The organism is Vibrio nereis NBRC 15637 (genome assembly GCF_001591105.1).
In the GTDB taxonomy this organism is placed as follows: domain Bacteria; phylum Pseudomonadota; class Gammaproteobacteria; order Enterobacterales; family Vibrionaceae; genus Vibrio; species Vibrio nereis.
Genome location: NZ_BCUD01000002.1, coordinates 170,548 through 228,218, shown reverse-complemented (window position 1 = coordinate 228,218; position 57,671 = coordinate 170,548). Strand labels below are relative to the sequence as shown.

At 46.0% G+C, this 57,671-nt stretch carries 39 protein-coding genes (1 of these 39 running past the window's edge); 21 read left to right on the top strand and 18 right to left on the bottom strand.

Annotated features, from left to right (window positions below; genetic code table 11):
• Together VNE01S_RS03880 and pdxH are read right to left on the bottom strand one after the other, a co-directional pair.
• On the bottom strand, positions 1–64 hold the beginning of the coding sequence (locus VNE01S_RS03880; protein ID WP_053396056.1) for an AraC family transcriptional regulator. It extends 752 nt beyond the left edge of the window; 64 of the gene's 816 nt are visible here — the first part of the coding sequence; it begins with the start codon at positions 62–64; its stop codon lies beyond the left edge, outside the window.
• 498 nt (positions 65–562) lie between these two features.
• Complete coding sequence (pdxH, locus tag VNE01S_RS03875; protein ID WP_053396055.1) at positions 563–1,198, bottom strand: pyridoxamine 5'-phosphate oxidase; 636 nt, start codon at positions 1,196–1,198, stop codon at positions 563–565.
• A 210-nt stretch (positions 1,199–1,408) separates the two neighbouring features.
• On the opposite strand from pdxH, the gene VNE01S_RS03870 reads away from it, so the two are divergent.
• The 4 genes from VNE01S_RS03870 to VNE01S_RS03855 are packed head-to-tail and all read left to right on the top strand — an operon-like array spanning position 1,409 to position 7,565.
• Positions 1,409–2,800 carry an HlyD family type I secretion periplasmic adaptor subunit gene (locus VNE01S_RS03870; RefSeq protein WP_053396054.1) on the top strand — a complete coding sequence of 464 codons (1,392 nt, stop codon included), beginning with the start codon at positions 1,409–1,411 and terminating at the stop codon, positions 2,798–2,800.
• 54 nt (positions 2,801–2,854) lie between these two features.
• Positions 2,855–3,517: a transglutaminase-like cysteine peptidase gene (locus VNE01S_RS03865; protein WP_053396053.1), complete on the top strand. Its 663-nt coding sequence runs from the start codon at positions 2,855–2,857 to the stop codon at positions 3,515–3,517.
• Between the two features lie 5 nt (positions 3,518–3,522).
• Entirely contained in the window at positions 3,523–5,433 is a 1,911-nt protein-coding gene (locus VNE01S_RS03860) for a bifunctional diguanylate cyclase/phosphodiesterase (RefSeq protein WP_053396052.1), read from the top strand.
• 17 nt (positions 5,434–5,450) lie between these two features.
• Positions 5,451–7,565, top strand: a complete 2,115-nt coding sequence (locus VNE01S_RS03855) for a type I secretion system permease/ATPase (RefSeq protein ID WP_053396051.1) — start codon at positions 5,451–5,453, stop codon at positions 7,563–7,565.
• A gap of 142 nt (positions 7,566–7,707) precedes the next feature.
• On the opposite strand, the gene VNE01S_RS03850 is transcribed toward VNE01S_RS03855, so the two are convergent.
• The gene (locus VNE01S_RS03850; protein WP_053396050.1) at positions 7,708–10,260 is read right to left on the bottom strand and encodes a glycosyl hydrolase family 18 protein; all 2,553 of its coding nucleotides are present in this window, start codon (positions 10,258–10,260) and stop codon (positions 7,708–7,710) included.
• A 347-nt stretch (positions 10,261–10,607) separates the two neighbouring features.
• Positions 10,608–12,005: a tryptophanase gene (locus VNE01S_RS03845; protein WP_053396049.1), complete on the bottom strand. Its 1,398-nt coding sequence runs from the start codon at positions 12,003–12,005 to the stop codon at positions 10,608–10,610.
• Positions 12,006–12,421: 416 nt separating this feature from the next.
• Here VNE01S_RS03845 and VNE01S_RS03840 point away from each other — a divergent pair, with 416 nt between their 5' ends.
• The 5 genes from VNE01S_RS03840 (at position 12,422) to sstT (ending at position 16,149) form a co-directional block, all read left to right on the top strand.
• Entirely contained in the window at positions 12,422–13,051 is a 630-nt protein-coding gene (locus VNE01S_RS03840; protein WP_053396048.1) for a DUF2057 family protein, read from the top strand.
• A gap of 190 nt (positions 13,052–13,241) precedes the next feature.
• On the top strand, positions 13,242–13,670 hold the full coding sequence (locus tag VNE01S_RS03835; RefSeq protein ID WP_053396047.1) for a hypothetical protein: 429 nt from the start codon (positions 13,242–13,244) through the stop codon (positions 13,668–13,670).
• Positions 13,667–14,257, top strand: coding sequence for an SCO family protein (locus VNE01S_RS03830; RefSeq protein WP_053396046.1), 591 nt, complete (start codon positions 13,667–13,669; stop codon positions 14,255–14,257). Before VNE01S_RS03835 ends, VNE01S_RS03830 begins: the two co-directional genes overlap by 4 nt.
• 2 nt (positions 14,258–14,259) lie before the next feature.
• Complete coding sequence (locus VNE01S_RS03825) at positions 14,260–14,703, top strand: copper chaperone PCu(A)C (protein ID WP_053396045.1); 444 nt, start codon at positions 14,260–14,262, stop codon at positions 14,701–14,703.
• Between the two features lie 225 nt (positions 14,704–14,928).
• Positions 14,929–16,149, top strand: coding sequence for a serine/threonine transporter SstT (gene sstT / locus VNE01S_RS03820; protein WP_053396044.1), 1,221 nt, complete (start codon positions 14,929–14,931; stop codon positions 16,147–16,149).
• Positions 16,150–16,235: 86 nt separating this feature from the next.
• Here the strand turns inward: sstT and VNE01S_RS03815 are convergent, their stop codons facing one another.
• Positions 16,236–17,384, bottom strand: coding sequence for a tetratricopeptide repeat protein (locus tag VNE01S_RS03815; protein WP_053396043.1), 1,149 nt, complete (start codon positions 17,382–17,384; stop codon positions 16,236–16,238).
• A 371-nt stretch (positions 17,385–17,755) separates the two neighbouring features.
• Here VNE01S_RS03815 and nagB point away from each other — a divergent pair, with 371 nt between their 5' ends.
• Positions 17,756–18,556 (top strand): glucosamine-6-phosphate deaminase, encoded by an 801-nt coding sequence (gene nagB, locus VNE01S_RS03810; protein ID WP_053396042.1) that lies wholly within the window; start codon positions 17,756–17,758, stop codon positions 18,554–18,556.
• A 101-nt stretch (positions 18,557–18,657) separates the two neighbouring features.
• Here nagB and VNE01S_RS19430 read toward each other — a convergent pair whose 3' ends face one another.
• Both VNE01S_RS19430 and VNE01S_RS03805 read right to left on the bottom strand, forming a co-directional pair.
• Positions 18,658–18,834, bottom strand: a complete 177-nt coding sequence (locus VNE01S_RS19430) for a hypothetical protein (protein ID WP_169773948.1) — start codon at positions 18,832–18,834, stop codon at positions 18,658–18,660.
• Positions 18,835–18,965: 131 nt separating this feature from the next.
• Positions 18,966–19,685, bottom strand: a complete 720-nt coding sequence (locus VNE01S_RS03805) for an SDR family oxidoreductase (RefSeq protein WP_053396041.1) — start codon at positions 19,683–19,685, stop codon at positions 18,966–18,968.
• 132 nt (positions 19,686–19,817) lie between these two features.
• Between VNE01S_RS03805 and VNE01S_RS03800 the strand changes: the two genes are divergently transcribed.
• The gene (locus tag VNE01S_RS03800) at positions 19,818–20,735 is read left to right on the top strand and encodes a LysR family transcriptional regulator (protein WP_053396040.1); all 918 of its coding nucleotides are present in this window, start codon (positions 19,818–19,820) and stop codon (positions 20,733–20,735) included.
• Here VNE01S_RS03800 and VNE01S_RS03795 read toward each other — a convergent pair.
• Complete coding sequence (locus tag VNE01S_RS03795) at positions 20,709–22,145, bottom strand: coniferyl aldehyde dehydrogenase (protein ID WP_053396147.1); 1,437 nt, start codon at positions 22,143–22,145, stop codon at positions 20,709–20,711. The two genes, VNE01S_RS03800 and VNE01S_RS03795, sit on opposite strands and share 27 nt — an antisense overlap.
• A 362-nt stretch (positions 22,146–22,507) precedes the next feature.
• On the opposite strand from VNE01S_RS03795, the gene VNE01S_RS03790 reads away from it, so the two are divergent.
• From VNE01S_RS03790 to VNE01S_RS03780, 3 genes are all read left to right on the top strand, one after another.
• Entirely contained in the window at positions 22,508–24,256 is a 1,749-nt protein-coding gene (locus tag VNE01S_RS03790) for an SgrR family transcriptional regulator (RefSeq protein WP_053396039.1), read from the top strand.
• A 125-nt stretch (positions 24,257–24,381) separates the two neighbouring features.
• On the top strand, positions 24,382–25,179 hold the full coding sequence (locus VNE01S_RS03785) for a Cof-type HAD-IIB family hydrolase (RefSeq protein WP_053396038.1): 798 nt from the start codon (positions 24,382–24,384) through the stop codon (positions 25,177–25,179).
• Between the two features lie 438 nt (positions 25,180–25,617).
• A complete protein-coding gene (locus tag VNE01S_RS03780; RefSeq protein WP_053396037.1) occupies positions 25,618–26,958 on the top strand; it encodes a sodium/glutamate symporter in 1,341 nt (446 codons plus the stop codon).
• Positions 26,959–27,005: 47 nt separating this feature from the next.
• Here VNE01S_RS03780 and glgB read toward each other — a convergent pair whose 3' ends face one another.
• The 3 genes from glgB to VNE01S_RS03765 all read right to left on the bottom strand — a co-directional run bounded on the left by glgB (position 27,006) and on the right by VNE01S_RS03765 (position 34,069).
• Positions 27,006–29,189: a 1,4-alpha-glucan branching protein GlgB gene (gene glgB / locus VNE01S_RS03775; protein ID WP_053396036.1), complete on the bottom strand. Its 2,184-nt coding sequence runs from the start codon at positions 29,187–29,189 to the stop codon at positions 27,006–27,008.
• A 156-nt stretch (positions 29,190–29,345) separates the two neighbouring features.
• Positions 29,346–31,526, bottom strand: a complete 2,181-nt coding sequence (gene malQ, locus VNE01S_RS03770; RefSeq protein WP_053396035.1) for a 4-alpha-glucanotransferase — start codon at positions 31,524–31,526, stop codon at positions 29,346–29,348.
• Between the two features lie 89 nt (positions 31,527–31,615).
• Positions 31,616–34,069 carry a glycogen/starch/alpha-glucan phosphorylase gene (locus VNE01S_RS03765; RefSeq protein WP_061781625.1) on the bottom strand — a complete coding sequence of 818 codons (2,454 nt, stop codon included), beginning with the start codon at positions 34,067–34,069 and terminating at the stop codon, positions 31,616–31,618.
• A 555-nt stretch (positions 34,070–34,624) separates the two neighbouring features.
• Here VNE01S_RS03765 and malT point away from each other — a divergent pair.
• Positions 34,625–37,333 (top strand): HTH-type transcriptional regulator MalT, encoded by a 2,709-nt coding sequence (gene malT / locus VNE01S_RS03760; protein WP_053396034.1) that lies wholly within the window; start codon positions 34,625–34,627, stop codon positions 37,331–37,333.
• Between the two features lie 167 nt (positions 37,334–37,500).
• On the top strand, positions 37,501–40,380 hold the full coding sequence (locus tag VNE01S_RS03755; RefSeq protein ID WP_053396033.1) for an alkaline phosphatase family protein: 2,880 nt from the start codon (positions 37,501–37,503) through the stop codon (positions 40,378–40,380).
• A gap of 72 nt (positions 40,381–40,452) precedes the next feature.
• Here the strand turns inward: VNE01S_RS03755 and VNE01S_RS03750 are convergent, their stop codons facing one another.
• A complete protein-coding gene (locus tag VNE01S_RS03750) occupies positions 40,453–40,809 on the bottom strand; it encodes a YibL family ribosome-associated protein (protein WP_053396032.1) in 357 nt (118 codons plus the stop codon).
• 177 nt (positions 40,810–40,986) lie between these two features.
• Here VNE01S_RS03750 and VNE01S_RS03745 point away from each other — a divergent pair, with 177 nt between their 5' ends.
• Together VNE01S_RS03745 and VNE01S_RS03740 are read left to right on the top strand one after the other, a co-directional pair.
• Positions 40,987–41,379 carry a thiol-disulfide oxidoreductase DCC family protein gene (locus VNE01S_RS03745; RefSeq protein WP_053396031.1) on the top strand — a complete coding sequence of 131 codons (393 nt, stop codon included), beginning with the start codon at positions 40,987–40,989 and terminating at the stop codon, positions 41,377–41,379.
• Positions 41,380–41,557: 178 nt separating this feature from the next.
• Positions 41,558–43,219, top strand: a complete 1,662-nt coding sequence (locus tag VNE01S_RS03740) for a methyl-accepting chemotaxis protein (protein ID WP_053396030.1) — start codon at positions 41,558–41,560, stop codon at positions 43,217–43,219.
• 61 nt (positions 43,220–43,280) lie between these two features.
• Here the strand turns inward: VNE01S_RS03740 and VNE01S_RS03735 are convergent, their stop codons facing one another.
• Both VNE01S_RS03735 and VNE01S_RS03730 read right to left on the bottom strand, forming a co-directional pair.
• The gene (locus VNE01S_RS03735) at positions 43,281–43,901 is read right to left on the bottom strand and encodes a LysE family translocator (RefSeq protein WP_053396029.1); all 621 of its coding nucleotides are present in this window, start codon (positions 43,899–43,901) and stop codon (positions 43,281–43,283) included.
• Positions 43,902–44,069: 168 nt separating this feature from the next.
• On the bottom strand, positions 44,070–44,315 hold the full coding sequence (locus tag VNE01S_RS03730) for an HP1242/YdcH family protein (RefSeq protein ID WP_053396028.1): 246 nt from the start codon (positions 44,313–44,315) through the stop codon (positions 44,070–44,072).
• Between the two features lie 250 nt (positions 44,316–44,565).
• Here VNE01S_RS03730 and yegD point away from each other — a divergent pair, with 250 nt between their 5' ends.
• Positions 44,566–45,918 (top strand): molecular chaperone, encoded by a 1,353-nt coding sequence (gene yegD / locus VNE01S_RS03725; RefSeq protein WP_053396027.1) that lies wholly within the window; start codon positions 44,566–44,568, stop codon positions 45,916–45,918.
• A 298-nt stretch (positions 45,919–46,216) separates the two neighbouring features.
• A complete protein-coding gene (locus VNE01S_RS03720; RefSeq protein ID WP_053396026.1) occupies positions 46,217–47,920 on the top strand; it encodes a methyl-accepting chemotaxis protein in 1,704 nt (567 codons plus the stop codon).
• Positions 47,921–48,045: 125 nt separating this feature from the next.
• Here VNE01S_RS03720 and VNE01S_RS03715 read toward each other — a convergent pair whose 3' ends face one another.
• From VNE01S_RS03715 to VNE01S_RS03700, 4 genes are all read right to left on the bottom strand, one after another.
• Positions 48,046–49,728: a flagellar assembly protein A gene (locus VNE01S_RS03715; protein WP_053396025.1), complete on the bottom strand. Its 1,683-nt coding sequence runs from the start codon at positions 49,726–49,728 to the stop codon at positions 48,046–48,048.
• A gap of 225 nt (positions 49,729–49,953) precedes the next feature.
• Positions 49,954–51,966: a GNAT family N-acetyltransferase gene (locus VNE01S_RS03710; protein ID WP_053396024.1), complete on the bottom strand. Its 2,013-nt coding sequence runs from the start codon at positions 51,964–51,966 to the stop codon at positions 49,954–49,956.
• A gap of 92 nt (positions 51,967–52,058) precedes the next feature.
• Positions 52,059–53,030: a ParB/RepB/Spo0J family partition protein gene (locus VNE01S_RS03705; RefSeq protein WP_053396023.1), complete on the bottom strand. Its 972-nt coding sequence runs from the start codon at positions 53,028–53,030 to the stop codon at positions 52,059–52,061.
• 7 nt (positions 53,031–53,037) lie between these two features.
• Entirely contained in the window at positions 53,038–54,255 is a 1,218-nt protein-coding gene (locus tag VNE01S_RS03700) for a ParA family protein (protein WP_053396022.1), read from the bottom strand.
• Positions 54,256–55,491: 1,236 nt separating this feature from the next.
• On the opposite strand from VNE01S_RS03700, the gene VNE01S_RS03695 reads away from it, so the two are divergent.
• On the top strand, positions 55,492–57,462 hold the full coding sequence (locus VNE01S_RS03695; RefSeq protein WP_053396021.1) for a replication initiator protein RctB domain-containing protein: 1,971 nt from the start codon (positions 55,492–55,494) through the stop codon (positions 57,460–57,462).
• Positions 57,463–57,671: the final 209 nt, after the last annotated feature.

The window sequence follows — 57,671 nt, the reverse complement described above, 5'->3', positions numbered from 1 at the left end:
CAGGTCTTGGTAGTAAAAGCTGAGAAGAATCGGAATTTGTTGGGGACTTGGAAGGAAGATTCATTGTAACCCACCCGTTAGGATTGTATTCAAGAGGCGATGGTATAACAAAAGTATAGATTATCGAAACACTCAGTTTCTATTGACTGCCTATCTGGTGCTCTCCAAAAATGATGCATTGACTTGTTTCAATAAACAACATGATCAATCTTCCGGAAGAATGATCAAGTACATTCTATTTACGGCCTATGTCACTTCTATTCTTTCTGTACTTTTCTGGCATGTAAGCTGGTGTAATGTCAGTATTAAAACCCAAAAAAGCAACATATATTCAATAAGTTAAAAACATACTCACTCTACATAGACTCATTCTATTCGTAGTAAAACATGTCTGCGAAAGTGAGCTCACCAGTGAAATTGTCAAACCCTTAGCGCTTTCAAACATTAAGAGAACTGAACGATGATCAAGGATATCCTTGATCATACTTTCGTATATTTCATCACTCGCGGACATAAAAAAACGCCGCATATTGCGACGTTAATCTATCTTGATGGCGTGTTGTTATGGCGCTAAGCGATCAATATGCCAATCTTTCTCTTCTTTAGAGAAAAGGAAGCGGTCATGCAGTCGGTGCTCCCCACCCTGCCAAAACTCTATTGACGTTGGGCGAATGCGAAAACCACCCCAAAAGCTCGGTACTGGAATTTCACCTTTCTCGAATTTTTGCTTGAGCTCTAAGAACTTGCCTTCTAAAACCCCGCGTGCAGAAATACGGCTGCTCTGTTTACTGGCGATTGCCGCTAATTGGCTCTCTTTTGGTCGAGAAGAAAAGTACTTCATGTTTTCAACCATCGACAATTTCTCTGCAACACCGGTAATATGAACCTGACGTTCTAGAGGGTGCCAAGGAAAGTGAAGACTTACTTTCGAGTTCACTTCAATCTGCTGGGCTTTACGGCTGCCAAGGTTGGTATAAAAGACAAAGCCATCTTGATCGACATGCTTAAGGAGAACAATGCGTTGAAAAGGTTGCCCGGTATTATCGACGGTTGCCACTGTCATCGCGGTCGGGTCGGTAAGTTTTGCTTCCACCGCTTGTTTCAGCCAAAAATCGAATTGAGCAATAGGATCAGCAAGCAAATCTTTTCTTCTCAATCCACCTTTTGTATATTCTCGGCGAATATCTTCAAGTTCCATCTTTTGTCCTCGCAATTTTTTTGCTGATTGTGCGCCCAAATATCAAAGAACTCAAGCATAAGCCTCACTACAAAAGCTACACTCAAACTGTTAATTGCACCGTTTCGTGATGTTTGCAGCTTCGAAACGCGATTCTCACAGCAATTTCTTAACTTTTTAAGTTTGCAGTAATAAAATCAATTAAATAACTCAAATCTACAAGGATCACCAATGAGTAAGAGCAGTTATAACAAACTTACTCCGAGCGAGTTGGAGTATGTCGATGATAAAACGGCAGCTTTACTATTAAATACACCAAACAATGCACGAATTATGCTTTGGGTCATGGTGATCTTTTTTGTTCTTGCGGGGGTCTGGGCCTCATGGGCTCAAATAGACAAAGTCACCGTTGGGCAAGGAAAAGTGGTTCCATCTTCACAAATACAAATTGTGCAAAACCTTGAAGGTGGCTTGGTTAAAGAGATCCTCATTCGTGAAGGTCAACAAGTCGAAAAAGGCCAACAGCTCTTGCTCATTGATGACACGCGTTTCCGCTCAGATTTTCGTGAAAGAGAGCAGCAAGTCGCCAACTTACAAGCCAGCGTATTGCAGCTTTCAGCGTCCATCAGCAGCGTGATAATCAATGAAAAACTCGATGGCAATAATTGGCAAGACAGCGTTAAGTTAAATTCTGAACAACTCAAGTTCCCAGACGAGTTCAGAAAAGAGAACCCAGAGCTGGTTAGCCGCCAACGAGCAGAATATCGCCAAAACCTAAACGAGCTGAGAAACCAACTCTCACTGACGGATCAGCAAGTCAAGCAAAAGCAGCAAGACTTAATCGAAATTAAAGCGCGTGTCCGTAACCTTCGCGCCAGCTATAGCTACGCTCGTAAAGAGCTCGAGATCACTAGGCCTCTTGCCGATGAAGGCGTAGTACCAAGAATTGAGCTGCTAAAACTGCAAAGACAAGTCAACGATACGCGCAGAGAACTCACCTCAAGCGAACTTAAAATCCCCGTTTTAGAGTCCGCGATCCGCGAAACCATGTTGAATCGAATCGACGTGGCTCAGAAGTTTCTCTCGGAGCAACAAGAGAAACTAAACCTAGCGGAAGACAAGCTTTCTGCAATGACGGAATCCGCCGTCGGCCTAGAAGACCGTGTAAACAGAACCATCGTCACCTCCCCTGTTACCGGCACCGTGAAAACACTGAACATCAATACCGTCGGCGGTGTTATTCAGCCCGGTATGGATATTGTTGAAATCGTACCGAGCGAAGACACCTTGTTAGTGGAGGCAAAAATTGCTCCGCAAGATATCGCTTTTTTGCGCCCAGACTTACCTGCTGTGGTGAAGTTTACCGCCTATGACTTTACTAAGTACGGCGGACTTGAAGGCGTTCTGGAACACATTAGTGCCGATACCACCACAGACGAAGAAGGAAATAGCTTCTATTTAGTCCGAGTCCGGACAAAAGAGACTGGCCTCAGCAAAGATGATTCTCTGCCTATTATTCCAGGCATGACAGCCTCTGTAGACATCATCACGGGCAAACGTACGGTCATGGAATATTTGCTAAGACCAATATTAAGCGCCAGAAATAACGCACTTAAGGAGTAAGCATACCGCCATGTATCTATTTTCACCGACTAAATATCAACCAATAGTGACCAAATGAGATCTCTCCTTGCAGTTTTACTGCTGTTTGCTGGCTCAACCGCGTCTCTTGCTCTTAATACTCAAGAGCAACGTTGGATTGATGCTGTGCGACAAACTTATGGAGATAGAGCAGGAAGGCGCGTGGAAACATGGCGACAGAAAATGTCTGACTACGCGTCTTTGAATGATCGTGAGAAGTTAACAAGGGTCAACGACTTCTTCAATCAGCTCTATTTCGTTGACGACGACCAGCTCTGGGGACAAAAAGATTACTGGGCGACCCCACTTGAGTTCTTGGGTAGCAACGCAGGTGACTGTGAAGATTTCACCATCGCCAAGTACTTCTCACTGCTGGAGCTGGGTGTCTCAGATAAGAAACTTCGACTGGTGTATGTTAAAGCCATTGATCTAAATCAATTTCATATGGTCTTGGCATACTATTCAACACCAAGCTCAGAACCAATACTGCTTGATAACATCAACCCAGAGATAAAATTGGCCTCGCAAAGACGGGACTTACTGCCTATCTACAGCTTTAACGGTCAAAACCTTTGGTTAATGAAATCAAAGCAAGGGCAATTGGCTGGGAAATCATCAAGGTTAAGCCTTTGGAATGATCTCCGCGCCCGTGAAAAATCACTCAAACTAAACAAACCAATAATCAATTTTGATGAGTAGGCAATATGACATTATATAAACAACTTGTCGCAGGGATGATTGCTGTTTTCTTGATGTTACTGATCTCGGTCTTTATCATCGAGTTTAACACCACTCGCGATAACTTAGTTCAGCAACAACGTTCTGAAGTTAACAACACCATTAACACTGTTGGGCTGGCACTCGCCCCATACTTAGAAGCCAAAGACCATGTTGCCGTGGAGTCTGTAATCAATGCCCTGTTTGATGGCAGCAGCTACTCTATTGTTCGGCTAATCTTCCTGGATACTGAAGAAGAGATCCTTCGTACCTACCCTGTTCAAGCGATTGACGTTCCAGACTGGTTTGTCAGCTTAAACCTATTTGAGAAAATTCATGACCGAAGAGTCGTCACAAGCGGCTGGATGCAGTTAGCCGAAGTTGAAATTGTTAGCCATACTGGGGACGCCTACACCCAGTTATGGTCGGCGTTTGAACGTTTAGTTATTGCTTTCAGCATTATCTTACTCATTGGTTTGTTCTCTATCTCATTCATTCTTCGTCGAGCGCTACGTCCTCTGCAACTTATCGTCAAAAAGATGGAACAAGTTGCGAAAAACCAGTTTGGTGACCCTCTTCCTAGACCAGCGACACAAGACCTTATCTATGTCGTCGATGGCATTAATAGTATGTCTTCCCAGCTAGAAAAATCCTTTAAAGCACAGGCCAAGGAAGCTCAGCAACTTCGCGAGCGTGCGTATATCGACCCTGTATCTGGCCTTGGTAACAGGGCCTACTACATGAGTCAGCTAAACAGCTGGCTTAATGAAAGCGGTATGGGTGGCGTTGCAATACTCGAAGCAAGCTTTATCAAAGAGCTTTACGAAGACAAAGGCTATGAAGCGGGTGATGGCATGATACGAGAGCTCGCCGATCATCTGAAAGTATCGCTAACATCCCCTGATCTGACCTTAGCGCGAATTTCCACAGAGGAGTTCGGTTTGATCCTTCCTAATATGGATACATCAGAGCTGAAACTTATCGCGGACAGCATCATTACTTTTGTTCAAGACATCAACGCAGATCCAACTGGAATGGCGACGCCGAATTTTGCCTTGGGTCTTGTGCATAATGAATCTAGAAAGGACTCAAGCGAGATTCTAACCATGTTGGACAACGCCCTAGCAAGCGCGAAGTCGAACCCAGAGCAATCCTACGGTTATGTGTCGTCAGCAAGTAGCTCAACATTGATGGGTAAACAGCAATGGAAGCACCTGGTAGAAGAAGCGATTAATAATGATTGGGTTAATTTTAGATTCCAAGCAGCAAATAACTCCTGGGGCCAAGCCTATCATCGCGAGGTGTTCTCTGCGATTGAAAAAGATGGCGAGCGATTCAGCGCCAATCAATACCTCTATGCACTTGAACAACTGGGCGTCAGCCATGTGTTCGATGAATACGTAATCGAGTCAATGGTGAACCGCCTTAAAGCAGAGAGTGTTTCTGAACCTATCGCCATCAACATTGCACAGAGCAGTATCTCTCAGCCAAGCTTTATTCGTTGGGTAACACAATTCCTGAATAAAAATAAAGACGTTGCTGAACTGCTGCATTTTGAAATTCCTGAAAACTGCTTTATCAACGCACCTCACCATACGGCGCTATTTTGTAACGCGGTACGTTCCGCTGGCGCAGATTTTGGTGTTGATAATTATGGCCGAAATTTCCAGTCTCTGGACTACATCAACGAATTCCGCCCAGCGTATGTTAAGTTGGATTATCTCTACACACACCACTTGGACGACGAGAAACAGAAATTCACATTAACGTCAATTTCTAGAACGGCTCATAACTTAGGCATTAAGACTATTGCGTCCCGTGTAGAAACCCAGACTCAGCTTGATTTCTTATCTGAGCACTTTATTGAAGTCTTCCAAGGCTTCATCGTAGATAAATAATGACTAAAAGGCATAGCATGCAGGATCCGCTATTAAACTCCCTTATCTACGTTAGCCGCTACTACGGGTTAGCTAATTCACCAGAAGCACTCATTAACGGCTTGCCACTGACGGATGGCAAGCTCACGCCATTCTTATTTCCGCGCTCCGCAGAGCGTGCCGGGTTAGTTGCCAAAGAAAACCGAGCCGACTTAAGCTCGATTTCGCAATTAGTCCTTCCCGTTGTTCTGATTTTAAAAGAGGGTGACGCGTGTGTTTTAAACAGCATTAATAAGGACAGCGGCGAGGTCGAGATTGTCACGGGCGACACAGGGCTTGTACCAATATCAATCACCAAGGATGAATTGGAAGAACAATACTCTGGTCGCTACTTTCTGGTTAAGAAGCAGTTTCGTTACGATGAACGTTCACCAGAAATTCTTAAGACCAAAAAAGGCCACTGGTTTTGGAGTACCATTTGGCAATCAAAACGCATCTACCGCGATGTGCTTATTGCCTCAGTACTGATCAACTTGTTCGCCATCGCGGCTCCCATGTTCACGCGCTTGGTATACGATAAAGTCGTGCCCAACCTCGCGTTCGAAACCTTGTGGGTCCTCGCCAGCGGTGTTTTCGTTATCTTCTTTTTTGACTTGTCGTTGAAGTTACTCAGAAGTTACTTTATTGATGTGGCTGGTAAGAAGTCAGATATTCTCATTTCTTCGAAGCTATTTAGTAAAGTGATGGGGATTCGCATGGAGGCCAAGCCACCTTCGGTTGGTGCGTTTGCTCGCCATTTGCAAGAGTTCGAATCGATTCGCGAGTTCTTCACTTCGGCAACGATCAGCTCACTGATTGACCTACCTTTTGCGCTGATGTTCCTACTGCTCATTTGGCTGATGGCAGGCAATCTTGTGTTGGTACCGATTGTCGGCGTGTTAATTCTAGTGATCTACTCGCTGCTGATCCAAGGGCCTTTACGTCATACCATTGAAGAAGGTTCTCGCCTTGCTTCACAAAAGTACGCAAACTTAATCGAGAGTTTGGCTGGGCTTGAAACGGTGAAACTGTTTGGCGCACAAAGTCAATTTCAGTTCCGCTGGGAAGAAGCGGTTGCCCATATGGCAAACTGGAACATCAAGAGCCGTCGTATCACGGATGGCATCCAAAATACCGCTGGCTTTGTCCAGCAGGCATCCAATGTCGGGATGATCATTCTGGGTGTTTACCTTATCGCAGAAGGCGAGCTCACCATGGGTGGGTTAATTGCGGCGACCATGTTAAGCGGACGAGCAATCAGCCCGATGGTGCAACTCTCTCTACTCTCGACTCGTTATAATCAGGCTAAATCGTCGATGACCATCATTGAACAAGTGATGTCCATGCCTGATGAACAAGAAGAAGGAAAACGCTACATTCACCGACCAATCGTGCACGGTAAAATTGAGCTAGATAAAGTGACGTTCCACTATCCGGATTCGCCAGTGGCTTCGATTCGGGATTTGAGCCTGACGATTAACCCAGGTGAAAAAGTGGCGATCATCGGCCGTATTGGTTCGGGTAAAACCACGCTGGAGCGTTTGATCATGGGCTTGTACCAACCCACCGAAGGGCATATCCGAATCGATGATACCGATATTCAGCAACTTCATCATATTGATATCAGAAGGAATATTGGTTGCGTTCCACAAGACAGCCAACTGTTTTACGGCTCAGTGCGAGATAACATTACGTTAGGGCGACCTCTTGCGGATGACCGTGATGTTATGGATGCCGCAAACCGCGCCGGTGTGACCGTGTTTACTCAACAAGATCCGGCCGGTCTTGAACGCCAAGTGGGTGAAGGTGGTCTGCTACTTTCTGGCGGTCAACGTCAAGCCGTTGCGATTGCTCGCGCACTGCTGGGCCGTCCACCAGTTCTGCTTTTGGATGAACCAACCAGTGCCATGGATAACCGTTCTGAAATGCACATCAAACATCAGCTTGCTCAATTGAAACCGAGTGAGACATTGATTCTGATTACGCACAAAACATCGATGCTTGATGTTGTTGACCGTGTGATTGTAATGGAAAAAGGCTGTGTCATTGCCGATGGCCCTAAAGCTGAAGTGCTGAATAATCTTAAACAAGGCAAAGTCAAAGCGGTCAATTAAACTCGCTCAGTGCGTTTGAATTGGCATATCACTGACTCGTAGCAACGCGGCCCTGTTTAGAAAACAGTGATAAATAAGAAAAGCCATTCAGGTTAACCCTGAATGGCTTTGTTTTTATCTCAGTGTTGAATCAATCGAGAGATTAGTTAGTCGAGCAGTTTGCTGCGCCAACTTCTTTCCACACACCCCACTGACCAGACTTAGTTGGATCGTCGTTGCGTGTCCACCATTTTGCTTCCCAAACCTTACCGGCCCAAGAAACTTGGTCTCCACCTGTGTAAACCGTACCCGCTTCCCACAGATCGCCACACACTTCACCACCGCCGTTTGTCACTTTCTCAGCGACAACGACTGTTGCAGACGTTGTTGACGTTGCTTGGCCATCACTTACTGTTACAGCAAACGTCAGTGACGTATCTTGGGTGTATTCTGGAGCAACAAAACTCACTGTCGCGCCATCTACTGTCGCATTGATACCAGCTGGCACGTTCCACTCAAACGTTAACGTGTCGTTATCGGCATCTGATGATACAGACGCATCCACCACTACCACATCACCAGCTTGCGCTGTTGCAGGTGCAGTAATTGCTGCGACTGGAGCCTTGTTGACCGGTGTAGTGACATCTTTAGGATTCACAGTCACTGTCACCATATCTGATGCGGTTGCACCTTGGTTATCGGTTACTGTCAACTTGAAGACAAGCTGTTCTGCTTGTGACACTTGAGGAGCATCAAAGCTCGCGGCAGCACTCGTAGAAGCGGATACTGTCACAGGAGTTCCTGAAACCTGCGTCCACTGGTAACCAGCAATAGAGCCATCAGTGTCTTTTGAAGCACCGCCGTCCAACGTTACTGCCGCTGGACCAACAACCGTTAGGTCTGCGCCTGCATTTGCACTAGGTGCACGGTTAACAGGGGTTGTTGTACCACCCGCTAGACCTTCATGCATGGCGTTGAGGATGTCACCGTTGTCTGCATCGATTTCCCACGAGAATAGACCCGCTAGGCCAAGAGAACGGGCGTACGCACCTTTCGCTTTAACCGAACGATCATCATCAAACGTGATTAGCTCACCAGTTGTGCGGTTCCACACCCAAGGTGCTTCAGCTTGCGCATCATAGCCATATTCAAAACCGTTGATGCCTTGGTGGCTTGCACCGAGCATGTTGGCTTTAATGCCTTTGTAGTCGATAACGCCCGCTTCCCAGATACCTTGCGCTGATGTACCTTTCAGTTTACCTGTCGCAGTACCTGTCATTGGATCGGTAGGATCGGTCAGTGTGCTTGGCATCACACCTTCCCAACCACGGCCATACATGGCTGTACCAAGAACCAGTTTGTTCGCCGGAACACCTTGTGCTAGAAGCAACTGGATACCGTTATCTGCTGTGTAAGCAGGGCCTGTAAATGGCTTGCCGTTAGCGTCAACACCTGTGCCATCACACTGGCCTGGTGCCATAAAGCTACCACAGTAAAGCGCAGTTTGGTGACCAGGTACATTGTTCCAACCACCGTAGAAGTCGTAAGTCATCGCGAAGATGTAGTCCATATGTTGGACAGCTTCACCATAGTTCACGTCTTCAATCTTGTCGTGACCAACACCGATTGCAGATGTTAGCTCGTAAGTACGGCCAGTTTCTGCTTCAAGCTTATCAAGCATCGCACGCAATTCACGCATCAATGCGATGTAAGCTGGGCCATCGTTCACTGGATCGCCTAGGTTGGCATTTTCACCGCCGCCACCAGGGAATTCCCAGTCAATATCCACACCGTCGTAGAACTTCCAAGTTTTTAGGAAGCGCTCAACAGAGGCAACAAAAGTGTCTCGGTTCGCTTTGGTGGTGAAATCGAAGAATGGGTCTGATAGCGTCCAACCACCGATAGATGGGATGATTTTTAGGTCAGGATTACGCTGTTTCAATGCCATGAGCATTGCGTAGTTACCTTTAATCGGCGTGCTGTATTCGTGACCAGCTTGCGGGAAGCTCTTCTGGAATGCTGCCCACGGGTCGTGGATAACCACTTCGTAGTCATTCACACCATTACATGCCGTTTGCAGGGCGTTAAAGCTGTTACCACCAACCGATTTCAAAGATTCATTTGGACCACAGATTGGAATGAAACCGTATAGAACGTGCGTTAAGTTGTCCGCTGGCATGTTATCAACCGTATATTTACGGTCGTAGATGCCCCACTCAACAAAGTAAGTACCAACGACAGTGTTAGGATCTGTGTTGAATGTTTTGTTGTTTGGATCAACGTTCATCTTAAGTGGCGGCAGGTGAGAGCCATCAGTATCAGCAATCACGATTTCAGCAGGGCTACTGGTACTACAACCTGTCGCATCACACGCTTCAATCGTCATTTCATAGCGACCACCTTTACCATAGGTAAAGTTAGCGGCTGTCTGGCTCCCCGTAATTGGGCCAGTTGCTACTTCTACGCCATCGAACAAAATTCGGTAGGTATCGCCAGTTGAACCACTCCACTGGTTAAACTTAACTGTGATTCTTGCCTCGTCAAAATATTGCACCATCTGGTTATAACCAGCAGTGGTTTCCATTGCGAGTTCTATTTTAGAGAACTGCAGATTGTTCGAGCCATATACATCAACGCTTGGAGCTGCTGGTGCTGCGATTGCAGCTCCGGACAACGCCATTGCAATACTTGCGGCACATAAGGTAATACGATTCATATCTAATCTCTTATTCCTTGAAGTTTACTCTGCATCAGAGTGTGGTCTGTTCATCAACATCAAATGAAGAACATCAACCACAGTATTAAGAGACTGATTACTAGATAGAAACAATAAAAAATGCTTTACGAGTCAAGACCAAAAATCACATTCTTTATGACATCTTGTTGCACGACAAGTCTGATATTGAGTCAAGAATCAATCTATTTCTAGGCTCAAAAGAAATAGACATTCATTAGGCTTATTTTGAGTTTAACAAGAAGAAAATAGCGATATGGACCGAAAAAAGCCCCACTTCCAAGAAATGAGGCTAACAAATATCATGATATACAGTAGGTCGTTAGGATCTACTTAGAGCGAAACCGTGCGGTAAAGTGGCGGAGAACGGGTGGTTCATATTCAAATGAGAGCCCCTTAAGTTCGCTAGCACGTTCTTTTAGCGCGATAATCGCATCCGCAATGTAATCCATATGATCGTTGGTATACACACGGCGTGGAATGGTTAAGCGCATTAATTCCAACTCAGAAGCTTTCTGTTCACCCGTGTCAGGATCTCGCCCTAACAACAGTGAGCCAATCTCTACCGCGCGAATGCCCGCTTCAAGATAAAGCGCGTTACATAGCACCTGCGCTGGAAACTCATCGGCAGGAATGTGTGGCAGAATCTTGGCTGCATCAACAAACACGGCGTGGCCACCCGTCGGGTACTGGATCGGGATTCCCCCTTCACGCAATCGTTCACCCAAATATTGAACTTGGCTGATGCGGTAATGCAGGTAATCTTCATCCGCGGCTTCGTAAAGACCTCGCGCCAACGCTTCCATATCACGCCCAGCCATACCACCGTAAGTCACGAAACCTTCCATGGGTACACAGAGTGTCTGTACCGCTTGGAACAGCTCTTTATGATCACGAATACAACACATACCACCGATATTGACCATAGGGTCTTTTTTCGCCGACATCGTCAACATATCACCGTATTGATACATCTCACGGATGATCTCTAGAATAGACGTATCCTGGTAGCCTTCTTCACGCTGCTTGATAAAGTACGCGTTCTCACAGTACCGGGCTGAATCAATCACAACCGGGATGTCATACTTCGTGGCAATTTCATACACTGCACGCATATTTTCCATGGAGACAGGCTGACCACCCGAGCTGTTACACGTAACAGTCGTGATAATGGCACAGATATTTTTTGCACCGTGCTCCTCAATTGTTTCAACCAGTTTTGGCAGGTCAAAATTACCTTTCCAGTCGTACGGCGTTGTGGTGTCGAAAGCGTGCTTGTCGACGACATTGATAGCCTTACCACCGTTCAGCTCGATATGCCCAGCTGTCGTATCAAAATGATAGTTGGAGATGAACACGGGCTCTGTCCCGCCACGCACCGTTTTCATACGCTCGATCAACGCTGGAAACAGAATTTGCTCTGCACCACGACCTTGGTGAGCTGGCACCGTCAATTTATAGCCAAAGAAATGCTCAACCGCGTTACATAAGTTGTAATAGTTTCGGCTACCAGCATAAGACTCATCGCCGAGCATCAAACCCGCCCACTGATTATCACTCATGGCTCCGGTTCCAGAGTCCGTCAGCAAATCGATGTACACGTCGTCACTTCTCAATAAAAATGGATTCAGCCCAGCTTCATTGAGCGCTTCAACGCGATCCTGATACGTGGTCATTTTGATTGGTTCAACCATTTTGATGCGAAAAGGTTCTGGGATACGTTTCATGTTAATTTCCTATAGATGTGTTTATTCCTGCACGGCTATGCACAGAAGTAATATTTCAAGTTAAAAGCTTGCTGGGCAAGACAGCCCAAAAGGAAATTAAAGGGAGTGAGATTCTTTGCTTTGAAGCGATAAGCAATAGTCTAAGTTAAACCATGACGACAACACAAAACGGCTGTCGCGCATCCATATGCATTTCATAGCGTTATCCTTATCATTGGTATTAGACATGCCATCAATATAGTGACAAATATTCACCGTTACCGTGAAATGTAGCTCAATTTTTTGATTAAATTTGACCAGAAGAAATAGTATTAATCGTCACTATGACGGTAAAATCAATTGTATTGAGAGTGGTTTCATAGCCTACAACTCAAGTTGCTCTGCAAAGTCAATACACACTGAAAAAGGCACACAATATGCGACTAAACAACTTACCCATTGCTGTCATGATGATAGCTCTAAGTGGCTCGGCGACCGCTCAGGTCACACTCGATATTCCAGATACGGTAGAGATACTTATCGCCAATGGTGAGACTCCTAAGCTAGAAGGTGGGTTATTTGATGCCGAAAAAACCCTGACACTCCCAGATGGGGAAAACCAGATCCTATTTCGCTACAAGCCTTACTTTCATCAGGGTAACGAACGCATTATTGTTGAAAGCCAGCCAATCATTGCGACATTCCATGCCAGCAACAGTGAGCTTACTCTAGACCTGCCTAAATATCGAAACCAACGCGATGCCAAGCGAGAACTACCAAGCGCAACGTATAAAATGCTTGACGGTAGCAATGCACCTTTAGAGCTGAGCTACGATCGGCTAATCAAGGAAGGCATGCAGATCGGTCGCAACTACCAGCAAGAACTTGAAAAGTACAACCAAGAAGGCGGTGTCGCAGCGATGACTAATGCCGCAACTGGGCAACATAAAACGCCATTCTCAACCCAGTCAGAAGCAAGCACTGCAGAAGAAATGCTGCATTTTTGGTATGGCAAAGCGGACGCTGAAACAAAAGCGCGCTTTAAACAGTTTGTAAAAGAGAATTAAGCCTGTGCTGGCTGGTGGCATTACCCAGCCAGCTTTACTCCCCACCATGCCAACCCAGTTACAGCAGCATATATCTACTAACCCGCTTATACCTGCAATGGATTGACCATAAGCACAGAATCTCATGCTGCTCATGTATTTATAAGTCCTTAATGCTAGGATAACCCTTTCGAGTTATTGAGATATTATCGTGTCCTCGCCAGTAAAACTGTTACTGATCGCTTTGGCATTAACTGCCGGTTTTTTTGCCGACGATCTGTATGAAAGATTCCAAGACCAACTTAGTCGCACATCACTTAGCGATTACTGCCTTTTGTCTACCACCGCTTGTATTCAGGATGACATAAAAGTCACGATAGACCGAGATGTCAGCCAGCCACTTATTCCTACTCAGATGTCGGTTGAATGGCCGAAAACTGAAGCCAATGAGCTATTCCTGAAAATGGAAGGTCATGAGATGGAAATGGGAACCGTCATTTTCAAACTTCAGAAAAACAAACAAGGTCTGTTTATCGGTGAAGTCATCTTGCCCGTTTGCACAACGGATGCGATGACTTGGGTCGGTGAGCTTTCTGATGGTCAACAAACGATGAAGACATCTCTAAGGATGGAAAGATGAGTAAAAACTGGTCACTAATTTTAGTGGTAGCGTTCGTATTGGGATTTGGTGTAAAGACTTTCCTAGACTCTGAGCCAGCAGCCACGGATTCGCAAACGCAGCAAACCATACTATTTGGTCAAGATAACCAACCCGTGGATATTTTCGATCCGAATGACTCACGCGTGCGTGTGGTTTACTTCGGTTTCACACGCTGTCCAGATGTTTGCCCAACATCCTTAGCTATGCTTGCTGGTGCGTTAAATCAAACGGATGAACAAACCAAATCGCAATTTCGTCCTATGTTTATTTCTCTCGACCCTGAGCGTGATGCCGCCGCTGACTCGTACAAGTATGCGCAATACTTCCATCCGATGATTGAAGGATTATCAGCACCTTTAGAGATCACGACACCTCTTGCGCATAGCTACGGCGTGATCTTCCGTAAAACAGAGCTTGAGAACTCAGAACTCAAATACACACTCGACCACAGCTCTTATTTTTACTTTCTGAAGCCCGACGGCACGCTCATCACGAAAGTGCCACATACGCTAACACCAGCACCACTTGTGGAAGCATTCAAAAAAATAACAATCGAAGGGAATTAACGATGAAACTAAAAACGATCTTACTGGCTACTTTGGCACTTAGCCCATTGGCACAGGCGAATACCGATATTATGACTCACCACGCTTACGCCCGTGCCACGCCACCGAGTGCAGCCACCAGCGCGGTGTTTGCCGAGCTTGTCAACAACAGCAAAGAGGATCGCTTTATTGTCTCTGCTCGTACCGATGCAGCAGGCAAGGTTGAACTTCATGATGTAATTAAAGAAGGCGACATAATGAAAATGCGCCAAATTGAGCAAATCAAAGTCTCTGCCAACAGTACCACGATTCTAAAACCCGGCAGTTTGCACATCATGCTGTTTGAGCTGAAAAAGCCACTGGTTGAAGGTGAAAAAATTGAAGTTGAGATCGCCTTTGCGAACGGAGAAAAACAAACGTTCAACGCACCGATCAAAAAAGTGATGAGTGGTATGAAACACCATTAATAACAGTCAGTAAACCACTATAGAAAGGGGCATTATGCTCCTTTTTTATTGCGTACAATGAGATAAATACCATACAAAAAATCACCTCTTTGCCCGACCTTTAATTTTTCCTGCTAATTAAAAATTAATTCTAGACACATTGTTTCAAGGCGCTAGTATGTTTCGCTCAGTTTTAATAGCTGAAGTCACTATAATTCAATATAACTATTCACTGCAGGGATAACTATGCAACACAACTCGTTTATTGCCCGTTTTGCGCGCGGCAATCTGGTTTTGCAAATCCTAGCCGGCATCATACTTGGTGTTGGTTTAGCGACTATTGCACCAGACTACGCCAAAAGCGCAGGTATACTTGGTAGCCTTTTTGTTGGCGCACTGAAAGCTGTCGCTCCTGTTTTGGTTTTCATTCTGGTTGCCGCATCGATTGCGAATCAAAAGAAAAACCAACACACTTACATGCGTCCTATCGTAGTTCTTTACCTTTTGGGTACGTTTGCAGCAGCGCTAACCGCTGTAGTACTTAGCTTCCTATTTCCGACTACGTTAACACTGGCATCAGGTGCAGAGGGTGCAACCCCACCGCAGGGTATTGCAGAAATCATCCACACGCTGCTGTTTAAACTGGTAGATAACCCTGTTAACGCACTAATGAGCGCTAACTACATCGGTATTTTAGCTTGGGCGATTGGTCTAGGTTTAGCTCTACACCACGCATCGGGTACGACTAAATCTGTATTTGAAGACCTAAGCCACGGCGTGTCTCAGATCGTACGCTTTATCATCCGCCTTGCGCCATTTGGTATCTTTGGTCTTGTCTCTTCAACGCTGGCGACAACAGGCTTTGAAGCATTAGCTGGCTATGCACAACTATTAGCGGTACTACTTGGTTCAATGGCAATCATTGCTTTGGTTGTAAACCCAATCATTGTACTCGTGAAAACGGGCCAGAACCCTTACCCTCTGGTACTGCAATGTCTACGTGAAAGTGGTGTAACTGCATTCTTTACTCGCTCAAGCGCAGCAAACATTCCTGTGAACATGGCTCTGTGTGAAAAGCTGAAGTTGGATGAAGATACTTACTCAGTATCAATCCCTCTAGGCGCGACTATCAACATGGGCGGCGCAGCAATCACAATCACAACACTGACACTGGCTGCTGTTCATACAATGGGTATTGAGGTTGACCTATTGACTGCTCTACTACTAAGCATTGTTGCTGCTGTCTCTGCATGTGGTGCTTCTGGTGTGGCAGGTGGTTCACTGCTTCTGATCCCACTCGCATGTGGTCTGTTTGGTATTCCGAACGAAATCGCAATGCAGGTGGTTGCTGTTGGCTTCATCATTGGTGTGATCCAAGACTCAGCGGAAACCGCGCTAAACAGCTCGACAGACGTGATTTTCACAGCAGCGGTATGTAAAGCGAAGCATAAGCAAGAACAAGCCTAAGTAGATTGTATTTGTTAGTAAAACGGCCTCACAATGTGAGGCCGTTTTTTTATCTACTGAAATCACCCAGACGGGCGCGTTTATCTCTAAGAGAACTGGCGAAAGTCCAACCTTTCCGGTTTTTCTTCTGGCTCCGTGGCCGTTTCGCTTAAATGCTCGTTAAGGTCTAACAGCTCATCGCCTTGCACCGAAACCGCCTGAATGTCATCACTTTCCTCAACGAAATCGACTTCTTCCAGTGGAACATTGCGCTTATACAGCTTATTTAGCGCTTTAATGATTGAATGTTTCCCCACTCTATTTTCACGGATTTTCTTCAATATCGGTCTTGTTAAACCTTGCAAGCCAACCACCGTATCCACACCGATATTCATTGTGACTTTATCTCTGAGTACCTTAGCAGGTGCATAACCAAGCTGACTGGCCAAAAAGAGCCAAATATACGCAATAGCATTGCCGTTAGGGCGGTAGTCAATCCATGCCTCTCCTGCCATATACATCGCCTGTACGTAACCTTTTTCTGCCGCCCGCTCTATCCAATAACACCCTTTTTCATGATTGGCTGGAACACCCAATCCTTTAAGGTAGCTCATACCCAACTTCATGCGCCCTTCATTGCTCTTCAGGTGCGCAGCTTTGCGGAAATACTCAAAGGACAGCGCAGGATCTGGATTTGGGTTATTTTCAGAAATCCACCAGTCCCCAAGGAAAACGAGGGACTCGATATGATTATGATTGGCCGCAGACTCCAGCACAGCAATCGCTTTTACTTGGTCGGGCTCAACGCCTCGACCATAAAAGAGCGCGGTACCCATTTCATACTTGTGATCCAAGCTACCTTCAACGGCCGCGATACACGTTTGCCAAAATTTAGATTGTTCACGCAGCACCATATCTTGAGTCATTTTGTTGCTGATACGAATAATGCCGTACATGCCCGTCACGTTGTCTAATTTAGCCGCTTTGGTATACCAATACAGAGCTTCCTTGGGCTTGTTTTTTTCCGCCAACTTAGCGAGAAACAAAATCGAAGGGATATCATTATTTTCTGCTTTGAACACGCGCTCTTCGTGCTCTTGCTTGCGGTTCTTTTCCATCGCTTTTCGATAGGCTTTTTCGCGCTCGCGACGCTCCTGCTCTAAACGCTTTTTTCGCACAGACAGCGCTAACATCCACAGAGACATGGCAAGCAGAAGAAGCCCTACAATCCCTATCGCGATCCCAATAATATTCATTCAGTATTCTTTCTTATGGCTAAGCTTGTCTTTTATCGGCAGACAGCCCAAATAATTGAGTCCTACTCCCCTATTAAACAACATTAATAATGCGTTAACTTTGCCAAAACCCCCGTTTCCAATGTGTTTCGCCATTCTTGAGCCCTTTTTCCTGTTGTCATAAAAAATTAACGACGAAAATTAATGAGCATTTTGCATACAAATCAAAGTGTCATTTACGTAGAAAACAGGGTGTGATTATGCAATTTTTCGCGCAGACTTAAAATATCCATCAAATTTTGACCAAAAACGATGGAAGAAACAAAACACTTATTTTATAATGCGAATTAATGTTTCAGAACATCATACAATTTTAATAGTAGGGGCATACAATGAGACTCATCCCATTAAAGCAAGCAGCACAAGTAGGTAAGTGGGCAGCCGCTCACATTGTTAAGCGTATTAATGATTTCAAGCCAACTGCTGAGCGTCCATTTGTTTTAGGTTTGCCAACCGGTGGCACTCCACTAGCCACATACAAAGCACTGATTGAGCTTTACCAAGCTGGTGAAGTGAGCTTTAAAAATGTCGTGACATTTAACATGGATGAGTACATTGGCATCCCTGCGGATCACCCTGAATCGTACCGCTCGTTCATGTACAACAACTTCTTCAACCATATCGACATTCAAGAAGAGAACATCAACCTTCTTGACGGTAACGCGAAAGATAACGAAGTCGAGTGCAAACGCTACGAAGATAAGATCAAATCTTACGGCAAGATCAACCTATTCATGGGTGGTGTGGGTAACGATGGTCATATCGCGTTTAACGAGCCAGCGTCTTCGCTCTCTTCACGCACTCGAATCAAGACGCTCACTGAAGATACTCGTATCGCGAACTCACGTTTCTTCGATGGCGATATTAACCAAGTTCCAAAATACGCTTTAACGATTGGTGTTGGCACGCTGCTTGATGCAGAAGAAGTGATGATCCTAGTCACCGGCCACAATAAAGCTCTCGCACTTGAAGCGGCGGTAGAAGGATGTGTAAACCACTTGTGGACAGTCTCAGCGCTACAACTTCACCCTAAAGCAGTGATTGTGTGTGACGAGCCGGCAACACAAGAACTGAAAGTAAAAACCGTTAAGTACTTTACAGAACTAGAAGCGAAGAACATTATCGGCTTCTAGCTTCGGTTCTGATTGACGCTTTCCATATATAAAGATCCGAGTGTTACGTAGCGATAACACTCGGATTTTTTAAGCGTATTAACTACTGCCTTGTACTTAGGCTACTCTTCAGGAAACTCGCCTCTTTTCCCGTGATTATCGCCACTTGCATGCCAATGTTCATTGGGGTCAAACGCTTCATCACAGAGATCGATGGTGTAGCCCATTTCCTGTATTTCTTTAATGGTGAGGTTATCCGCCAGTTTGGTGACTTCCCCTCTTTCATTGCGCAATTCCATATACCCTCCTGCTGGCCAATTCAGAGAAACATCCACCTAAAAGTATAGATAACATTCCACAAATCGTTACGTTAGCAACATCGCCACTCAGAATTAGTCCCGCCCACGTATGTAGCTAAACGTTTACATAGTTAGGGTTCTTGCTTAGTCGGCGCCAACGCGATTTCTCGTACACACACATTTTGCGGCTGGTTGTACGCAAACTCGACTGCGCGCGCAATGTCGTCTGCTGCTAACACACCACCCATTTCATGCTTCCACTCGTTGTAGCCGTCTTTAATCTCTTGTGAACTTGTGTGTGATAGAAGCTCCGTTTCTACGGCACCCGGAGCAATGGTCGTGACTCGAACATTCGATGACGCCACTTCTTCTCTTACATTTTCTGAAATTGCATGAAGCGCAAACTTGGTCCCACAATACGCCGCATGACTAGGAAAGGTCTTCTTCCCCGCGATGGAACTAATGTTAATGATTGTGCCGCTATTTCTTTCCATCATTGACGCTAGGACAACTTGCATGCCATTTAGAACACCGAGCACATTCACATCAAACATTCGCTTCCACTCTTGAGCGTCTTGACTCTCAATTTGGCCAAGGAGCATCGCGCCTGCATTATTAACCAAAGCATCGACAGGCCCATACATCGCTTGCGCTTTATCGACAGCGGCAGAAAAACTTGCCATATCTGTCACATCCACTTGCTCACATAATGTGTTGGGCAAATTCAGTGCTTTCAGGCGTTCGATACGACGTGCTAAAAGCAATAAAGGGTGGCCCGCTTCGCTCAATCTGCGCGCTATAGCTTCTCCAATACCGGAACTCGCGCCTGTCACAACAATCAGTTTCTTCATTTTGATTCCTCTGTCATCTTCAATGTCGTGACACCATGTTAGACAAACATACTTTGTTGATATACATCACCCTGGTTGAAACACTGTTGTCTCAGTGCAACAATAAAAATACTGTACCGATTGGATTCTCCCATGCTAAGTAACATTAACCTCGCTGATATTCGCTCATTTGTTTTAATTATACAGCTAGGAAACTTCACTAAAGCCGCCGAGGCGCTTAATGTCTCCCGTTCTCATGTTTCACGTCAGATCTCCCAACTGGAAGCCCAAATGGGGGTGACGTTACTGCTTAGAACGACTCGAACATTAAAGCTGACTGACGCGGGAAAAGTATTCTTTCAGCGATGTGAACAAGCCTTGAATGATATTGATCAAGCCCTTCTTGCAGCGGTAGACAATGTTGACCAGATACGCGGACTAATCAAAGTCAATAGCGTTGGTGGTTACCTAGGTGAAGAAATCATCGCCCCAATAGCCACTGAGTTTATGAAACAGCACCCCAATGTCGCGATTCAATTGGAGTTCAGTAGCCACCGTGTAGACCTCGTCGAAGAGCAGTTTGATATCGCGTTTCGCATGGGGAAACTGGAAGATTCGGGCTTCATTGCGCGAAAGTTAATCGAAGTAAAAATGGGAACATTGGCTAGCCCTGACTACCTAGCAAACAAGCCCAAAATAACGCACCCTAAAGAACTTGTGCATCATCAATGCTTGACTGGTTCAGTAAAAAAATGGAACTTCATGAACGCTGAAAGCGGTCAACACGTTGAAATACCGCTTACAGGACATTTACAGTGTAAAAACGGTCGCGTACTGGTCAAAGGCGCACTTCATGGCAACGGTATCATCCGTGTACCTCATATCTACTGTCTCAATGAGCTTGAAAAGGGGGAACTGGTCGAAGTATTTGATGATTGGAAAGTCCCGAGTGTCGACTTTTCTGTTCTTTACCATCGGGACCAATACCAACCTAAACGTCTCAAGCTATTTATAGAATTTGTCACCCATTATTTTGAGCATAAGTTAACGAATAAAGAGTTTACTCAGTAATCGTGTTGCCCAATTTCGGTAACGAAGCAATAAGCGGCTTCGCGGGAGCCAGTTGGGAGAGGTTAACACCGTCTTAGCCTTTGAAAAGGTAAGAAAACCCTCTTTGCCGTGGTAATGGCCTAACCCAGAATCCCCAATGCCGCCAAAGGGCGCATCATCTGCCGCCACATGAAGAATGGTGTCGTTAATCGCCACACCGCCACTGTGGGTGTGTTCTACGACTTGGCGCTGCAGCACCTTATCGTTTGAAATCAGATAAAGTGCGAGTGGCCTAGGTTTTTGATTAATGTACGCAAACACATCGCTCAAGCTCTTGTAACCGAAGACGGGCAAAATGGGCCCAAAGATTTCCTCTTGGGTCACTCTCATCTCTTCGGTTACACCGCTAATCAAGTGAGGAAGCATACGACGCCCTTCCACATCCACACCTTCAATGGCATGAACCTTAGCACCATGTTGTTTCGCGTCTTCCAGCAACGCTTTTAAGCGGCTAAATTGCGCATCATTAATTATCTGAGTGACTGAGTCCGCCCCTCCACCTTTTAGGTAGATGGCTTTATAACGCTGTAAATAAAGCTGAATAAAGGCTTGCTCTTTCCCTTGTGGCACCAACACATAATCGGGTGCCACACAAATCTGACCGGAGTTGACCGACTTACCCAACATAACTGCATCCACGGCGTGTTTTAGATCCACCTCGTTATCCACAATCACCGGAGATTTTCCGCCAAGCTCTAAAGTGACGGGAGTGAGATTTTTTGCTGCAGCTTGAGCCACTAATCGTCCAACTGGGGTCGAACCTGTAAATATAAGGTGATCAAAAGGCAGCTCAGAAAAACAACGGGCGATCTGCACATCTCCCTCAACGGCATAAACGCGCTGCTCTACGGCTGAAAACACCATTCGCAGCACCTGATTCGTCTTAGGCGTATATTCACTTAGCTTCACCATCACTCGGTTTCCTGCGGCAATCGCAGTTACGATAGGAGCAACGCTCAGGAGTATCGGGAAGTTCCAGGGAACAATCACTCCCACGACCCCAAGAGGTTGATACTCGACTCGGACTTGGGAAGGAAAAAGCATTAAACCAGACTCTCTTCGACTGGACTTCATCCACTTTTTGAGGTGCTTAATGGTGTAATTGATGTGTGATATCGCGGGTAACAAATCGCCCAGCGTAGTGTCAAATTGGCTGCGATAGCCGTAGTCCGCATTTAGCGCCTCCACCAGCGCCTTTTGCTGTTCAATCAACGCCCCTTTTAGCTGTTTGAGAGCTTCGAGACGCGTCTGGTAATCTGGGCAAGGTTGAGAAACAAAACCAGATCTTACTTCTGAAAATAATCGCTCAAGATCGTATTCCGATTCTATGTGCTCATTTTGCCAACGCTGCAACTCGACGACTTTTTCCATCTTTTTAGCCAACTTTTCGATAGATTTACCGATCATATTAGCCATTAAATATAACGATGTCTTGCGCACTGTACCGAGAAAGTCGGATGTATCACTGAACATCTAGTTGAATGAAAATAGAGGTAAGAAAAGCACTGATCGGTATGTTCGCGGGGGTGTTGGAGCATAAACCCAACCAGTGCTTTAGGTGTGTCTATCGACTTAGTCATAGTGTCACCAAAAGAGGACAAGTAAAACTGATTGGATTTATATTCCTTGTTCCTAGTTTTGACTACAAGCCATAATATCCTGTCTAGATAACTTGAAATAACGCTAAATAAGGAACAGTATTTGAGTAGTTATTCCTGATTAAAGAGAATGCTGTGTCTGATTTAACGCTTTTGAGATATTACTCCCGTCTTTCCGAGTTAGGTACAGGGGAAGAAATTAAGACGTCGTTACCGACGGTGGCCGAAACACTGATCACCAGTGCCCGACACGCCCGAAACTTGCTCGGTGATATGCAAAAACTAGGCTGGTTAGAGTGGATACCAAAAGTTGGGCGTAACCAGCGTTCCACTTTGCTTCTTAAATACTCATTGAAAGAGCTTAAAACTCAGTTGGCAGCAATAAGGGTCCGAGCAGGTCAATATGAAAAAGCCCTGTCGATTCTTGAACATGACCAAACAGCATTCAGTCAGTTGCTGTACAGCACGTCTGGCGCATCGATGCGAGAAGGTCGGCTCCATATTCAGTTAACCTACAAACGTCCGTTCGAGCGACTGGTGCCACATCAGTTACATCGTTCTAGTGAGCGCTATTTGATGCGTCAGATCTACTGTTGCCTAGTGGGTAGTCGCGCGGATGGTCAATTGGAGCCCCAGCTTGCGCACCACTGGCATTATGATGAACAAGCCTTTGAGTGGACCTTTTATCTCAGGCCTGCACTCACTTTTCATAATGGTACGACGATTGACGCTGAGTGCATCGCAAGTTTGTTTGGTAAGCTAAAATCACTGCCACATTATCAAAATGAACTGGCCCACTTAGTTGAAGTGTTTGCACCGCAAAGCAACAAGGTTGTCTTCCAACTTTCAAAACCCGATCTTGGTTTCGGTGGGCTCATTTCTGGTGTGAAGTATGGCATTCAACCCGCAAGCCAAGTTAACCAAGCAGGCCACACTTTGGTCATCGGTAGCGGCCCTTTCACTGTCACTGAACATTCCAACAGCAAGCTTTGTTTGCAAGCTTTTGACCGCTACTACGCCTGCCGAGCCTTAACGGATCAGGTCACCATCTGGCAGTTTGATGAAACAGAGACGATTGAACAACAGATAAAAACAAACCAGCCAGAAGCGCAAAGCTCGGGTTGCAATTATTATTTGTCTCGCTCTGCTGCGGTAAAGAAAGACAATGACGCGCAAAAATCAAAAATCGAAGACGGGTGCATGTTTACGCTGTTCAACCAAAACGCTGAATACGCACTCGACTACGCTCAATGTCGCTATTTATCGTCGGTGATCACCCCGACACAGGTATTTGAACAACTCCAAAAGAGTCATACACTCTTTGGTTGCGTGCTTGCCCATAACCTGCTGCCTGGCTGGCACAAAGTCTTGCGCCCTGAGGCAGACAAAGTGCCACTGCCCCCGCAATTATCGATCGCCGTTTATGACTATAGCGCCTTAAAGTACTGCGCTCTTGCCATTCAAACGATTCTCGAAGCCTTAGGCATTGATGTAACCGTCAATACCTACTCGTTCAGAGAGTTGAGTCAAAAAGCAACCGACGGGAACCTCACCGAGTCGCTCGTCATTACCAACATCAATTTGGATGATAACCGCCACGCTTCTGCGTTTAACAGCCTGTACCATAACCCGGTATTGCAAAGCTGCATCGGCGAAAACGCACAACAATGGCTCACTCAGTCACTCAATCAACTTCGCTCAGAAACGCACTTGCATGATTATTTACATGCTCTTGAGCCCATCGCCGCAGCGTTGATCAACCAATATTGGCTAGTTCCTCTGTTTCATCACCAACAAACTTTGCGCTTTCATGGAGTACTGAAAGATGTCGCGCTCACCAACTGGGGCTGGCCTGATATTCGCAACGTTTGGTCAACGGATTAAATGAAGGCCCAAAATGCTATCTCAAGCCGAGTTGATGAAAATCACTTGAGTCACTAGCAAACTCATGTAACGTAACCAACCTAGTTCTAATCCAATGCCTAAGGCTCAGAGTTAAATTCGCGACTATGCCAAATTGTGATATCAAATTTATTGCCGCTGATATGGACGGCACTCTTCTCGATGAGAACAGCCAACTGAATCCAGAGTTTTTCGATGTATACCAACAGCTAACAGAAAAAGGCATCATTTTTTCTGCTGCGTCAGGCCGCCAGTATTACAGCCTGATAGAGACCTTCGCTCCGGTAAAAGACGACATGATGTTCATTGCCGAAAATGGCACCTTGGTGATGCATAAAGGTGAAGAGCTCTACAGTTGTGCGATCGAAAAAGCGTCGATTACCGCCATTATCGAGCATGCTCGTGCCATCGAAGGGGCGCAAATTGTCCTATGCGGTAAAAAATCAGCGTATATCGAAACACAAGATCCAACCGCGCTGAAAGAGTTCTCAAAGTACTATCACCGCTGCCAGTATGTTGAAGACTTGTTGAGTATTGACGATGATTTTATCAAAGTGGCCATTTGCCATTTTGGCGGCACTGAAGAGCTCGTTTATCCAACATTCAATCAAGCCTTTGGGGAGTCACACCAAGTCGTCGTGAGCGCAAAAATTTGGCTAGATGTGATGAATGCGACTGCATCGAAAGGTGCCGCAATTGAGCATTTGCAGCAATCTTTAGGGTTTAGCTTCGAACAAACCATGAGTTTTGGCGATTACTTGAATGACATGGAGATGCTAAAAGCGAGTGGTCATTCCTATGCTATGGAAAACGCCCACCCCACCGTAAAGCAAACCGCCCGTTTCTCTGCTCCAAGTAACACAGAGTCTGGCGTATTAACGGTTATCAAACAGAAACTGCTCTAAAAATCTGAATTCAACGTAAATATAAGCCGCTTGCAATAACGAAAAGCTGGCGGCTTATACACTTGGCTCACCCTTCTCTTCTCTTTTCTTCATAAGAAACAAGACTCTGTGCATCTAATTCTTCCATATAAATTTGTTTAGTATTGAAAACATTGATTCTGCGCATTGGTCGATAAAAAATCGTCTTTTTAGTGGCACGTAAAGTTGCATTGCGTCGACAATGCCACTAGGATGTCGCCCTCTCTGAGCAAGTCATCACCGACATTTGAAGAAAATGGTAGCGTTCTCACGCTAATTAGACACATTTCGAATCACCATTTTCTGCTCACCTTTATTCCCAAGGCGACATGGCACCCAAGTCTGTTTACACACTTTTGGCCGTGGGATTTTATGATCTTTTAAAACTATTTTGAGAACAACACATTAACTGGAGGAACAATGCCACAAGGTTTAATGCTAACTGATCTGGCCATTGCAGGCTCATTACTGATCATCGCGAAAATACTTCGCGTTCATCTTCCTCTGTTACAACGGATGTACATCCCTTCTGCGGTATTGGCAGGGATTATCGGTTTGGTTTTTGGACCAGCCGTTTTGGGCGTTTTGCCATGGACTGATACATTTACTGCCAATGCAGGCCTTCTGACTGCCGCGCTTTTTTCTGCTTTAGGTTTAGCGACGGATCTGCCTTCACCAAAACTGGTGGCACAACGTGCAGGCTCTTTATGGGCATTTAACCAGATCGCGTCTGTTTCGCAGTGGTTATTCGCAGCAATGTTTGGCTTGGCGCTGACTACCTTTATTTGGCCAGACATTAACCCTGGCTTAGGGGTCACACTTTCTGCTGGCTTCATGGGCGGCCATGGTTCAGCAACGGTAGTGGGTGATATCTTCACGTCACTGGGCTGGGAAGACGGTTTTACCCTTGGCCTAACTTTTGCGACGGTCGGTATTTTTATCTCGATTTCTGTTGGTATGCTGATTCTACAATTGGCGCTGAAAATGGGATGGATAAAATCATTTACCACGTTTGAAAGCATGAGCGAATACGAACGTAAAGGCCTTGTAGAGCCAAGCGAACAGCAGCCAGTAATGAAAGATACCATGTCTTCTTTGTCGGTTGATTCGTTCGCGGTACACGCTGGTTTGGTTGTCGTGGTCACTGCGTTTTCTTATGTCGCGGCCAACTACCTTTCTTCATTCCATGACAAGGTGCAAATTCCGACCTTCGTCACGGGTTTCTTAGGCGGTATGTTTGTACGTATCATCGCTAAACAAACCAAAGCTAATGATTACCTGTGTGACGGCGCATTTAAACATGCCGCTGGGATCAGTACCGATTACCTGATTATTTTCGGTATTTCTGCCATTAAGATTACAGTCTTGGCGCAGTACCTTGCACCTATGATTGCACTGGCAATTGGTGGTGTCTGCTTTACTTTGTGGCTTATCTTCTGGGTAGCACCACGCATCATGGGTGACGACTGGTTTGAGAAAGGCATTTTCTCTTGGGGCTGGTTAACCGGAACGGTAGCGATGGGTATCGCGTTATTGCGCATAGTCGATCCGAAAATGCGCAGCAAGGTTCTGGATGACTACGCGATCGCGTATGTTCCAGGGTCAATCACCGACATTTTCATTATTTCACTGATGCCGATCGCGATGTACAACGGGCTTCACTGGCAAGCATTAGGCGTTGGCTTAGGCTACATTGCCGTGGTACTGCTAATTTGGCGCTTCGTGTTCAATCGCGTTGGTAAAGCCGCCACCAACAACTAGTCAAAATAAAAAAGCCCGGGTTATCCGGGCTTTTTCGTCATTGCACTCTACTTCAGCTTGTAGAACACCGTTGCCAAAGGCGGCAAACTAACCTGTAGCGATTGAGGTAGACCTTCACTCTTTTTCTTTTCTGTCTTCGCGGTCATTTTCACTGCATACCCGCTGCCGTGGTACTTGTTGTCATCCGTATTTAACAACAATTCGTACGTGCCAGCGTTTGGTACACCAAGACGGAATTTATCGTGCGGTACAGGGGTGAAATTGGTGATCACTAAGATGCGCTCGCCACTCTCACTAATACGCTCATGCGCTAGAATTGAAGCTTCTGCTGAATCTTGCAATCTCCATTCAAAACCCGCGGGGTCGCAGTCTTGATCATGCAGTGCAACTTCCGAACGGTAAAGATTGTTCAAATCACGCGTAAGTGACTGAACCCCTTGGTGGCGTTCGAACTCTAACAAGAACCATTGCAGTTGATCATCGTGATTCCATTCCGCAGTCTGGCCAATTTCCGCGCCCATAAAGTTGAGCTTTTTACCCGGCTGCGCGTACATGTAACCCAAGTACGCACGTAGATTCGCGGTTTGCTGCCATTCATCGCCCGGCATCTTATTGTGAATAGAACCTTTCCCATACACCACTTCGTCGTGCGACAGCGACAGCACGTAGTTTTCACTGTGTGCGTAAACTAACGGGAAGGTGATGGTATCGTGATGGTATTTACGGTGAACCGGATCTTCTTTGATGTATGACAGTGAGTCATGCATCCAGCCCATGTTCCATTTGAAGCCAAAGCCTAGGCCACCCATAAATGTCGGCGCCGAAACACCAGGGAACGCGGTGGATTCTTCGGCTATCGTCATAGCATTCGGGAAGTATTTGTACACTTCCTCGTTCATCCATTTCAGCGTCGCGATCGCATCGTAGTTTTCATTACCGCCATCGACGTTTGGAATCCATTGGTCATGGCTGCGCGAGTAGTCTAGGTAGATCATCGAAGCCACCGCATCCACGCGAATGCCGTCAATGTGGAATTGCTCAAACCAGTACAGCGCGTTAGACACCAAGAAACGGCGCACGTGCTCGCGACCGACATCGTATATGTAAGAATTCCAATCTTGATGCCAGCCACGGCGTGGGTCTGGATCGTGGAACAGCGGTGTTCCATCAAAGTTGGCTAAGCCATGGTCGTCAGATGGGAAATGCGCAGGCACCCAGTCTAGCACCACACCAATGCCCGCTTGGTGGCATTGGTCAACGAAGTATTTAAAATCGTCCGGTGAACCATAACGGCTGGTTGGCGCGAAAAGGCCGACTGGCTGATAACCCCATGAACCATAAAATGGGTGTTCTGATACTGGCATTAATTCGACGTGGGTGTAGCCCATGTCCACCAGATAAGGGATTAATTGCTGAGCGAGTTCGCGATAGTTGAGGAAGTCGCCATTCTCATTACGACGCCATGAGCCCGCGTGCAGCTCGTAAAAAGAGAGTGCTTCTTTGCGTTTTTGCGTCACTGGGCGGCTTTGCCACGACTTATCTTGCCACTGATAGCGGCTGTGATCGTAAGTGACTGATGCAAAAGAGGGATATTGCTCAGCATATGCGCCCCAAGGGTCAGCTTTGTGCGGTAAACCCTCTCCATCTGGGCCTTTTAGTTCAAATTTATACTGGCTGCCTTCTGGAAGGTTAGGAATAAAGATCCCCCAAATGCCATAGTCTAAACGCTGCATTGGTGTGCGGCGACCATCCCACTGGTTGAAATCACCGACCACGCTGCACGCAGATGCATGTGGCGCATAAACCAAGAAACGCGTACCAGAAACGGCTTTGCCATCGCGCTCAAGCGTAATGAACTGCGCGCCCATGTGCTTGTACATTTCTTTCGGTGTATGGAGGTCGTCGTATTCGGCGTAGATAGTGTGGTACTGGTATGGATCATCCAGCAGTTGCTCTGTGCCATTCCAATCCACAGCGAGGCTGTAGTGAGTAAAATGAAGGTTTTGCTCTTGCTTTAGCACAAATCCTGATTCCGACTCGCGCTCAAGTTTGATTCGTTCTTTTCCCTCAATGATGAGAGAAACATTGTCGGCACCTGGCATCCAGACACGAAGGGCAACCCCTTGTTTCGGGTCAAGATACGGTCCTAAAAATGAAAATGGATCAGCAAACGAAGCATTTGAAAGTTGGTTGTATGCCCGTGTTTTTTTATCAATGACTGCGGTTTTCAAGTGTTACTCTCCCTAACCTAACTTTCCGTTTAGACTTTTAGTAAAAAAGCCCGCTATTTGTACGGGCTTTTAATTGCTGTTCAAAAGTGTACTGAATTAAGTACTGACATAGAGTGATTTAATCGAAAATTTCTATGTAAATACATGGCTAATACGCTATTTGCTTACCTTTGCACGAACTTCTGTTAGTTTCTGCGCAACTCGGTTAACCGCTTCTTGTGCAAAGATTTCATCCAGATTCATCGACAATTTACGACGCCAGTTGGGATACTCATCCACGGTACCTGGAATGTTGACGGGTTTATCCATCTCAAGCCAGTCTTCTAACTGGACACTCAACAGCGTTGAAGAGCCCGCGGCAACATGAAGTTGCAACGCTTCTGCAAGGTAAGAGTCCATTGGCACGTACTGCGCGTCACGGCCCACCCCTTCAGGCAGATAACCATGCCATGCCACTGAGTCCAAAATGCCTTGCTTGCACTCCAGACGATCAGCAAACAGACCTTTTAGCTGCTTTTCATCTGGGTACAGGCCTAGCTCTTGACCCATTTTTAAGTCATCACAGTGCCAGAAACCACGAAGTGTTGGCATATCGTGCGTACAAAGCGCCGACATAGACTGTTCTGCATAGTGTTCCGGTGAGATAAAGCCACCGTCTTCTTCTGATGTTTCGAAGAAGAACACTTTGTACGAATGAACACCCGCGTCACGAAGAATTTCAACGATTTCATCGGGTACAGTACCTAAGTCTTCACCAATCACACTACATTGATGACGATGAGATTCAAGCGCTAGAATCGCAAGCATATCTTCCACAGGGTAGTAGATGTACGCCCCACTTGTTGCGTCTTCACCTTTTGGAATCCACCATAGGCGTAGAAGGCCCAGTACGTGGTCAATACGTAACGCACCACAATGCTTCATGTTGGCACGCAGCAGCTTGACGTAAGCATCGTAACTAGTTGCTTGCAGTACTTGCGGGTTAAGCGGAGGTAAACCCCAGTTTTGACCAAGCGGACCAAGAATATCTGGCGGTGCACCGATGCTGGCGTCAAGGATCAAGTTGCCCTCGTCCGCCCAAGTTTCTGCGCCCGAATCTGCCACGCCTACCGCAAGGTCACGGTATAGGCCAACAGCCATGCCTTTTTCTTCTGCTAAGGCTTGGGCTTCTTTGATTTGTGTATCCGCAACCCATTGTAAGTACATGTATAAGTGCACTTGATCTTTGTGTTGGGTAATAAACTTCTGCACCGCTGTACTATCGAAGCAGCGGTATTGCTCAGGGAATACAGGCCAGCCCCAAACACTGCTGTCTTTGGCATGTAAGTCTGCATGCAATGCATCAAACGCCGCTTGGTGAAGTAAGCTGTCGCCACCTTGCTCTACAAAATCAAGGAAGGCTTGCGCACGCTCACTGTTTTTGTCTAGATGGCGTTTTTTGAATTCATCAAACAACATTGGCAGTACGCTAAGCTTGAGATCAGCGACTTCCGTGTAGTTTACCCAGTGCGATTCACGGGCTTTTTGCAAACGCTGCTGGAACTCCGCACTACCAACTTTTTGCTGCGCTTCCACACTCAACGCAAACTCAGGAACAGAGCTGACATCGATGTAGAGGATGTTGAGCCAACGGCGTGAAGATGGGCTGTATGGGCTCGCACCTTCAGGGTTGGCAGGGAACAATGAATGAATTGGGTTGAGACCGACAAAGTCACCACCACGAGAAGCAATATCAGCCACCAGCTGTTTTAAATCACCGAAGTCCCCCATGCCCCAGTTATGCTGAGTACGTAGCGTGTAAAGTTGCACGCTCGGGCCCCACATTTTTTTACCTTGTTCAATTTGACCTTGTTTGTAACACGCTTTAGGCGTCACTATCAGTGTCATTTCATAAGGCGATTTACGACGCTTACGGGTTACTGTTAGCTTGTGGTAACCCCAAGCTAAATCACCCGGTAGCGCAAACACTAGAGGGCCACCCTCTTTACGCTCATCGCGTACAATTTGAGATTGAAGATAGCCTTCAAGTACCTCTCCTTGCTCGGTATCCAGTCGCCAGTTGAATTCGCTTTCACGAGCGCTTGCACCAAGGTTTAGCGCAATTTCAACGGGCTCACCATCGCGGATCACAAGTACAGGCTCTAGCACCTCTTTCTTGTGTTTTTTCTCCGCCGATTGCAGAAGAGTTTCATCATTTTTTGTATCGTAGCCTAGTGACGCTAGCAAGCGACGAATGGTTTCGTCTTCAACTTTAGCTTCATCTCCCCAAGCGCTAACGTAGCTGTCGGCAATTCTTGCCATTTCAGCGACTTGTTTTAATGCGTTTTGTTCTTTCATCGCTCTCTCCGAAGGATAACTGTCCTTCAAAATGTAGGGTGTAAATTATTAGAGCCAAGGCATGACGCCTTGGCTTTTATTGGCTGAAATTAGCGCTTAACTGCTTCTAATTTCCAAATATTGTTCACGTAGTCGCGAATGGAACGGTCTGAGCTGAATTTACCCACCAGCGCGGTATTCAGAATCGCTTTTTGTGCCCAACCCGCTTGATCTCGGTACTGCTGGTCCATGTCTTCGTGCGCTTTCACGTAAGACGCAAAGTCAGCAAGACATAGGTATGGGTCACCACCGTCGAGCAAGCTGTCGTAAGTTGCACGAAGCTTACCTGGTTCGCCCGGTGTAAACTCGTCACCCAGTAGTAGGTCTAGAGACGCTTTCAGAAGTGGATCGGCATGGTAGTAATCAAATGGGTTGTAGCCTTGAGCAAGCGTCGCTTCTACACCATCCACTTCCAAACCAAAGATGTAGATGTTCTCATCACCCACTTCTTCGCGGATCTCAACGTTTGCACCGTCCATCGTACCGATGGTTAGCGCGCCGTTTAGCGCCATCTTCATGTTACCAGTACCTGACGCTTCTTTACCTGCGGTAGAGATTTGCTCTGATACGTCCGCCGCTGGGATGATGATCTCAGCCATGCTTACGCGGTAATCTGGGATGAAGACCACTTTCAGCTTGTTGCCAATGCGAGGATCGTTGTTCACCTTGTCTGCGATCTTGTTGATTGCGTAGATGATCTCTTTCGCTAGGTGGTAACCTGGTGCCGCTTTCGCCGCGAAGAACACCACGCGAGGCGCCATATCAAAATCAGGATCGTTCAGCAGACGGTGGTACAAAGACAAAATGTGCAGCATGTTCAGATGCTGGCGTTTGTACTCGTGCAGACGTTTGATCTGTACATCGAAGATCGCATTGGTATCGAGCTCGATACCCATGTTTTCTTGTACCCAATCAGCCAAGCGCTGTTTGTTTTGCTTCTTCACCGCCATGAACTCTTTCTGGAACTTCGCGTCATCCGCGTATTTCGCGATTTGCTCTAGCTGTTCCAGTTTCGCAGGCCATTCAGTCCCTACTTTCGAGGTGATCAATTTAGACAAACCCGGGTTACAGAACTTCAACCAACGACGTGGCGTAATGCCATTCGTTACATTATGCAGACGCGTCGGGTACAGCTCGTGGAACTCTGGGAATAGGTCGCGTTTCACTAACTCAGAGTGAAGTGCTGCTACGCCGTTGACCGCGTAAGAGCCGATAACACATAGGTTAGCCATGCGCACCATGCGGTGGAAACCTTCTTCGATGATTGACAATTTCTGCTGCTTAGCCACATCACCTGGCCACTTTTTGCGAACTTCTTGTAGGAACAAGTAGTTGATATGGTAGATAATTTCCATATGACGCGGCAGTAGGCGTTGAATCAATGACTCGCTCCACGTTTCTAGTGCTTCTGGCAGTAGGGTGTGGTTGGTGTAAGCGAATGTTTTTGAGCAGATGTCCCACGCTTCATCCCAACCTAGGCCTTTCTCATCGATCAGAATGCGCATAAGTTCAGGAATCGCGATGGTTGGGTGCGTATCGTTTAACTGAATAGTTTCGTACTTAGGTAGCGATGCCAACGTGTGACCCGCTTGTTCGTGACGACGCAGAATGTCACGTACCGATGCCGCGCTGTGGAAGTACTGCTGCATTAGACGCAGAGTCTTACCTTTTTCGTGGTTATCGTTCGGGTAAAGTACTTTGGTGATGTTGCCCGCGTCGATCAGCGAGTGCTGCGCTTCAAAGTAATTACCGTTGTTAAAGCTTTCTAGCGAGAATGGGGCAATCGCCTGACATTCCCACAAACGCAGTGGGTAAACCGTGTCTGACTCGTAGCCGACAATTGGCAGATCCCACGGCATCGCTTTTACTGTCATGCCCGGAACCCAACGACGCTTCTCTTTACCGTTCTCTTGGTATACTTCAACGTGACCGTAGAAGCCGATCTCTTGCGCAAGTTCTGGACGAGCAATTTCCCACGGGTAGCCTTCCACACAACGCCATGCATCCGGTGCTTCTTGCTGGTGACCTTCTTTGAAAGACTGCTTAAATAGGCCGTATTCATAGTGCAGACCATAGCCTACCGTTGGGAATTCTTGCGCAGCCAAAGAGTCCATAAAGCAAGCTGCTAAACGGCCTAGACCGCCGTTACCAAGTGATGGGTCACGCTCTTCTTCAAGCAGATCCGTCAGGTTTTGGCCTAGTTCTTCCATCGCTTCAGTAATTTGCTCGTACAGGCCCATGCTGATCAAGTTGTTACCTGTTAAACGGCCGATAAGAAACTCTAAAGACAAGTAGTTCACGCTTTTTGCGTCATGGATTTTGCTATCTTGCTCTGTTTCGATCATATCGAACGTTGTTAGCTCCGCTAGCGCACGACCCATTGCCAGATACCAAGCTCGGCTATCAGCATTTTCTTCTGTTTTTGCGTAGGTCGCAGTGAGGTGTTTTTTCACGCTTTCTTGGAACGAAGCTTTATCAAAATTTTTCTGTTGCGTAGGTTTCATTAGAGAAATCTCACTTATTGGTTTTAATCCATCTGAGACATATCGTGCATTGGCACGACAACCAAAACATCCTCCTACCCTGCGGGCATATTAGGAGGAGAAGTCAGGGCGTAGAAGGCGTACAACCAGACGCTCAGTGATCTAACTCTCATTAAACTTGCCATTGGCACTAAGCGCTGGTGACTAAGATCACACCGCAAACGAAATCACCCTACTTCTGGTGTATGAAACTTAGATGTACTTAAAAACAACCAATCGATGAATATGTATACTCGATCACACTAAGATTTCTCCCATTTCCCATTTTTCATCATTATTGGTGCAAGAGAGGTCTTAAGTCGCACTTCCAAAAAGATCAAAAGGTGATAAAAATCACAAAAAAGAGGCGTAGATGAAAGCAAAGTGTGAATTACACAAGAAACTCGCCGTTGATCAATAACTGTAGTGACGGTTCTCAAGTAACATCCTCGACAACTGGTTCTTATTGACCAAAATTCCAACAACAACGCTCTACTTTAACCAATATAAAGAGCGGTTCAGAACAGGGATAAGAAGATGTGGATTCCTTCGAAACTAACCCGTCCGGGACGTTTACACAACGCGATTGTTCGTCCGAGAGTTCTTGATTTATTACAACAAGCTCCGTGCTATAAACTGGTTCTATTTCGCTCCCCAGCAGGCTACGGCAAAACCACCATGGCTTCTCAATGGCTGGCAGATAAAGTCAATGTTGGTTGGTACAGCATCGATGAAAGTGATAATGACTCCTTCCGTTTTATGAACTACCTGCTTCAGGCATTGAACAAAGCCACCAACAATGCTTGTCCAAATGCACAGAAGCTAGCCGAAAAGCGCCAATTCTCATCTCTTCACACCCTTTTTGGCGAAGTTTTCTCCGAGATGTCTGCTTTTCATCAAGAGTGTTATTTGGTGTTAGACGATTATCACCTCATCAGTGATGAAGAAATCCATGAAGCCATGCGCTTTTTCCTCAAGCACATGCCTGACAACCTGACGCTTGTCGTTACCAGCCGCGCCGCGCCACCACTTGGCACAGCAAACTTGCGCGTACGCGATCTGATGATAGAAATCGGCAATGATATGCTGGCGTTTGATACCGAAGAAACCACGCGTTTCTTTAACCAACGCGTCGCCGATGGCATCGACGATACAACAGCCACGGACTTAAGAAACTACGTAGAAGGCTGGCCTTCAGCGCTGCAACTTATTGCCTTGCAAGCACAGCATCAGCACAAGACGCTCGCTCAATCTGCTGAGTCTTTCTCTCACTTTAATCATGCGCATTTGTGGGACTACCTGGTTGAGGAAGTTTTTGATCTGCTGGATTCCGAAACACGCCGATTCTTATTGCAATGTTCGGTGCTGGATCACTTTAACGATGCACTCGTTTCTGCATTAACCGAACGCGATGACGCGCTAAGTATGATCGAGTCTCTCAACCGTTTTGGTCTGTTTATCCACCCATTGGAAGGGGAGCAAAACTGGTATCGCTTCCACAATCTGTTTGCAGAGTTTCTCACCCACGAGCGTTTTGCACGCATCCCCCAGCAAGAAACCACTCTGCATCAGAAAGCCGCACAAGCTTGGTTGAAACTCTCTTCGCCGCATCAGGCCCTTCGTCATGCACAAAAAGCGAAGAACAGCCAGCTAACAGCCGACATTATCGGCCAATATGGCTGGAAAATGTTCAACTCTGGAGAGCTACAAACGCTGGAAAAAGCGATCGAAACTTTAACTCCGGAACAGCTCTACAGTGAACCTAAGCTGTGTATGCTTCAGGCTTGGTTGGCACAAAGCCAGCACCGTTACAACGATGTGGGTGATCTACTTTCCAAAGCGGACGAGCAAATGAGCGCCTTTAACGTGGTATTAAGCACCAAAGAGCAAGGCGAGTTCAATGCACTGCGTGCGCAGGTCGCGATCAACCAAAATGAGCCGGAAAAAGCGCTCGAGTTGGCCGAATTGTCACTGAGTCAACTGGACAGTACCGTCTACCGCAGCCGTATAGTGGCAACGTCGGTGGTGGGCGAAGTGAACCACGTACTCGGCCATTTAAGCCGCGCCTTACCTATGATGCAGCAGACCGAAAAACTGGCTCGTCAGTATCAGGTCTACCACCAAGCGCTTTGGGCCATGCTGCAACAAAGTGAAATACTGATCGCACAGGGCTATGTTCAGGCCGCTTATGAAGTTCAGGACAACGCCTTTAAACTGATTGAAGAGCAACAGCTACAGCAAGTTCCCTTGCATGAGTTTTTGCTCCGTGTGCGGGCTCAAATATTGTGGTGTTGGAACAGATTAGACGAAGCAGAAGAATGCGCATACAAAGGACTGGATGTATTAGGTCGCCACAGCCCAAGTAAGCACTTACATAGCTACTCAATGCTGGCGCGTATTGCGGTAGGCCGCGGCGAGCTAGACAAAGCGGGTAAGTTCATCGAACAAATCGTCCACTTGCAGAAGCAGTCTGTCTACCATGTAGACTGGACGGCCAATGCGTCGTTGTCATTGATTCTATTCTGGCAAGCGCGCGGGGATCTTGAGTCAATTCAGCAATGGCTAGAAACAACGGTCAGGCCGAAACAAGCGTGTAACCATTTTACGCAATTGCAGTGGCGCAACATCGCTAGAGCTCAAATCAACCTTGGTTTGTATGAAGACGCAATCAATACGCTGAGCTTCATGCAACAGCAAGCCAATGAAAACCATTTGCTGACCGATCTGAACCGCAACCTGATTGTCGAAACCGCGCTCGCTGTCTCCATGCAGGACGACGAAAAAGCACGTCAGTGCCTTAGACAAGCACTTGAGCTGACCAACCAAACTGGCATGCTGGGTAACTTTTTGGTTGACGGTGCCAAGATTGGGCCTGTGCTGGAAAAACTCAATCACAAAAACGAGTTGGGTGATTTAGAGCGCCACCGCGCCCAACAATTACTGAAAGAGATTTCAACCACTCAGCGCAGTCGTTCGGTCCACTTCGATGAAGATTTTGTCGAGAAATTGGTCAATCACCCCAACATTCCAGAGCTCGTTCGCACCAGCCCACTCACTCAACGTGAATGGCAAGTTTTAGGCTTGATCTACTCCGGCTTTAGCAATGAACAAATCGCTCAGGAACTGGATGTGGCGGGTACCACGATCAAAACGCACATTCGTAACCTTTACCAAAAGCTGAATATTGCCAACCGAAAAGAAGCGGTGAAAACCGCCGAAAACCTATTGCAACTAATGGGTTACTAACCTTAATCACTAATAAGCGCAGCGATTTCTCGCTGCGCTTTTTTGTCTCTAGAATTCGACCGCACTCAGAATCCGTCTCAGGTAAAAAACCGCTACATATTCATCATTGCACTCATAGTAATTGATGCGACAATGAACAATATCTTGAGTATAAAGGATTTTAGTCAATGGCTTGGTTTAAGAAAAGTACGCTTGCGATAGCGCTGATCACCCCTCTCTCCCCTGTGAGCTTAAGTTATGCAGAGGTGGGGGATACTCCCGTCATTGGCGGTATTTTTAACTCCTCAGAAATTCTGAAAAACCAAATCACCTCATCACTTACCTATTCCACTCGCTTTGCGCGCGATATGACGCTGTTCACCATCGGTGGAATGACCCTAGAGGCGTATCTTCTAACTTTACCATTAGACGCCAAAACCAAAGCCAAAGTCATGGGACAGTTGGCCGATCCCACTTACGCCATTCCACTGGGTTACTTCCTGTACCAGTTTTATGACAGATACACAGGCATCAACGATGATGATCAGTTCAAAACCTATTTAAAAACGGTTTATGACGCTCAAGCGCTGAAAGGATTCGAGCACACGCTTTTTTCACTGGAAGACACACAACCACACAAGGTAAGTCAGCACAGTAAAGATCAGGCTCACCAAGAAGGGCTAAAAGTCGATAGCGAATTTATGGCGTCGATGGTGACGGTTTACGACGCACTTTTTCAAGTGGGTGAATGGCAGGATATGGATCGTCTGCCTGAACATTACACATACCTAACTAAAAGCGACAATGATCTGGCGCTGGTAAGAAAGATTCAACCGATCGTCGTCGGGATCTTGGAACAAACAGTTACCAGCATGGATGACGGCGATATGAAAAGTGCGGTAACGGCCATTATCCAAGATCATCAGCCTGAATTCGCCAACAAAACCAATAACAAAGCTCAAGCCATTACCATCAGCTTAATCGATTTTGTGCGTTTGAATGTTCTAAAAGCGTATCGCCAATTTGTGTACACCGATGAAAGACAAGAAAAACTGAACACCTGGCTGCAAAGTACCTTCGACTCTTCCCCTCAACGGGTCATCGAGTTTCTGCGCTCACAGCAAGAGCGACGTTTTGCCGTACAAATTACCGTTGATGGGTTACAACAAGGTTTGATGGAAGGCTTAGTGGATCCAGATAAGCCGTTTGTGAAGAAAGCTTACCAAGAGCACACTCGCCAACTCTCGGCTGAACCTACCTTTGAGCACTCACAGCCAGAACATGTTCAAGATACGCGCTTTTTACAGGTACTGTCCGAGCAAGTGTATAAAGATCCTCACTACCTGCCGTTTTTTAAACGTCTGTACAGTGAAAACCTAAACTCGATCGCGCGTGTTGGGGTGTCGTCGACTCCAACCATCAGCGTGCGAAACTTGCCGATCATTAAAACAGGCGCAAAAGTGTCTGGCGAATTTGGCACGGGCATTCCCAATTTTCATTTTGTCGATCGCCATGAAGACCGAGCTTATTACTTCTTTGGCAACGACGCTCTGCAACTCGATCGACTGATGCAAGCCAACCAAGTGCAAACCATGTTTGACCGTTTGACTCACTTGAAGACGCTCAACTGCAATGCGCAATACGATTGGAACGCGCAAACCAGTTACGACGCACTGGTTAACTTAGGCGCAGGAGAAGCCTTGCGTGATTTTGGTGAAAAACGCTGTTTACGAGAATTGAATGAGCGCGCAGACGTCGAGCAAGCACTCACCAAACAGCGCCAATCACTGATCGATAATATTGAGAGTTACCAATCGATCCCGGTGTGGGACATTTACACTCGGGTTACGCGCAAATGGAAAATTGAGCAAGATCTGCGTACCTTTTCAGAACTCGATGGTAAAGGAATGCCCGATTACACCTTGATCTATAACCCTTGGCCGGATCACTTTGCGCACTTTGTTGGCCCGTTCAGCGATGAGATCATTATGCCGACCGGTGAATTAAACCGACTGGATTACTGGATTGGTCAGATCGAAAAAAGCTATCAACGTGCTGGTGTGTATAGCAATACGCTGTTTGGAATGGCGGGGGATCATGGCTTATCTCCGGTTTACCATACTCTCAACCCTGAAAAAGCGGTTTTTTCGCCACTTGAGAAACAACTGGGCTACCCGCTGATCGTGAAGAAAATTTCGTCTGATGAAGGTGAAGGCCCTAAGATCACAAACGCACTTAACTACCCAAGTAATAAAGGCATTGATGTGGTGGTAGCCTCTACTGCGGGTGGTAACTTTATGCTCGACATGTTTAACTCCGCCCAAGGTTGGGATACTCAACCTACCTATGAAGAATTAACACGTTGGACACCGACTCACGCGAAGACAGGCAGCACCGTCGATATCATTGATAAAACACTGCATTACTTGGACGATAGCTTAGACTACATGGCGGTTCGCAACCGTACGTGTGATGAATCCAACTGCGAGGTGCGTTTAATCGCTAATCGTGCAGGCAAGCGCTACGACGAAGTCATCATCAAAAATGACGATCGCTATTTTTATCACTCCCTGAATGACAATGTATTATTGTTAGGAATGCAAACACTTAACCAGTATCTTCCGGCTCCAACTGAGCAGGAATTCGAAAAGTTTGGGCAACTGGTCAATCAGTGTATTCATCAAGCAAAGCAGTCTCAGCCAACCACTTGGTGTACCAGTGCCCAGTGGCGAGAGCTGTCACGCTTTACCCCAAGACCGGATGCTGTGGTGGAGCTGGCCAAACTGTACGCTGAAGATCGCGCGGGAAGCATTAATCTCTTCCCTAAAGACGGGGTTGGCTACAATACCAAAGTGCCAGGGCGCCATGCAGGAGAAAGCTACCTGGAAAAAGATGCTTTTATCGGATTCTGGGGTAAACCTATCGGCGATAGCCCAAACGCACTGAGTATTGAAGCAAATGGCTCGTTAGCGCCCACCTTGTATGAGTATTTGACTGGCGAGCCTGCGTGGGCAGGAGAAAATGGCTGGGGCTACCCTTCACTGTTGGATAAGTTAGATATCCGCTAACTCTCCTAACTTAGAGAGGCTGATATAGAAAAAGCGCCAATCGGCGCTTTTTAACTCTTGTGACGACAGCGATTAAAACTGCTTTGGTGCAAAACCTGTCATCACATCTAAACGAAGTTCTTTGCCCAATTTCGTCATTGGGTGAACAATCACCAGACCGCGTACCGATTTTTTTAGCTTACCTAGGTCGGCTTGCTCCGCTTTGGTGATCTCACGTGAGAACGGCATATCTAAAAGGCTTTTACGCTCTTTGTTCATGTCGTACTTTTGCTTACCTTGAAGCGAGTTGATTTTCTTTTCTAGCTTGTCGGCTTCGTCGGTAAAGCGTGTCACCAGTTCCTGATCACCACGTCCTTTCGCTGCATCCAGCTTACGTTTCGTGGTATCTAGGCGATTATGAAGTTGCTGAAGTTCTTGCTTTAGGCTCATAGGTACAGTCTCTAATGAATTCTGAAAGGCGGCGAGTTTAGCACAAGCCTACCTGACACCCTAGTGTTAATCATCGTGATCAATTCTAGCATTCCGGCCTGTTGAACCACATAATTAAACTGGTACAGAAACATAAAATTCACTCGCACAATTCGTGACTCTAAATGGAGAGCATCTATGCCAAATTTAACCATTTTCTACGATGGCACTTGCCCGATCTGCGCGCGAGAAATGCAGGCATTAAAACAACACGATAAAGATAATCTGATCAAGCTGGTGGATATATACTCAGACGAATTTTCCCTCTACCCACACATCGACGCTAACAAAGCATCAACCATTCTTCATGCACTCGACCAAGACCAAAAGCTATTACTTGGTTTAGATGTCACTCATCAAGCGTGGCAGTTGGCTGGAAAAGGATGGCTATATGCGCCACTGCGCTGGCCGGGCATAAAACTCTTGGCAGATTGGTGTTACATAAAATTCGCTAACAACCGTTACACCATTTCAAAGTGGCTGACGGGTAGACGAAAATGCGACAACGGCCAGTGTTTTAAGAAAAACTAGACTAAAGTCTAAGATCTCCACTTTTATTAACCTCACAACACTCACAGTCATACTACATTTTAATCGTTACTCTAATATCTAAACTTTAGGTCTAGATACCTTCTGCCAAATAGACAAAAAACAATTCATATCTGATCGCTGTGACGGACTATGAAAATAATAAAAAAAGGATTTCTGTATGAGTCTAACCATCAAAAGTCGCCTGTACATCTTGGCACTGATTCCGCTGCTAGTCGTCACTCTCGGCACCCTCAGCTACACCTACATCAAAACAACCGAGCTCAATCAACAACAAATCGAAGCTACCCGCTCCAATATGATGGATATGAAAAAAGCGGAGCTAAAAAACTATATCCAGATGGCTGAATCTTCTATCTCTCCTTTCCTCGCAAGAGGCGCCTCCTTTGAAGAAGCACTACCAACATTGCAAGCACTTGAATACGGTCAATCAGGCTATATATTTGGCTACGACTCGAAAGGAGTACGTAAAGTCACAGGCTCGAATCTAGACGGGGTAGGCAAAAATTTTTGGGACTTACAAGATAAAAAGGGCCACTACTTTATCCAAGATCTGATCCGAAATGCCAAAACGGGCGAGTTCACAACTTACTATTTTCCGAAACTGGGCGGAACCGAAACCCTGCCTAAGCTGAGTTACTCCATATTCATTCCTGAATGGGATGTAATGTTGGGCACAGGTTTCTATACCGATGATATTGATGCTGTTGTTGAGCAAATGGAAGCCACAACCACAAGCGCATTACATAAGACACTTTCCGCCATTGTGATGTTTTATATGTTGATTGCAGCCGCTGTTTTTGCTTTTGCTGTCATGGTCAACAGAACCATCATGAAACCAATTAAGTTGCTGGATACATCAATCCGTTCATTCGCCAGCGGTGAAGCGGATCTTACCGCAAGAATGGATGACTTTAACGCACCAGAATTCTCTGAGCTAAGCCGCAGCTTCAACGCGTTTGTCGCTAGCCTGCAATCCATTATCAGCAGCGTCAGTACCGTCGGTCATCAAGTCGTTGCGGAAACAAACAGCATGTCAGCGCGAGCTGCACAAGTGGATGAAATTGCATCTGGTCAGAGAGAAGAGACCGAACAAGTTGCAACCGCAATGACAGAGCTCACCACCACAGCGACCGAGATTTCAAATAACGCCAGCCAAGCAGCGCAATCGGCCAAAACCGCCGATGACAATGCAAAAGATGCGCAGAATGTTGTGAACTCAGCGGCGCAATCTGTGGAAGCGCTAGCGCAGGAAGTGACTCAAGCAAGTGATGTTATTTCTCGTCTGGAAGGTGATGTACAAAACATCGCGGTGTCTTTGGGGGTTATCCAAGATATTGCGGAGCAAACCAACCTGCTTGCTCTCAATGCTGCAATCGAAGCAGCCCGCGCAGGCGAACAAGGCAGAGGCTTTGCCGTTGTCGCCGATGAAGTGCGTAAGTTGGCGAGCCGTACCCAAGACAGTACGGGTGAAATCCACGCTATGATTGAACAGCTAAAAGCCGCATCAGACGCTGCGGTCAAAGCGATGGATTCGAGCCAAAATCTGAGTGCAACAACGGTTCAAGAAGCCAACACCGCCGCTCAGGCACTGGTGAAAATTCAAGAGTCTATCGGTACTATCATGGATATGAACGCACTCATTGCCACCGCGACAGAAGAGCAGAGTATCGTCGGGCAAGAAATATCCCAGCGTGTAGTGGTGATATCAGATCAAAGCGCACAATCAGCCAAGCTGGCTAACGAAAACCGCTCGGGTAGCCAAGAGCTCAACCACAAAGCAACTGAATTGTACGATCTTGTCGACCGATTTACGGTGTAAATTGCTCAGCCGAAAAATAAAAAAGCCCGCATTTCCGCGGGCTTTTTTGTAAATACCAGAATTAACTGACGAGCAACCAAACACCAACTCCCATCATTAAGGTACCAGCGATTCGGTTCATCAAGCGAACATTTTGAGAGTGTCCTAACACGCGTTTCAACCCTTTCCCACCTGTCGCATACAGCGTCATACACAAAAATTCAAAACAGAGAATGATGCTAACAAGAATCACAAGCTGAGGCGCCAAAGCGACACTCTGATCAATGAATGGGGGAAGCAAAGAGATCATAAATGCCCAACCTTTCGGGTTGGCAATCGCGGTAACAAAGCCTTGCACCACTAGGTCCCAATCACTTTGTGGGGCTTGAGTTGCCTCTTCCATGTTGATCGCTAACTTGCCGCGTGAACGCCACATCTGCACGCCAAGATAAAATAGGTAACTGCCCCCTATCAACTTAAGCGCAACAAATAGCCAAGGGTAATTAAGCATCACCGCGGCAATGCCAAGTACAGCGGCAACGGCGACTAAGCCTACCCCTACTAACTCCCCCGCCATCATCCACAATGTACGTTTATAACCGACACTCATGCCCAACGTCAGTGCGAGTGTCATACACATACCAGGCGTAATGGAAACAAAGAAAAAGGTTGGAATAAACATTCCCAGCAATGCGGTATTCATCGGATAGTGTTCTTTATGGTTCGTTATTGACTAACGAATCACATTATCACGATTTATCTAAATGTGGAGTGAAATATAAGCCATCTAGGCTATGCAACCTGAACCTGGCTGAATACCCTCGATCAAAAAAGCAGAAACACGTTGTTTCTGCCTTTCTCTGCTGTTGATCTAATTCGCGGCTTGGGTGATCTTGATGTGAAGATCGTCTTTCATTGCCGCCCGATCCTGTTTCATTTTTAGCATTTCTTCATCACTGACTGGCGAGTCTCGCAATTCGAGTTTCCGGATCTCCTGGTCTAAAAGATCGTATTGCTTCATATCGGCAAGAAATGCTTCGTCCGATTGAGACAGTGCTGTGATCGTATCTTTGTATTCTGGAAATTCACTTAACAGAGAATGATCTTCACCTAACATAGTAACCCCTTTTGTCGCTCTTAGTGGAACATAAATAGATGGTTATGTGACCAATTCTAGCACTTTAAAACGTATTTACATGAGATCCATGTCTAACCACAAGGGGACAACAACCGAAACAACGCGGTCAAACATCCACACTTTTTATCCACGTAAAAATTCAAAGTTACACAACGGCCAAGTAACGATGTAGAAAACGTATCCGCATTGAGGTAGCATTGCCGACCTTTTTTCATGTGTAGGAGTGAATATGTTTATTGGATTTGACTATGGTACGGCCAACTGTTCTGTAGCAAAAATGGTGGAAGGAGAGCCAACACTCCTCAAACTAGAAGGTGACAGTACCTATATCCCGTCAACATTGGCAGCCCCAACGCGTGAATCTGTCGCGGAATATCTTTTCAAGCACAGAGACATCAAACCCTTTGATGCATTGGGTGAGCAAGTTTTACGCCGGGCGATCGCGTTAAACCGCGAAGAAGACATTCAGCTAGAAGCGTCTGATCTTGCCTTTGGCAACGCGGCATTGGATCTCTATCTTGAGGAACCCAGTGAAACTTACTATGTAAAATCACCCAAGTCTTTTCTGGGTGCGTCTGGTCTGCGAGACGTACAAATCAGTTTCTTTGAAGATCTGGTCTGCGCGATGATGGATAACATTAAACGCAATGCGGAATCTGACGCACAAGAAATTATCCAAGATACCGTGATTGGTCGCCCTGTGAACTTTCACGGCAGAGATAGCGAAGCTGCTAACCAACAAGCCGAAGCGATCCTACTCAAAGCCGCCAAACGTGCGGGCTTTAAAAACATAGAATTTCAGTTTGAGCCTGTTGCGGCTGGCTTGGAGTACGAAGCCACACTCACGGAGAACAAAACTGTGCTGGTGGTGGATATTGGTGGTGGTACCACAGACTGCTCGCTAATCGAAATGGGGCCAAACTGGCGCGGCCAGCCGGATAGGACGCAAAGTTTGCTCGCACATAGTGGACAACGTGTGGGCGGAAATGATCTCGATATAGCACTGGCTTTTAAACAACTGATGACCCCTTTTGGCCTCGGCAGTAAAACCATTGCCAACATCGCGATGCCACATATCCAGTTTTGGAACCCGATTGCAATCAATAGTGTTGACGCGCAAACCGATTTCTATTCTCGTTCTAACTTAACCAGTTTGATGCAACTAAAAAAAGAAGCGCAAGAACCGGAGAAGCTGGCTCGGTTGCTAGAAGTATTCCATGAAACATTAGGCTATCGCATTGTTCGCCATGCTGAAGAAGCCAAAATTGCGTTGTCCGATCATAGCCAATATCGAGTCATGATGGAGCTACTGTCAGAACGGCTGGAAGTAGATATTCGTTTCGAAGACATGATCAACGCCATCGAGTCGCCAAAACAAAAGATGGCTGAATTGGTCAAAGAAGCCGTTATGCAAGGTGGCGCGACACCAGACGCTATCTTTATGACGGGTGGCTCTGCACGCTCTCCCATTCTGCGCGGTGCAGTGCAAGAAACATTGCCACACATACCTGTCGTGAGTGGTAACTACTTTGGTTCGGTAACCGCGGGTTTAGCACGCTGGGCCGACGTCTGCTTTAAATAAGCTTCATACTCTCGCTATTTCCTCTCAAAAAGAGGCTTACACGGCCTCTTTCATACGAATCGCCTACACTCCCCTTGGCAAACTAAGCTCTCAATATTTCCTACTGATTAAGTGTTAATTTCACACTTTGCGTCGCACTTACATACAAAATATATAGAAAAACATGACCGCAATAACACTCTAATCAAACAAGGCTTTTAGCGAATTGAGATCTATGACTCACATCATCTTAATCTACTACCTAAAGTGTTCCAATTTAGATAAATAAGAAAACACTAAATAAAAGGTAACGATATATATGCCCGCCTCTCATCGCAGCCACTCTGTGCAAACCAACCAAGCAAGCTGGCTCCAACACTTTTCCAAAGTAAGTGTTAAATTAAGAGTCAATATACTATTTATCTTCGCCGCATTTACGATACTTGGCTACCAAGGTGTAACTGGGATGCAAGAGAGCGAAGGATACTTAGATACTATGTATCGCCAAGGAATGCAGCAAAGTTTTAGGACCAGTAAAGTGATCGATGAACTCGGCAATGCACGCAGTTCTTTACTGCTCGCCTTCCAACACGATCCGTCTTCAAAGTTTGCTTCAATGCACGATCACCCGCTCGATAGACACATCTCAGATATTGAGTCAGCAATAACAAATCTACACCGTATTGTAGACGATGAGTTGCTCACATCAGATTTGCGCCAAGAGCATATCGAGGTAGTAAAAAATCTCGCATCAACACTGGATGTCATCACCGAACAAGGGTTTAATCCAGCGATAGAACAGCTCCATCAACAAGATTTCAATCAAGCAAACTTCATTCTGCTGACCAAAATAAACCCTCTGTACATCGAGGCATATCAAAGCGCAGACTTGTTCTTATCAATGCAAGAGCAACAAGGTGCCGCGAGCTTTAAACGCGCTCAAGAAAACACCCAGCGTTTCATTGTCGTTGTCAGTGCGATTGCCGTACTTGCTTTGCTGTTTATTACTGCGATGTCATTATTGATCGCTCGTCGAGTCAACCAGTCTGCTCAGCAATTGGAACAATCAGCAAGAGACATCGCCGCTGGTGACCTCACTCAACGTATCGCTATACAAGGTAACGACGAGTTCAATGACATTGCGGAGTCGGTCAACAAGATTGTGTCTAGCTTCCAACACGTTGTACAAACCAATCGTGATTCAATCGACCAGCTAGCGAAATCAGCGGAATCAAACTCTGCCATTGCTGAGCAAACCAAACAAAACATTGTTTCCCAGCAAGCGCAGACAGAACAAGTCGCGACCGCAATCAATGAATTCACCGCAACCGTTCACGAAGTCGCACAGAGCGCAGCGTCTGCTGCAGATGCTTCTGAGCAAGCAGACCTAGCCGCAGAAAGTGGGCAAAGCGTTGTGAAGCAAAGTATTGAGATGATCGAGAGTCTGTCTCAAGAGTTGCAGGAGTCGGTCGAGTCCATGCATGTCTTAGCACAGCACTCTGAAGAGATTGGTAGCGTGGTCGATGTGATTCAAGGCATTTCTGAGCAGACCAACCTGCTGGCTCTGAATGCCGCGATTGAGGCAGCCAGAGCCGGTGAGCAAGGCCGTGGTTTCGCCGTCGTTGCCGACGAAGTGCGCTCACTGGCCAGTAAAACGCAAGAATCAACCCAGGAAATATTACAAACCATCCAGCGCTTACAACAAGGGAGCCGAGATTCAACACAACGACTAGAAGCCGGTGCGAATAGCGCATTAGCCACCGTTGAGAAATCAAGAGAAGCGGGAGAATCACTCATTAAGATCAAAGAGAGCGTTGATCAAATTTCCGCAATGAACGTTCAAATTGCGACGGCAGCCGAAGAGCAAAGCTTAGTCACCGAAGAAATCAATGCCAATATTTCTGCGATCAGTGAAATTTCCCAACAAACCGCAACGGGCGCTGAGCAAAGCAGTACCGCCACACATGAGCTTGCTCAGCTATCTGATACGCTGAAAAATGAAATAGAGCATTATCGAGTCTAAATAGCGGCTTTACTGAACGCATCAAAACCCTTAGAAATACAAAAGCCAGTACCGAAAGGTAACTGGCTTTTTTAGTGCGGTTTACTATAAAAGGTTACGCTTCACTGTAACGCTCCCCAAGCTAGCTAAACCTCATCTTGCTCGAAGGCTTCTTCATCCAACATCGAGCTACATTTAATCTCATACTGATTGAACGAGAAAATACTTGGACCATGAACTCGCTTGGTTGTGATCTTTTCATCGCCAAACTGTGCCGTCACGTGGGTGAAGACTTTACCTGTCACTTCAATTTTGGCCTCTTCAAGCGCGTGGTTAAGATCGGCTTCATTGACGTCCCTTGCAAGTTTGGCCGCTTCTAAATTTGTATTGGCTTCTAGCTTTTGCGTTTCAAGCGTTTGCTCTTGCTCTGGGGTACGTTCTGATTTAGGTATTTTTTTCAGCTCAAGCTCTTGGCGAATAACCGCCATGGTCGCTTCTTGAGATTGGGTGTATTGCTCTTTAAGTTTGGCCTGGCGTTCTTTATAAGTCTGGAAACGAGCAAAGGCTTCAACGTATGTAGCCGTATCACCTTCTACACCCAATTCGACACACTTCACTTTTCCACCCACTTTTGCGTGTCCACCGCTGAGCGTGCCTTGTTTTCCATTGGCATCAGACACAATCAAATCTTTACCACAACGAACTTCACTATTCATACAGTGCACATCTAGGTGGATGTCTTCCGCCGCTTGAAGCTCTGAGAACTGCGCGTATTTGGCATAAATCGAGCCGCCCGATTTCACAACACAGCTTCTCTCTTCACCTTCAGAAACGTTGTGGCCAATAATTCCCTTAGCAACATGAATATCGCCTTTAGCCTGCACATCAGCGGATTCGATAAACCCACCAACCGTGACACTCCCTGTAGCGCGTACAATCATGTCAGATTCGACATTACCCAGTACGACGACGTCCCCTTTAAATTTCACATGCCCGGTACCAACACCAACAGTCGGCAGACAAATCGCTTCTGTGACATCCACACTGCGATCATGAATCACTGGCATACCAGATATCGCCGCGATTAATAAGTTTGGATTCTCATTGGAAATAACCGATCCCTTGCCTTCTTTCAGCAGCATATCTTTACCTACTTTCGCAGGAATAACACGACCAAGAACCGATACACCCGCTTCGCCCTCTGTCGCAGGGATTCTTTCCATTAACGCGTCACCCTCGGCGACGGAAACGGTCCCGCCTAGGTTCAGCATGTCGACTTTTCCTTCGCCCTGCTTTTCTTTGGGCGCGAGAACTAGCTTGGTTGGGTCTTCTACCAGAGCACGTAACTCTGTATCTTGACCATCGACGGGTGGCTTGCCGATCGCGACAGGTTGCTCAAAAGTTTCGCCTGGTTTGAGCTTGTGGCTCATGACTAAAACTTTCTTGAGCGCTAGTTTATTAATCCCTTTTACGACATGTGCTTCTGCAAGAGCATTGACAATCTTAGGCCCAGTGAGAGGCTGACCTTGATAAGCCCCAGTCAGCACCATGGTGGCCAGCATATCATTTTCTGAAATCACGACCTGAACCTGAACATCTCTCACCTCAGCGATAGTTACGCCTTCGTAGGCTTCTGTTTCGCTTTTTTTCGCAAGTTTCAGAAAGCGGTCGACTTCCTCGTCCAAGACGAAATAATCTTGGGCTTGAATTTGCTCCAACGCATTTTCAAGCCCTTGCTGATCGGTGCTGTTATCAAGTTCGACATCAGGCATCAGTTTGGCTAAGACAGAGAGCTTATCCTCGGATAGTTCCAACAACTTTTCCCACATATACTACGAGCCTATAAAACATCCTGTTTTGAGTGTATGCAATTTTAGAAGTTATCTAAATCCAAAGTACTACAAATTAGAGCCTAGTCACTGAATGGTGTTATTCAACGGGAAAGGAGGATTGTGGATTCGACTGCTGAGTGGGTGTTGTGTTCAGATTTACACTGTAAAAAGTAAGCTCTGATTTTTACAGTGTAAATTGAGATTGAGAACGGGTGAGTGAGGCTACTTTTTACAGTGTAAATTCAGGTTAGATAGCAGGTCTGCCATGTCACTCCTTAGTTGTAGCTCAGCTTGTTTCTTACCAACCAAGGCAAACTCTTTCACACATTGCTCCCAAGAACAGTTTTGTACGAACTTACGAATGAGAAAATCACTGGCTGACATCAGTCGCTTTGGATACGCCATCCACCAAGCCGCAAATACCGGCGCGACGCTATCATAACTTGACCCGCCCTTAGCGTAGTTTTCGATTAAGTGCACGGCTGTGGGGTTAAGTGAAGAACTCTCATCTTGTAACAACACTCGTACTAGGTCGAGTTCGAGATCTTGAAACAAGGTAGAAATTGAAAACTGGATAAACTGACGGAAGTAGGACTCGACATCTTTCATCCAAGTACCGTCGCCAGAAACCATGACCAAAGAATGTGTTCCACTCGCTTGCTCTCTCGCGCTGCCTAACTTAACTGGCATGAAACCACATTTCTTCCAGAACGAGACCAGTTCGGCTGTAGCACCAAAACTGGTGGAGTAAAACTCAGCTTCTGTTATCTCTCTCAGCTGTGACAGCAATCGCTGCCCTACTCCCTGTCTTTGCAGTTGAGGATGAACAGCAATGCGCATGATTCGAAGACTGCGGCAACAAGCAGCTTGGGTAACTCCCAGTTGATTCGCCAGTGTGGTGGCGACTAGGTGTCCTTTAGGGCGGCGTTTCCCCTGCTGTATCTGCTCAATTAGAGCCTCATCCAATTCACCTTCTTGCACCGTCAATACGCAGCCTATGCACACGTCACCAGAAAAAGAGGCATAGAGCTGAATCGCATCGTCTGCGAGTAATAACATTAGGTCATTGGGTGATGTTTGATAATGTGCATTCACCAATAAGGCAAAACAAGCACGAAGCAGTTGTGGTTGTTGGAGTAATTGCTGTTTGGTGATATGAGTAAGTATCCCGCCGTCTTGCTGTCCCTTAGGTAATTTCTGTAATTCCGCATCTAACAAAAACGAATCAAAGTGCCATTGTTCGAGCGGGTCGTTGCTATTCCAGCGTATCGGTTGATCAAGATGGATATGATTATAATTAGGGCGATGCTTAGCTAGCCATGACTGGAATTTGAGTGTGAAGCCGCGACCACAACCTTCGTACCCATGGACCGTGGTAGAAAAAACAGCGCGATGGTAGTGTTCGACCATTTTTTTCAGCATGGGAATAGGAATCGCCGATGCTTCATCGACAAAAAGACAATCACACGTAGGCTGATTGCGCAGCAGTTCATCGGGCGCAACAAACTCTAATACAGAGTCATCAAAAGTAAGCCTCCCCTTTTCTTGCTTCGCTTGTGGCAACAAACGTAGTGCGTGCTCAAACACAGGTTGAATCGTTGCAAGCGTTGGCGCGGTAGCCATAATATGAATGCTTCGAGCTAGCATAAGCTCTGCCGCCGCAATGCCCAGCGCACTGCTCTTCCCTCTTCCTCTATCTGCCGTGATCACTAACGGACGTTTTCTGTGTCCTTCTATCACTTTTCTGATTTTCTCAACCGCTAGGTTTTGCTGGGAATAAGCCTCTAAGGTGGTATCAACTTGTGCAGGAATACAAGGCAGTGGCTGATTCTGCTCAACAAAAATTAACTTACCTAAAGCATTCTCCAGCCACTGATCATCCACTGCATTTGATGGTGTCGGCTTGGGTATAATAACAACCAGCCCTCCACCGACAACGCAGCCAAGTGCAGCACTGAAACTATTGGCGTCAAACCCTTCCGTGAAGTCACAAATAAGTAGCTGGCATTCTTGTCCTAATAGACGCTGCCCTTTTGAATAACGAACGCACTGATGAGAAAAAGAATGGGCATCTCCACCCACCTGGAAGATTTGATTGCTCGATACTTCGCGGGAGATTTGCTTAAGCCATTGCAGCTGCCACGGCTGATCGCCCTTTAATACCACACCATAACGGTGGTGGCTGGCAGAAGCGGAATGAATAAGCTGACGTACAAATTTTGGGGTGGCAACCATGACAAACTCAAATAAAGAACAACATTAGAAGAGCAATATTATGGCACAAAAAAAGCCGCTCTCGGCGGCTTTTAAAACGAACTTAAGGGACGTTAGCTCAATTTACCTGAAACGAAATCGAGGATTTCTTGCATTAGCGAATCGTCAACCTTTTTAAGGTTTAGTGACAGGTTGTTACCCTTACGAACATAGCTAGCACGCCCTTTGATTAAATCGGTTTTCGCGACTGCTTTCGCTTTCGTTGGCGCCAACTCTTCAATCCAGGCTTCAATGGTCTCTGTAACATCTTTAGTAATGCGAGCGACACCTTGCGCTGCACTACGCTGCCAAACAAATCCATCTTCTGACTGGCACTTGCCTAGCAGTTCAGAACGTTTTTTATCATCGAGCGTATTGTATTGCTTATGCAGTTTTACGATCGTTGGACGACCCAAATCAGCCACATTAGGGTATGCTTGTAGCAGCTCAAGCGGTAAATCCGCCGCCTTCAATGCCCCACTGACTAACGCTTCACTGCACTGGAACATTTTAGCCAGCGCTTTTTGGTCTTCCGCTTCGCCACTTTCTAGTTTGGCCAACATTTCTTTCCCTTTCTCAAACAGAGAAAGCGGCTTATGCGCGTTAGCGACATCTGACAGGAACTTAGCGTGTTCGCCGCTGATGTTTTCGCCCACGTAAACAAGGAATTCTTTTTCCGCTAAGATACAAGACATGCGGCGACGGCTGCCGTCTAGAACTTCAATTTTGCCATCTTCACGCTTACGACCCACCGCTGGATATTGCTGACCACGCTCTCTTAACGTAACCAACACATCAGACAGTGCGTGCTCGTTCAGAAAAGACTGCTCACGGGCATTTTCAGCAAACACGACGGTTGCATCGCTGACTTCATGAGCCGGAATACGTAATAATTCAAACTGAACGGTATCTTCACCAGCCACTGCCAGTTCAATCACTTGAGCTTGCTCTTTTGCCGCCTGCTGAGCTTGCTGCGGTGTAGTTACGTGGCGTTTGTTCGCCTTACCAAATAATCTTGCGTTTAAATCTGAAGTTTTAATTGCCATTATCTATTTACCCCTGATTTAGTGAAGTCCAATGACTATGAAGTACGCGTTCAAGCTCTAGTGCGCTTTTCTGTACCGCATCCTGAGCGGTAGCGAGCGTCTTCTTACCACCTTCAAAATCGCTTGTTGTTAAGTCAAATACCGTGCTGTAAGTATCGGCACAGGTTTCGAATGCTCGACTACGTGGAATAGTCGCCATCATCACTTGATCACCCAACAAGTAGTTCATTTCCGTTAGAACGGCGACCTGCTTTTTATTGTCATCTTCAAACATGGTCGGCATTAAACGAACAAACTCCAAACCTTGCCAGTCATCTGGGAACATTTCGTACACGGTCGGAAGATGCTGGAAGAAGTTAACGGTTGACGCCCAGTCTAAACGCTTAGCCGCACACGGAATTAGCAGCGCGTTAGATGCATACATCGCATTCCAAACCAGTGGGTCAACGTGTGGACCGGTATCAATCATGACGACATCGAAGTCATCCGCAATTTTGTCGATCAACTTTTCTTTCAGCAGCTTCACAATGTCTAGCGACTGATTTTGAGACAAGTTTTGCCACGCTTCAGCGTTAAACATCGCATCTTCAGGGAATGCAGATACTGTCTTCAAGTTTGGGTATTGCGTTGGAAGCAACACGTTTCTGCGCAAGAAATCGGTGTCAACCTCTGTCCCCTCAGGCACGTTATCCAGCATAACATCCACCGCAGAGTAAATGTTTTCATGGTCTGCAGTGCTGATTTGTGGGTTTAAGAACAAACGAAGTGACCCCTGAGGGTCCAAGTCGATAAGACAAATGCGGTAACGCTTATCAAGATTCAGTGCCAAGCACGCTGCGAGGTGAACCGCTGTCATGGATTTACCTGTACCACCCTTCTGGTTCTGCACGTTGATAATCCAAGGCTTATTGTCACCGTTTTTCTTACGTTCATGGAATTTAGGTATGCCAGCCGCATCCATCAACATATGAGCTTCTTGAAGCGAGATCGAGTAATGGTTGGCATTGTTTTTTGTAAACTGATGGCCAGATTCTTCTAATTTGCTAATAGCGTCGTCCAGTTTACGTCGGGTTAAACCTGAACGCGTTTCCATCAATGCCTTTGACATTGGCGGGAAGTGATCATCGTTTCGCTCTTCCAACACAATCTCAATGCGGTCAGCCTGAACCTGTGCAGTTTGCTCAGCTAATTGAATGAGACTTTCGATGGTTTGTTCTCTTTTCATTGCCAAATTCCGTTATTAATGACTTACTTACGATTGTACAGCATTTAAAGCTTTAGACAATAAAAAGGTGAACATTCACTTCTGGATAAAAATCACATTAAATAGAAAACTTTTACTAAATTTATTGCAGAGAGTAAAAAAGCGGCAAAATTTTGTCTTTTTTATGCCGGCTAAGGCCGGCTAAGCGTGTAAAAGTAGCACAGATTTAAATTGTCACAGCGTCACTTATTTACAATGTAAAGAGAAGGAAGAAATAAAACCCTCCGGAACGATTAGCTTGACAGTTTATTTTACGGACGATGTATTTTTGACCATAACAACAGCACAGAGCGAACCAAGCGTAGTAGGTTTGCGAATATTAAAATCAAATTGAAAAAGTTGGACTCAAGCATTACCGAAACTATGATCAAGGGGAACATCATGATCATGCTTTCGGGCGTATTTCTCTATATAGGAACAATGATCAAGGAAATATAGGCACTATCACAATCATTCCATACCCATGATCGAATAGGCAAAAAGATCGGAACAATGATCAAGCATCTCAACTATTCGGAAGCATGAAAAAACACATCGAAATTACGGAAGAATGCTGATGGACTAGGGCTCGAGGGAGAAATTAGCTAAATACATCATTCATATTGAACAACCACGCTGTAAAGCTTAGTATAAGCCCACTTTTCTTGATCATGCTTTCGAGCCAAGTAATGCATATCTAGAAATGTGGATAACATTTCATTTGTGTAGATCGAACTTGCACTTCAGTCAGATTTGGACTCAAATTTGCTTTTTTATCCTCTTCCTTGATCATTCTTGCGGAGCTTTAAAGTACGATCGTGTCTCCATGGCCTAGTATGAAAGGTAAGATATTCATTCGCTTGTGGATAAAGTGTTGGAACTTGATGATCATGCTTCGGTAGTTGTTTTGATCATGTGTTCGTTCACTTGATGATCATGGTTCTGGCATTTTTTGATCATGCTTTCAAAGACTTATTGATCATGCTTTCGTGAAATACATGATCATGCTTTCAGACGCTTAAAAAAAAACTGGTTATTAAACAGTTGGTTAAAAGCAAAATCACAGCCTGATCAATAGATCATATAATCATTTAAGATCATATTAATCAGAAAGATCAGTTATTTAAAACAACAAGTTTTTTCTTTATTTATGATCTTTTTTTCTTTATTCTTCAGGAACTATAGCGATATTACGGCCAGTGTGATACGGATCTAAGAATGAGTTCGGAAGAAAAAGTACTGATCAAAGCCCCAAGAAGCCACAAAGATGGACATTTATTTGAGGTTTCTGAAACAGCAGTTAATTGGATAGAGCAGTACCAACATTTTAAAGGGGTAACGAAAAGTATCTTAGAGCTTCTGAACCTTATCTCTTTGCGTGGCTTCAGCAGCAAAGATGGTTTAGTGTCTACGACAGAACTGATCGAAGCGACAGATGGGCAAGTGACGCGCGCGGCTATCCAACAACGACTGAGAGCAGCAGTGAATATTGGTTTGTTTCACCAAATGCCAGTACGCTTCGAAGAAGGCCTTGCTGGCAAAACCATGCTGCACCGTTTTGTAAACCCAAGCCAGCTGATTTCAGTACTTGGTGCCACCAGCCTAGTGACCGAATCTGTTAAGCAAAACGAAAAGCAGAAACGTTCGAAGGCTTTAGCTCAAACCCAAGTCAATAAGCGTCTATTGAACGAGCACGGGTTGAACACACCACCAGTGATGAAAGACGAAGCGGATCAATTTGTTGTTTCTCCAACGAATTGGGCTGGGATCATTGACCAGGCTTTGGCTCCGCCACGTACCCGTAAGCAGTACCAGAAAAGCATGGTTTCGATCTCAGGCACACGCGCGGTCATTGAAACTCGATCTTCAAAAAATATCATGACGGTCGATGATCTTATGACGCTGTTTGCGCTGTTCACGCTGACGGTTCAATACCATGAACACCACCAGCATCAATATCAGCTGGATGGTACACAAGTACCCAATAAAACCCCGCTTTATATTACGGATATTTTGTCACTACGTGGAAAAAAGGATAGTGGTCCTGCGCGTGACTCTATTCGTGACAGCATTGATCGAATTGAGTTTACCGATTTCCAGCTGCATGAACTTACCGGTCGATGGTTAAGCGAAAACATGCCAGAAGGCTTCAAGAGCGATCGTTTCCGATTTTTGGCCCGTACCATCACTGCATCAGAAGAAGCCCCTACAGAGGGCGCAGACGGCGAAATACGCATTAAACCGAACCTATACATCCTTGTATGGGAGCCATCATTCTATGAAGAGCTGTTAACGCGTGATTATTTCTTCCTGTTTCCGCCGGAGATCCTGAAGCAGCACACGCTGGTTTTCCAACTCTACAGTTATTTCCGAAGCCGTATGTCTCGCCGCCATACCGATGACATGCTGCTGAGTGAGCTAAACCAAAAGCTGGCGCGAAATATAGAATGGCGCCGATTCTCGATGGACTTGATCCGTGAATTGAAAAGGTTGTCTGACGGAAAGGGCAGTGAGGATCTTTTTGTCGTCAACTTATGGGGCTATCACTTAACGATCTCAACCATGCTTGAGAAAGGTAAGATCAAAGATTATCACTTTGACATTAAGTGTGATGCGGAAGAAGTACTGCGTTATTCTCGCGCTCGCACAACCAACGCTGGTAAACGTAACATGGCCCCGACGTTGCCAAACCCATTGCGTAACGAAATGGTCACCAAGCAGCAGCTTGAAGAAATGTCGCAAATTATCGACGGCGAATTCGAGCCTATCCAACGAAAAGAACGAGCGCCAAAAGGCAAATTGGGTCGACGAGTGAAACAAAGAAAACACTTGGTAGAGATCAATGCCGATGAAATTACGATCACTCTGTCAAAATATACCTCTCCAGAGGCCCTAGAACGCTCTATAGCCGCTTTAGCTGCGATGACCGGACATTCCCATAGCTCAATCCAAGACGAGTGTCTGGAGCTTATAGACAAGCTTGATTACTTGAGGGTAGGGGACAATGTGCTCCCATACGAGACATTGAGTAAGATGGTGGAGCTTTACAATAGTCAGCGTGAAAATAAGCACCTCTCCATTGAGCGGTTAATTGCGGGCCTTGCTGTACGCAGGAAAGTGTGTAAACAAGTGCTGGAAGGGCATTTGGATGAAAGCGTTTTCCGCGCTCTCGATGAAGTTGCCGTGTAATACACTCAATAGCCAGCGTAAAAGCTGGCTATTATTATTGATCCGTACGTAAAGTGGACGGCATCATAGATATCAGCCTGCAGACAAACTGCACACATATAACTGACAGTGAACTGACATTAACGGCAAGGTGCATGTGTATGATTCACCACGAATAGACAACCTTAGTCCTTTCTTATAGATATGGGATTTGTTATCCCAGATAGATT

What these genes read in the sequence shown, in the direction of transcription:
- pdxH (WP_053396055.1), bottom strand. Translation starts at nt 1,198, where the DNA reads ATGGAACTTGAAGATATTCGCCGAGAATATACAAAAGGTGGATTGAGA.
- VNE01S_RS03870 (WP_053396054.1), top strand. Translation starts at nt 1,409, where the DNA reads ATGAGTAAGAGCAGTTATAACAAACTTACTCCGAGCGAGTTGGAGTAT.
- VNE01S_RS03865 (WP_053396053.1), top strand. Translation starts at nt 2,855, where the DNA reads ATGAGATCTCTCCTTGCAGTTTTACTGCTGTTTGCTGGCTCAACCGCG.
- VNE01S_RS03860 (WP_053396052.1), top strand. Translation starts at nt 3,523, where the DNA reads ATGACATTATATAAACAACTTGTCGCAGGGATGATTGCTGTTTTCTTG.
- VNE01S_RS03855 (WP_053396051.1), top strand. Translation starts at nt 5,451, where the DNA reads ATGCAGGATCCGCTATTAAACTCCCTTATCTACGTTAGCCGCTACTAC.
- VNE01S_RS03850 (WP_053396050.1), bottom strand. Translation starts at nt 10,260, where the DNA reads ATGAATCGTATTACCTTATGTGCCGCAAGTATTGCAATGGCGTTGTCC.
- VNE01S_RS03845 (WP_053396049.1), bottom strand. Translation starts at nt 12,005, where the DNA reads ATGAAACGTATCCCAGAACCTTTTCGCATCAAAATGGTTGAACCAATC.
- VNE01S_RS03840 (WP_053396048.1), top strand. Translation starts at nt 12,422, where the DNA reads ATGCGACTAAACAACTTACCCATTGCTGTCATGATGATAGCTCTAAGT.
- VNE01S_RS03830 (WP_053396046.1), top strand. Translation starts at nt 13,667, where the DNA reads ATGAGTAAAAACTGGTCACTAATTTTAGTGGTAGCGTTCGTATTGGGA.
- VNE01S_RS03825 (WP_053396045.1), top strand. Translation starts at nt 14,260, where the DNA reads ATGAAACTAAAAACGATCTTACTGGCTACTTTGGCACTTAGCCCATTG.
- sstT (WP_053396044.1), top strand. Translation starts at nt 14,929, where the DNA reads ATGCAACACAACTCGTTTATTGCCCGTTTTGCGCGCGGCAATCTGGTT.
- VNE01S_RS03815 (WP_053396043.1), bottom strand. Translation starts at nt 17,384, where the DNA reads ATGAATATTATTGGGATCGCGATAGGGATTGTAGGGCTTCTTCTGCTT.
- nagB (WP_053396042.1), top strand. Translation starts at nt 17,756, where the DNA reads ATGAGACTCATCCCATTAAAGCAAGCAGCACAAGTAGGTAAGTGGGCA.
- VNE01S_RS19430 (WP_169773948.1), bottom strand. Translation starts at nt 18,834, where the DNA reads ATGGAATTGCGCAATGAAAGAGGGGAAGTCACCAAACTGGCGGATAAC.
- VNE01S_RS03805 (WP_053396041.1), bottom strand. Translation starts at nt 19,685, where the DNA reads ATGAAGAAACTGATTGTTGTGACAGGCGCGAGTTCCGGTATTGGAGAA.
- VNE01S_RS03800 (WP_053396040.1), top strand. Translation starts at nt 19,818, where the DNA reads ATGCTAAGTAACATTAACCTCGCTGATATTCGCTCATTTGTTTTAATT.
- VNE01S_RS03795 (WP_053396147.1), bottom strand. Translation starts at nt 22,145, where the DNA reads ATGGAAAAAGTCGTCGAGTTGCAGCGTTGGCAAAATGAGCACATAGAA.
- VNE01S_RS03785 (WP_053396038.1), top strand. Translation starts at nt 24,382, where the DNA reads ATGCCAAATTGTGATATCAAATTTATTGCCGCTGATATGGACGGCACT.
- VNE01S_RS03780 (WP_053396037.1), top strand. Translation starts at nt 25,618, where the DNA reads ATGCCACAAGGTTTAATGCTAACTGATCTGGCCATTGCAGGCTCATTA.
- malQ (WP_053396035.1), bottom strand. Translation starts at nt 31,526, where the DNA reads ATGAAAGAACAAAACGCATTAAAACAAGTCGCTGAAATGGCAAGAATT.
- VNE01S_RS03765 (WP_061781625.1), bottom strand. Translation starts at nt 34,069, where the DNA reads ATGAAACCTACGCAACAGAAAAATTTTGATAAAGCTTCGTTCCAAGAA.
- malT (WP_053396034.1), top strand. Translation starts at nt 34,625, where the DNA reads ATGTGGATTCCTTCGAAACTAACCCGTCCGGGACGTTTACACAACGCG.
- VNE01S_RS03755 (WP_053396033.1), top strand. Translation starts at nt 37,501, where the DNA reads ATGGCTTGGTTTAAGAAAAGTACGCTTGCGATAGCGCTGATCACCCCT.
- VNE01S_RS03750 (WP_053396032.1), bottom strand. Translation starts at nt 40,809, where the DNA reads ATGAGCCTAAAGCAAGAACTTCAGCAACTTCATAATCGCCTAGATACC.
- VNE01S_RS03745 (WP_053396031.1), top strand. Translation starts at nt 40,987, where the DNA reads ATGCCAAATTTAACCATTTTCTACGATGGCACTTGCCCGATCTGCGCG.
- VNE01S_RS03740 (WP_053396030.1), top strand. Translation starts at nt 41,558, where the DNA reads ATGAGTCTAACCATCAAAAGTCGCCTGTACATCTTGGCACTGATTCCG.
- VNE01S_RS03735 (WP_053396029.1), bottom strand. Translation starts at nt 43,901, where the DNA reads ATGAATACCGCATTGCTGGGAATGTTTATTCCAACCTTTTTCTTTGTT.
- VNE01S_RS03730 (WP_053396028.1), bottom strand. Translation starts at nt 44,315, where the DNA reads ATGTTAGGTGAAGATCATTCTCTGTTAAGTGAATTTCCAGAATACAAA.
- yegD (WP_053396027.1), top strand. Translation starts at nt 44,566, where the DNA reads ATGTTTATTGGATTTGACTATGGTACGGCCAACTGTTCTGTAGCAAAA.
- VNE01S_RS03720 (WP_053396026.1), top strand. Translation starts at nt 46,217, where the DNA reads ATGCCCGCCTCTCATCGCAGCCACTCTGTGCAAACCAACCAAGCAAGC.
- VNE01S_RS03715 (WP_053396025.1), bottom strand. Translation starts at nt 49,728, where the DNA reads ATGTGGGAAAAGTTGTTGGAACTATCCGAGGATAAGCTCTCTGTCTTA.
- VNE01S_RS03710 (WP_053396024.1), bottom strand. Translation starts at nt 51,966, where the DNA reads ATGGTTGCCACCCCAAAATTTGTACGTCAGCTTATTCATTCCGCTTCT.
- VNE01S_RS03705 (WP_053396023.1), bottom strand. Translation starts at nt 53,030, where the DNA reads ATGGCAATTAAAACTTCAGATTTAAACGCAAGATTATTTGGTAAGGCG.
- VNE01S_RS03700 (WP_053396022.1), bottom strand. Translation starts at nt 54,255, where the DNA reads ATGAAAAGAGAACAAACCATCGAAAGTCTCATTCAATTAGCTGAGCAA.
- VNE01S_RS03695 (WP_053396021.1), top strand. Translation starts at nt 55,492, where the DNA reads ATGAGTTCGGAAGAAAAAGTACTGATCAAAGCCCCAAGAAGCCACAAA.